This is a genomic window from Selenomonas sp. oral taxon 138 str. F0429, assembly GCF_000318175.2.
GTDB classification, from domain to species: domain Bacteria; phylum Bacillota; class Negativicutes; order Selenomonadales; family Selenomonadaceae; genus Centipeda; species Centipeda timonae.
Genome location: NZ_KB290939.1, coordinates 294,871 through 341,618 on the forward strand (window position 1 = coordinate 294,871; position 46,748 = coordinate 341,618).

38 protein-coding genes are annotated in these 46,748 nt (G+C 56.3%); 37 read left to right on the forward strand and 1 reads right to left on the reverse strand.

The window, feature by feature from the left end; genetic code table 11:
• Nucleotides 1-129: 129 nt before the first annotated feature.
• From HMPREF9163_RS06370 to HMPREF9163_RS06415, 10 genes are read left to right on the forward strand one after another with little or no spacing between them, the layout of a single operon-like run.
• Nucleotides 130-1,926 carry a thiamine pyrophosphate-binding protein gene (locus HMPREF9163_RS06370; RefSeq protein WP_037346330.1) on the forward strand — a complete coding sequence of 599 codons (1,797 nt, stop codon included), beginning with the start codon at nt 130-132 and terminating at the stop codon, nt 1,924-1,926.
• Nucleotides 1,927-1,929: 3 nt separating this feature from the next.
• Nucleotides 1,930-3,582, forward strand: coding sequence for a cytidylyltransferase domain-containing protein (locus HMPREF9163_RS06375; RefSeq protein WP_009440909.1), 1,653 nt, complete (start codon nt 1,930-1,932; stop codon nt 3,580-3,582).
• A complete protein-coding gene (locus HMPREF9163_RS06380; protein WP_009440910.1) occupies nt 3,572-4,651 on the forward strand; it encodes an N-acetylneuraminate synthase family protein in 1,080 nt (359 codons plus the stop codon). The genes HMPREF9163_RS06375 and HMPREF9163_RS06380 overlap by 11 nt, the downstream gene beginning before the upstream one ends.
• Nucleotides 4,648-5,871, forward strand: coding sequence for a glycosyltransferase (locus HMPREF9163_RS06385; RefSeq protein ID WP_009440911.1), 1,224 nt, complete (start codon nt 4,648-4,650; stop codon nt 5,869-5,871). Before HMPREF9163_RS06380 ends, HMPREF9163_RS06385 begins: the two co-directional genes overlap by 4 nt.
• Before the next feature lie 35 nt (nt 5,872-5,906).
• On the forward strand, nt 5,907-7,115 hold the full coding sequence (locus HMPREF9163_RS06390) for a radical SAM protein (RefSeq protein WP_009440912.1): 1,209 nt from the start codon (nt 5,907-5,909) through the stop codon (nt 7,113-7,115).
• A 1-nt stretch (nt 7,116) separates the two neighbouring features.
• A complete protein-coding gene (locus tag HMPREF9163_RS06395) occupies nt 7,117-8,163 on the forward strand; it encodes a radical SAM/SPASM domain-containing protein (protein ID WP_009440913.1) in 1,047 nt (348 codons plus the stop codon).
• Nucleotides 8,160-9,302 (forward strand): bifunctional 2-polyprenyl-6-hydroxyphenol methylase/3-demethylubiquinol 3-O-methyltransferase UbiG, encoded by a 1,143-nt coding sequence (locus HMPREF9163_RS06400; RefSeq protein ID WP_009440914.1) that lies wholly within the window; start codon nt 8,160-8,162, stop codon nt 9,300-9,302. Before HMPREF9163_RS06395 ends, HMPREF9163_RS06400 begins: the two co-directional genes overlap by 4 nt.
• A gap of 33 nt (nt 9,303-9,335) precedes the next feature.
• Nucleotides 9,336-10,229 (forward strand): NAD(P)-dependent oxidoreductase, encoded by an 894-nt coding sequence (locus HMPREF9163_RS06405; RefSeq protein ID WP_157049424.1) that lies wholly within the window; start codon nt 9,336-9,338, stop codon nt 10,227-10,229.
• Nucleotides 10,230-10,262: 33 nt separating this feature from the next.
• Nucleotides 10,263-11,591 carry a lipopolysaccharide biosynthesis protein RfbH gene (gene rfbH / locus HMPREF9163_RS06410; RefSeq protein ID WP_009440916.1) on the forward strand — a complete coding sequence of 443 codons (1,329 nt, stop codon included), beginning with the start codon at nt 10,263-10,265 and terminating at the stop codon, nt 11,589-11,591.
• A 30-nt stretch (nt 11,592-11,621) separates the two neighbouring features.
• Nucleotides 11,622-13,445: a glycosyltransferase family 2 protein gene (locus tag HMPREF9163_RS06415; protein ID WP_009440917.1), complete on the forward strand. Its 1,824-nt coding sequence runs from the start codon at nt 11,622-11,624 to the stop codon at nt 13,443-13,445.
• Between the two features lie 68 nt (nt 13,446-13,513).
• On the opposite strand, the gene HMPREF9163_RS06420 is transcribed toward HMPREF9163_RS06415, so the two are convergent.
• The gene (locus tag HMPREF9163_RS06420) at nt 13,514-14,659 is read right to left on the reverse strand and encodes a YibE/F family protein (protein ID WP_009440918.1); all 1,146 of its coding nucleotides are present in this window, start codon (nt 14,657-14,659) and stop codon (nt 13,514-13,516) included.
• An 81-nt stretch (nt 14,660-14,740) separates the two neighbouring features.
• Between HMPREF9163_RS06420 and HMPREF9163_RS06425 the strand changes: the two genes are divergently transcribed.
• The 27 genes from HMPREF9163_RS06425 to HMPREF9163_RS06555 all read left to right on the forward strand — a co-directional run bounded on the left by HMPREF9163_RS06425 (nt 14,741) and on the right by HMPREF9163_RS06555 (nt 46,656).
• A complete protein-coding gene (locus tag HMPREF9163_RS06425) occupies nt 14,741-14,899 on the forward strand; it encodes a hypothetical protein (protein ID WP_157049425.1) in 159 nt (52 codons plus the stop codon).
• A gap of 84 nt (nt 14,900-14,983) precedes the next feature.
• Complete coding sequence (locus tag HMPREF9163_RS06430) at nt 14,984-15,184, forward strand: hypothetical protein (protein WP_006304978.1); 201 nt, start codon at nt 14,984-14,986, stop codon at nt 15,182-15,184.
• 79 nt (nt 15,185-15,263) lie between these two features.
• The gene (locus HMPREF9163_RS06435; protein ID WP_009440920.1) at nt 15,264-15,575 is read left to right on the forward strand and encodes an HMA2 domain-containing protein; all 312 of its coding nucleotides are present in this window, start codon (nt 15,264-15,266) and stop codon (nt 15,573-15,575) included.
• A complete protein-coding gene (locus HMPREF9163_RS06440) occupies nt 15,572-16,330 on the forward strand; it encodes an HMA2 domain-containing protein (protein WP_009440921.1) in 759 nt (252 codons plus the stop codon). Before HMPREF9163_RS06435 ends, HMPREF9163_RS06440 begins: the two co-directional genes overlap by 4 nt.
• A complete protein-coding gene (locus HMPREF9163_RS06445; RefSeq protein WP_009440922.1) occupies nt 16,327-18,441 on the forward strand; it encodes a cation-translocating P-type ATPase in 2,115 nt (704 codons plus the stop codon). Before HMPREF9163_RS06440 ends, HMPREF9163_RS06445 begins: the two co-directional genes overlap by 4 nt.
• Nucleotides 18,442-18,575: 134 nt before the next feature.
• On the forward strand, nt 18,576-18,995 hold the full coding sequence (locus HMPREF9163_RS06450) for a flagellar protein (protein WP_009440923.1): 420 nt from the start codon (nt 18,576-18,578) through the stop codon (nt 18,993-18,995).
• Nucleotides 18,996-19,122: 127 nt separating this feature from the next.
• Nucleotides 19,123-19,392, forward strand: a complete 270-nt coding sequence (locus HMPREF9163_RS06455) for a flagellar biosynthesis anti-sigma factor FlgM (RefSeq protein ID WP_009440924.1) — start codon at nt 19,123-19,125, stop codon at nt 19,390-19,392.
• Between the two features lie 14 nt (nt 19,393-19,406).
• Nucleotides 19,407-19,895 carry a flagellar protein FlgN gene (locus tag HMPREF9163_RS06460; protein ID WP_009440925.1) on the forward strand — a complete coding sequence of 163 codons (489 nt, stop codon included), beginning with the start codon at nt 19,407-19,409 and terminating at the stop codon, nt 19,893-19,895.
• 6 nt (nt 19,896-19,901) lie between these two features.
• A complete protein-coding gene (locus HMPREF9163_RS06465) occupies nt 19,902-20,393 on the forward strand; it encodes a hypothetical protein (protein ID WP_009440926.1) in 492 nt (163 codons plus the stop codon).
• Between the two features lie 39 nt (nt 20,394-20,432).
• A complete protein-coding gene (flgK, locus tag HMPREF9163_RS06470; RefSeq protein WP_009440927.1) occupies nt 20,433-22,169 on the forward strand; it encodes a flagellar hook-associated protein FlgK in 1,737 nt (578 codons plus the stop codon).
• A gap of 10 nt (nt 22,170-22,179) precedes the next feature.
• Nucleotides 22,180-23,529 carry a hypothetical protein gene (locus HMPREF9163_RS06475; protein WP_009440928.1) on the forward strand — a complete coding sequence of 450 codons (1,350 nt, stop codon included), beginning with the start codon at nt 22,180-22,182 and terminating at the stop codon, nt 23,527-23,529.
• Between the two features lie 51 nt (nt 23,530-23,580).
• On the forward strand, nt 23,581-24,165 hold the full coding sequence (locus HMPREF9163_RS06480; RefSeq protein WP_037346339.1) for a DUF6470 family protein: 585 nt from the start codon (nt 23,581-23,583) through the stop codon (nt 24,163-24,165).
• Nucleotides 24,166-24,177: 12 nt separating this feature from the next.
• Nucleotides 24,178-24,624 (forward strand): flagellar assembly protein FliW, encoded by a 447-nt coding sequence (fliW, locus tag HMPREF9163_RS06485; RefSeq protein ID WP_009440930.1) that lies wholly within the window; start codon nt 24,178-24,180, stop codon nt 24,622-24,624.
• A complete protein-coding gene (gene csrA, locus HMPREF9163_RS06490) occupies nt 24,624-24,845 on the forward strand; it encodes a carbon storage regulator CsrA (protein WP_009440931.1) in 222 nt (73 codons plus the stop codon). Before fliW ends, csrA begins: the two co-directional genes overlap by 1 nt.
• 71 nt (nt 24,846-24,916) lie before the next feature.
• Nucleotides 24,917-25,345 carry a flagellar protein FlaG gene (locus HMPREF9163_RS06495; RefSeq protein ID WP_009440932.1) on the forward strand — a complete coding sequence of 143 codons (429 nt, stop codon included), beginning with the start codon at nt 24,917-24,919 and terminating at the stop codon, nt 25,343-25,345.
• Nucleotides 25,346-25,366: 21 nt separating this feature from the next.
• On the forward strand, nt 25,367-27,004 hold the full coding sequence (gene fliD / locus HMPREF9163_RS06500) for a flagellar filament capping protein FliD (RefSeq protein WP_037346342.1): 1,638 nt from the start codon (nt 25,367-25,369) through the stop codon (nt 27,002-27,004).
• A gap of 18 nt (nt 27,005-27,022) precedes the next feature.
• Nucleotides 27,023-27,439 carry a flagellar export chaperone FliS gene (gene fliS / locus HMPREF9163_RS06505; RefSeq protein WP_009440934.1) on the forward strand — a complete coding sequence of 139 codons (417 nt, stop codon included), beginning with the start codon at nt 27,023-27,025 and terminating at the stop codon, nt 27,437-27,439.
• The gene (locus HMPREF9163_RS06510) at nt 27,429-27,773 is read left to right on the forward strand and encodes a flagellar protein FliT (protein ID WP_009440935.1); all 345 of its coding nucleotides are present in this window, start codon (nt 27,429-27,431) and stop codon (nt 27,771-27,773) included. Before fliS ends, HMPREF9163_RS06510 begins: the two co-directional genes overlap by 11 nt.
• Nucleotides 27,774-28,039: 266 nt before the next feature.
• Nucleotides 28,040-29,368 (forward strand): flagellin, encoded by a 1,329-nt coding sequence (locus HMPREF9163_RS06515; protein ID WP_009440936.1) that lies wholly within the window; start codon nt 28,040-28,042, stop codon nt 29,366-29,368.
• 125 nt (nt 29,369-29,493) lie between these two features.
• Nucleotides 29,494-33,426, forward strand: a complete 3,933-nt coding sequence (locus HMPREF9163_RS06520; protein ID WP_037346344.1) for a glycosyltransferase — start codon at nt 29,494-29,496, stop codon at nt 33,424-33,426.
• On the forward strand, nt 33,423-34,901 hold the full coding sequence (locus HMPREF9163_RS06525) for a glycosyltransferase family 2 protein (protein WP_009440938.1): 1,479 nt from the start codon (nt 33,423-33,425) through the stop codon (nt 34,899-34,901). The genes HMPREF9163_RS06520 and HMPREF9163_RS06525 overlap by 4 nt, the downstream gene beginning before the upstream one ends.
• On the forward strand, nt 34,898-38,137 hold the full coding sequence (locus tag HMPREF9163_RS06530; RefSeq protein ID WP_009440939.1) for a tetratricopeptide repeat protein: 3,240 nt from the start codon (nt 34,898-34,900) through the stop codon (nt 38,135-38,137). The genes HMPREF9163_RS06525 and HMPREF9163_RS06530 overlap by 4 nt, the downstream gene beginning before the upstream one ends.
• Nucleotides 38,134-40,851, forward strand: a complete 2,718-nt coding sequence (locus HMPREF9163_RS06535; protein WP_009440940.1) for a hypothetical protein — start codon at nt 38,134-38,136, stop codon at nt 40,849-40,851. Before HMPREF9163_RS06530 ends, HMPREF9163_RS06535 begins: the two co-directional genes overlap by 4 nt.
• Nucleotides 40,835-42,301 carry a hypothetical protein gene (locus HMPREF9163_RS06540; RefSeq protein ID WP_009440941.1) on the forward strand — a complete coding sequence of 489 codons (1,467 nt, stop codon included), beginning with the start codon at nt 40,835-40,837 and terminating at the stop codon, nt 42,299-42,301. The genes HMPREF9163_RS06535 and HMPREF9163_RS06540 overlap by 17 nt, the downstream gene beginning before the upstream one ends.
• Nucleotides 42,288-43,169 (forward strand): lipopolysaccharide assembly protein LapB, encoded by an 882-nt coding sequence (locus HMPREF9163_RS06545; RefSeq protein WP_009440942.1) that lies wholly within the window; start codon nt 42,288-42,290, stop codon nt 43,167-43,169. Before HMPREF9163_RS06540 ends, HMPREF9163_RS06545 begins: the two co-directional genes overlap by 14 nt.
• Before the next feature lie 265 nt (nt 43,170-43,434).
• Nucleotides 43,435-46,182, forward strand: coding sequence for a glycosyltransferase (locus HMPREF9163_RS06550; protein WP_009440943.1), 2,748 nt, complete (start codon nt 43,435-43,437; stop codon nt 46,180-46,182).
• A 273-nt stretch (nt 46,183-46,455) separates the two neighbouring features.
• Nucleotides 46,456-46,656, forward strand: a complete 201-nt coding sequence (locus HMPREF9163_RS06555; RefSeq protein ID WP_009656948.1) for a cold shock domain-containing protein — start codon at nt 46,456-46,458, stop codon at nt 46,654-46,656.
• Nucleotides 46,657-46,748 lie beyond the last annotated feature (92 nt).

Below are 46,748 nucleotides of genomic sequence, written 5' to 3' on the forward strand. Positions count from 1 at the left end.
GATGGCGGTGCTGAATTTATCAGTGCTTCCTTAAGCATCGGGGCATTGGCATGCGCTTATGCAGATCGCGTGTCGTTCGATAAAGTTTATAGGGATGTTACGGTAAGAATATACAAAGTTGGGAAAAGCATGAAACTATCGGATTACGTGATTCAAAAACTCAGGGACAACGGCGTACGGGATGTGTTCCTGCTCGCAGGTGGCGGCATTATGCACCTCCTCGACTCGGTGGCGCGGGAAGATACGATCAATAAATACTACACGCTGCACGAGCAGGGCGCGGGCTTTGCTGCCGACGGCTACGCACAGTGCTCGAATCGCCTCGGCGTCGTCTTTGCAACGACGGGGCCGGGCGCAACAAATGTGGTGACGGCCCTTGGGTCGGCCTTCATCGACTCGACGCCGATGCTCATCCTCTCGGGACAGGTCAAGACCGCCGACATGACGCAGCTGGAAGGAGTGCGTCAGACAGGAGCGCAGGAGATCGGCATCATCCCTATCGTGGAGAGCATCGCGAAATATGCGGTGACGGTAAAAGACCCTATGCGCATACGTTATGAGATAGAGAAGGCGATCCATCTCGCCACCCATGGGCGGCCGGGACCCACATGGATCGACCTTCCGCTCGATGTGCAGTCGGCAGAGATCGATCCCGCCACGCTTGAGGGCTATACGCCGCCCGCAGCGGATACGGATTCGGTGTCTGACGAACAATATGACACGATTGCGCGTATTGCGCAGGGGCTCGCACGCGCCGAACGCCCTGCGATCCTTATCGGCAGCGGTGTCTTTCTCGCGGACGCGCTCGATGATTTCCGCGCGCTTACAGCGGAACTACGGATGCCCGTGCTCACCTCGCAGCGCGTGAAACGTGCCTTTCATCGTGGCGATGACCGTTACTATTTCGGCAATGTTGGACGTATCGCCCCGCGCTATGGGAACTATACACTGCAGAACTGCGACTTCCTCCTCTCCATCGGCTGCGGTCTGCGCTACTACCTCACGGTATTCAACGAGGAGCGCTTTGCCCCGCACGCGAAAAAGGCGGTCGTCAACATCGCACAGCCGGAGATCGATAAGCTGCGTATGCCTGTGGACTATGCCGTGACGATGGATGCGAAGGAATTTATAGCACGCTTTCATTCGGCATGGGAAAAGAGAGGACACAAGTCGCAGATGTCGCCCGCATGGCTCGCGTACTGTGATGAGATGCGCGCGAAATACCCCGTGCGGAACGATGTCATCCCACATGATGACGAGCTGTCGGACGGCTATCTGACGACGTACGCGATTGAGCGGTATGCGAAGGATGACGACGTTTTTCTCGCTTCGCCGTCGGCGTTCTGCTATACCTACAACATGCCGCTCAAGGGGCAGCAGGACTATGTTTGTCCGATGGGGCTCGGCAGCATGGGCACGGCACTGCCCGCTGCGATTGGCGCGTGCGCAGCGGCGGGGGGGCGGCGCGTGATCGTCGGCGAGGGCGACGGCAGTCTACAGCACAACATACAGGAGCTTGCTCTCCTGCACCGCTACCATCTTCCGATCAAGCTCTTTGTCGATACGAACCTCGGCTATCGGCAGATCTACACGATGCAGAACGCCCACTTTGGCGGAAAACTCGCGGGCTGTACGGTGGAGAGCGGCATCGAGTTCCCCAAGCTGCGGGAGCTTGCGCGCGCCTATCGTCTGGACTACTACCGCATCGAGAATGCGGAGATGACGGATGAGGTCGTTGCACGTGCGCTTGCGGACGATGAACCCGCCGTCATTGAGGTGCTGAGCAACCTCAAGACGGAATTTGTCCCAAACATCAAGAGCCGTATGGGGGCGGACGGCAAGATGCAGACCTCCGCGCTTGAGGATATGTTCCCCTTCCTGCCTGAAGCGGAGCACCGCGCGAATATGGCAATCTCGGAGGGCTGAGGCATGCGTATTTTGGCGGTCATTCCTGCACGCGGCGGCTCCAAGGGGATTCCACGGAAGAACATCCGACTTCTTGCAGGAAAGCCCCTGATCTACTATAGTATCCGCACAGCACGGCACTGCTCCGCGATCACGGATATTGTCTTGACAACGGATAGTGTGGAGATTGCTGATCTCGCGCAGCAGTACGGGGCGGACATTGTGCTTCGCTCTCCTGGACTTGCGACGGATGAGGCAACCATCGATCCTGTTGTCCATCATGCGACCTGTGCAATGGAAGCACGCACAGGTATCGCATACGATTTCGTCGTCACGCTTCAGCCGACCACGCCGCTCCTGCGTGCCGAGACCCTTGCACAGGGACTGGATTATTTCTTCGCGGGTGCATGGGACACTGTTCTCAGTGTTGTGAACAAGCCGCGCCTTCTTTGGGAAAAGCGGGACGGGGAAATCGTTCCGCTTTACGGTGAGCGCAGGAATCGACAGAACCTCCGCCCACAGTACCTTGAGACGGGGGCATTCCTCATCACAGGGCGCGCGTTCGTGACGGCGGACAGCCGCATTGGAAAGCGCGTCTCTGTCTTTGAAACGGATGAGGATGAGAGCGTCGAGCTGCGTACACCGAACGACTGGCTTCTCGCCGAGCATCGACTGCGGCGCAAGCGGATTGTGTTTCGTGTGGACGGCTATAGGAAGCTCGGCATGGGGCATATCTACAACTGCCTGACCATGGCATACAGCCTCATGATGGAACACGATGTCTTACTGATTCTGCACGAGCGTTCTGTGGAGGGGCTGCGGAAGGTGCAGGAGTCCCTGCTCCCCTATGTTGTCATTCATGACGATACGGAGATCGACCGCATCATTGCGGACTACCGTCCCGACATCTGGGTCAATGACTGCCTCAACACAGACGAGGAGTATATCCTGCACCTCAAAGAGCAGATCCCGCGCGTCGTCACCATCGAGGATCTGGGCACGGGCAGCGAGGTGGCGGATGCCGCCGTCAATGCACTCTACATCGAGGCGGGACGTGCCGATCATGTCTACAGCGGCTACGAATACGTCTGTCTGCGCGAGGAGTTCCAGATCGAGCAGCCGCGTGCCTTCTCCGAGGAGGTGCGCTCCGTCATCATCATGTTCGGAGGCACCGATCCTGCGAATCTAAACCGCAAAATCTACCGAAGTCTGCTGAAGTATGCACCGCGCCACCCGGAGATCCGCTTCTCCTTCATCACAGGGGTCGGCTACGACTATGAGGCGCATGGCGTTGTGACGCGCGAGGACTGCAACATCTTCGTCCATCCGAATGTGCCGCGTGTATCGAAATACATGAAGGAAGCCGACCTTGCCATCACCAGTCAGGGACGTGCCATCTTCGAGCTGGCGGCGATGGGCGTACCCGCGATTGTGCTCTCGCAGAATAGACGCGAGCAGACCCACCGTTTCGCACAGATGGCGAACGGTTTCATCAATCTCGGCATGGGCGAGGAGGTCGAGCAGTCAATGATCGAAAATACGCTCGACTGGCTCATTCATACACCGTCCGTACGGCGCAATATGCACGAACTCCTTTTGCAGTATCCGCTGCGCGAGGGAGTGGAGCGCGTGCGGGACATCATACTCGGGAGAGGAGGACGTACCTATGGCGTATGATCTGATCGAGCGTCTGCGCACGGGGCGGTTTACCCTGATGGCAGAGATCGGTGTCAACTACTATGATATCGCTGCAAAACTCCATATCTCGCCGATGGAAGCAGCGAAGTACATGATCCTCGCGGCGGCGAATGCGGGCATTCATGCGGTAAAGTTCCAGACGTACAAGGCAGAGACGCTCGCCTCAAAATACTCGCCCTCCTACTGGGATACGAGCGAGGAGCCGACTACATCGCAGTATGAGTTGTTCAAGAAATTCGACTCCTTTGGTGCGGATGAGTACCGTGAACTCAGTCATTTTGCGGCGCAGACAGGTGTCGAGTTTTGCTCCACACCGTTCGATTTCGATTCGGCAGACTATCTTGCGGAAATGATGCAGGTCTATAAGATCTCCTCGTCCGACCTCACAAATCTGCCGTTTATTGAACACATGGCGAAGAAGGGGAAGCCAATCCTGCTCTCGATCGGTGCGGCGAATCTCGATGAGATCGAACGCGCTGTCGCCGTCATCCGCGCTCACAATGACCGCGAACTCGTCCTGCTCCACTGCGTACTTGAGTATCCGACCCCGCAGGAACACGCAAATCTGGCGAAGATTCGCAGCCTACGGGAACACTTCCCCGATGCCTATATCGGGTATTCTGACCACACGAAGCCCGATATGGATGTCATTAAGACCGCGTATCTCTTGGGAGCGACCCTTGTTGAAAAGCATTTTACCGTGGATAAGACCCTCGTCGGGAACGACCACTATCACGCGATGGATCCTCATGATGCGGAGGAGATTCTACGCGGCATCGCCCATGTGGATACCGTCCTCGGCAGCGGGGAACTCGCGGCTCTCCCCACGGAGGCAGCGGCACGCCAGAACGCGCGCCGCTCCATCGTTGCACGCGTTCATATTCCTGCGGGGACGAGCATTCGCGCGGACATGCTGACATGCAAGCGCCCTGGGACGGGAATCCCGCCCGCACGGATGGAGGAGCTCCTCGGCAGGGTGAGTGCCGTCGATATTGCAGAGGACAGTATTTTGCAGGAAGAAATGTTCGAGGGCGGGGTGCGGCAATGATCCACATAGCGGCATCCATCGACTTTACGAAGGTGAGCGCGGAGTATGATGCCTATTTGGCGACACTCTGCGCCTCCATCCTTGAGAATACAACGGCGGACGTGACCATCCACGTCTTTTTTATCGGAACGCGTACGGATGACTACTGTGTGCGGCTGACGGCAATGGTGGATCGCTATCGCGCGGTTCTTCGCTGGCATGAGGTGCACATCGATGCAGCGTTCATGGAACTTTCCCACATTTACACATGGACGCCCGTCATTCTGAACAAATTTTACTTCCCGCAGATCCTTTTGGATGTGGAGAAGGTGATCTTCTTCGACCTCGATGTCGTCGTGAAGCGGGATGTGCGCGAACTCTGGGACATCCCGATGGAGGGATATGCGGTTGCAGGCGTACAGTACGCGAACTCCTTTGCGCTGAACCGCGAGTTCAACTCCTACGAGGAGACGCACACGATTGACAAGCGTGTCAACGGCGGCATGGTCATTATGAATCTTGCCGAGATCCGGCGCACATGTGATTTGCTTGCACAGGCAAAGGCATTTGTACGGGAGTATCCCGATGTCAAGGGCGTGGACGAGGTGCTCTTTCACCATCTCTTTTACGCAAAGACAAAGCTCCTGCCCGCGCATTGCCAGCACTTCCTCGGGATGGACGGGCTGCTCTTCGATGAGGAAAGCCCTGCGGTGCAGGATGCCGTGATTGCCATGCACTATGCGTATGAGTCGAAGCCGTTCCACTATGTGAACGGGACCCCCGACCGCTACTTTTGGCGGTATTTCAAATGCACGCCATTCTGCGAGGAGCATGCCGTAGCGGAATGGTATGCGCGTGTGGGGTTGATGCGCGCGGCACTTGTGAACGGACGGCGGCATATTCGTGGATTCTATGAGCGACTGCGGGAGAATCCTGAGATCGTTGTCTTTGGGACGGGGGTCTTTGCACGCAAGCTCGTGCACTATCTCGGGACGCGTGGGATTCCCGTCCATGCGTTCTCGGACAATATGGAGGAACATTGGGGGCGGCAGGTGGACGGCCTCGCGGTGCTTTCGCCTGTGGACGGCTTGCAGTGCGGAGCAAAGCGGATCGTGCTGCTCGGTATCATCAATGAGCGCAACAACAGAGCTGTGCGGACGCAATTTCGTGCGGCAGGGCTGCGCGAGGGAATTGATTTTTTTGATGCGAAAATCATCTTCGAGGATATTCGCAGGGATTAGGGAGCGTAATGCTTTCCATACAGGAGGATGTTTGATTGTTCGTATATGATACGCTGGCGAGGGAACGACGCGCCATCGTGATCTTCGGCGCGGGCTTTGTCGGGGAATATATAGGAAAACGGTGCACGGCGGCGGGGATCTCTGTCGCTGCATACTGTGACAACGTCTTGGGGCGTGACGGGGGAGAGGCGTTCGGGCTGCCCGTCCGCACGCTTCCTGCGCTGATCGGGGAATACGGTGAGAACATCGTATTCCTGATCGCTGTGCGTGATATTGATACCGTTGTGCAGCAGATCACGGCGGCGGGAGACTTTCCGTGGCATCCCGTCTGTGACCTCTATGAGCTCTCAGACATTCCGCAGGAACTGCCCTTTATGGAGCGGCAGCGTCTCGAGGCGGCTTGGTACGTCCACCATCATTACTGCGATACGGAGCGGCTGACGCTGAATACGCTCGACTTCATGATTACGGAGCGGTGCTCCCTGCGTTGCCGCGAGTGTTCAAATCTGATGCAGTACTATGAAAAACCGCAGAACTTCGGACTTCTTGCACTCCAAGAACAGATCGCTCGTCTCCTTACTGTCTATGACGAGGTGTACGAGCTGCGCCTTCTTGGCGGTGAGCCGTTCGTGCATCCCGAGATGAAGGAGATTATTACATTTCTGAACGGACAGGATGCGATCAAACGCCTTTGCATCTACACGAACGCGACCATACTGCCGGGGGATGAGGTGTTTGCAGTGATGGCGGAGGGCGGCAAGACATGGTTCTCCGTCAGCGATTATCACGCCCTCTCGCGTAATCTCAAACCGATGATTGCAAAACTCGAAGAATTTGGCATTGGCTATGAGCGGAAACCCGTCGACTACTGGACGCGCTGCGCCTCGTTTGAAAAACACAATCGCACGCCGGCGGAGAACCGCCGTATCTTCTACGAATGCTGTGCGAAGGATCTCCTGACACTCCTCGGCGGGCGGCTCTACCCCTGCCCGTTTATCGCGAATGCGATGAATCTCAAAGGCATCCCCGCCGCACAGTGTGACTATGTCGATCTGATGGCAGATAAGAGTGCAGAGGAATTGCGCACGGAACTGCGTGCAAAGCTGAAGAACCGTCCGTACTACGTTTCTTGCGACTACTGCCTCGGTCGCCCCGCCGTTGCGTTTGTGCGGGAAGAGGACAAGATTGCGCCGAACGAGCAGACAGCGGCGGCACTGCCGTATCGGCGGTTGGAGGTGATGTGAGATGGCTGACACAGACTATCAGGCGAAGATTGGGACGGGGCGCGATGAGAACCGCACCCCGCTCTGGCAGGTCGTGCCGATTCCCGTGCCGTTCTCGGTTGGCATCACCGTGAGTGACTTCTGCAACTTCAAGTGCATCTACTGCAACCACTCGATTCCGAACGCGATCAAGAATCCGAAGATGATGACGTATGACATGTTCCGCGAGATTGCCGCACAGCTTGAGGAGTTCTACCGTTTGCGTGGGACGGGGCGCACGAAAAACCTGCGAATGTGGGGGTATGGAGAACCCCTGATGAACAAAGACCTCCCGCGTATGATACGCTATGCACGGGAACGCGAGCTCTCCGACCGCGTGGAGATCACAACGAATGCGAGCCTGCTGACGCATGAACTCTCGGATGCCCTGATTGATGCTGGGCTGACACGTATGATCGTCTCCGTGCAGGGCGTGACCGAGGCGAAGTACAAGGACACATGTGGCTACAGGATTGACTATCCGCGCCTGTTGGAGGAGCTTGCCTATTTGTATGCGTATCGGAAAAACTGCAAAGTGTTCATCAAGACGGTGGATGTGGCACTCGACAATGCAGAAGAACATGAGCAGTTCTATGAGATGTTCGGTTCCGTCTGCGACGAAATGGGTATCGAGCATATCTTTGCCGCGTTTGAGGGCGTGGACTATGCGAGCATCCGTCCGGAGTCGGACGGGAGAACCCGCTATCAATATGATTATAAAGAAAAGCTCGTCTGTGATTCACTGTTCAGCCTTATCAACATCCAGACCAATGGAAACGTGGACTGCTGTGGGTGCAAATACCCGCCGCTGCCGATCGGCAACATTTATAGAACCCGTCTCAAGGATATATGGAACGGCGAAATCCATCGAAAATATATGGAGCTGCACCTCACTGGGCGTTATCGCGAGATTTCCTCCTGCAATGGCTGCGAATCCATGCAATTCAACGGGCATCCGATGGATAACCTTGATGATCATAAAGAGGAAGTGCTCCCGCGCATACGGGAGCTTGGAAAGGACACGCCATGATAAAGCGCTGCTGCCCCGTCTGCGTGGGGGAGGAAACGAAAAAGGTCTTTCATCGGGATTTTGGCGGCATGGAGAGCATCGTGCCGTTCTCCGGCTACGATGTCGTGCAGTGCACGCGCTGTGGAGCGTTCTATGCGGATAACATCGGGGAGACGATGCCGCTCATGCACTACTATGAGATGATGTCGAAGTACGAGACGAAGGCGTTCTCCGTGTCGCGGGAGGCTCTGGCGGAGTATGCGTTTGCCATCGGTTTCCTGCGCACCCATCTTGCACCGGAGCAATCCATTATCGACATTGGCTGCGGCAACGGTGCGATGCTGCACATGCTGCAGGAACAGGGATTTCGGCATCTCACGGGACTGGAACCGTCGGAGAAGAACTGCCGTGGCATCACGGAGCGATGGGGGATTCGTGCCGTAGCAGGCGCACTCGGGGAGGACATACCGCCGCTTGTCGGTGAGACGTTCGACGTTGTTCTAATGGAGGGGGTGCTTGAACATCTCGTTGATGTTCAGGGGAACGTGAGAGAGGCTCTTTCCTATCTCAAAAAGGACGGTGCACTCTATCTCAATGTGCCCGACCTTGCGGCGTTTCCCGATTGTCATGATCTCTATCAACAGTTCAGTGTGGAGCACGTAAACTTCTTCAGTCTCCCGTCCATGCAGAACCTCATGGGGGCATTCGGTATGACCTGCGTGGCTTATGACCGCAACGGCTACGGCGTATTCACGCTCTGGCGGCATACGTCGGAGGGCGTGCCCACACGCACATTCGATCAAGCGGGCACGGCGGATATGCGTACCTATCTGGCGGGGGCGGAACAGCTTGCCGCGCAGATGAAAGCTCGTCTTGCGCCGTATTGCGGACGCGAGGTCTATGTCTGGGCGGCGGGGACGCACACGGCGATGCTCTATCAGCTAGGGCTGCTTGACGGTATTCATGTGCGGGCAATCATCGACTCGAATGCGAACTATCAGGGGAAGACCATCTACAGCGTGCCCGTCATCGCCCCGCAGGAACTCCGTGCGCGTGAACCTCTCCCCATCATTATCTCCTCCCAGCTCGCACAGGATGCAATCCATACACAGATCAAAGAGAAGATGGGGTTGCCAAACGAGGTGGTACGGCTGTACTGAGGGGCAATCCTCTGCACGATGAAGGGAGCGACCTTGAAAAACTACATCGTCACGGGCGCGGCGGGCTTTCTCGGCATGAACCTCGTGGAGCGGCTCTTGCGGGAGGAGGACGCGCACATCTATGCTGTTGTACGCCCCAACTCGCCGCACAATGTACGCCTTGCCGTGCCAGAGCGGCTGACACTTGTTTCTGCCGACTTGTCGGAATATGCGCGTCTGGATGAGATGATTGATGAAGCGTGCGATGTATTCTTCCATCTTGCGTGGCAGGGCGGACGCTATGACTTTGCGGCACAGTATGGGAACGTTGCGGATACGCTCGGCGCACTTGAAGCGGCGGCACGGCTCGGCTGCCGCCGCTTTATCGTGACGGGATCACAGGCGGAGTATGGAGCGCAGACAGTGCTCATCACGGAGGAGACGTGTCCGCATCCCGTCTGCGCCTACGGGGCGGCAAAGCTCGCCGCATGTGTGCTCTCGCAGCGGCGTGCAGCGGATCTCGGGATCGCGTGGGTCTGGGGGCGCGTGTTCAGTCTCTATGGAAAGTATGAGCAGGCGGGAAGGATGCTGCCCGCACTTGTGAACTCCCTACGTTTGGAACAGCCCTTTGCGCTTTCTTCCTCGGGCGCACAGAATTGGGACTATCTCTATGCGGCAGATGCTGCGGATGCGCTTCTTGCGCTCGCCGAGCGGGGGCGTGCGGGCGAGATTTACAATATTGCGCATGGCGGCTACAGACCACTGCGGGATTTTATCGAGGCGGCGCGGCAGACCATTGCTCCATACTGTGATGTCGCCTATGGTGCGGCGAATGCGGAGGTGTTTTCCCTTCAACCGTCTGTGGAAAAGATTTGCCGTGACGCGGGATGGCGGCCCGTGACTGATTTTGTCGATGGGCTGCGGTTGGGATATGGGCTTTTACCTTGAGAAGGAATCAATATTGATGTATGGGAGAGCAAAATGACTGAGCAGGAGATGCGCGGAGAGATTCTCGCACTGGTACGGGAATACGCTGAGAAATATCATGCACCGAAGGAGGGCTTTGCGCCGGGGGATCGGCTGCCGTATGCGGCACGGGTCTACGATCACGAGGAGATGGAGAACCTTGTAGAGAGTGCGCTTGAGTTCTGGCTGACGGCAGGGCACTATACGGAGGAGTTCGAACGCGGTCTTGCAGCATTCTTGGGTGTGAAGCACTGTTCGCTCGTCAATTCGGGTTCGTCGGCGAATCTTCTCGCCTTTATGGCACTCACCTCGCCACTCCTCGGAGAGCGGGCTGTGCGGCGCGGCGATGAGGTTATCACGGTCGCGGCGGGATTTCCGACAACGGTTGCGCCGATCATTCAGTACGGCGCGGTACCCGTCTTTGTGGATGTGACACTGCCGACGTACAATGCCGATGTAAGTCTTCTTGAGGGAGCACGCTCAGAGCGGACAAAGGCGGTGATGATCGCGCATACGCTCGGCAATCCGTTCGATCTCGCGGCGGTGAAGGCGTTCTGTGACGCGCACAATCTGTGGCTCGTCGAGGACAACTGCGACGCGCTCGGGTCGCAGTATACGTTGGATGGGACGGAGCACTATACGGGGACGATCGGCGATATCGGCACGTCGAGCTTCTATCCGCCGCATCATATGACGATGGGCGAGGGCGGTGCGGTCTATACGGATAGCGCTCTCCTGCACCGTATCGTGCGTTCCCTGCGGGACTGGGGGCGTGACTGTATCTGCGCGTCAGGGCAGGATAATCTTTGCGGTCGCCGTTTCGACCGACAGGACGGAGAGCTGCCGCGTGGCTACGATCATAAATACGTCTATTCGCATTTCGGCTATAATCTGAAGGCGACGGATCTACAGGCGGCAATCGGCGTGGCGCAACTGAAGAAGCTGCCGTCCTTTGTGGAACGGCGGCGGCATAATTTCGCACGGTTGCGCGAAGCACTTGCGGACATGGAGGACTTTTTTGTCCTGCCGGAGGCGACGGTGGGTGCCAATCCAAGTTGGTTCGGTTTTCTCCTAACCTGCCGCGAAGGTATCGGTCGCGCAAAGATTGTACGCTATATTGAGGAGCATGGCATTCAGACGCGGATGCTCTTTGCGGGCAATCTGACGAAGCATCCGTGCTTTGATGCGATGCGTGCATCGGGCGAGGGCTATCGAATCGTGGGGGCACTCACAGAGACCAACCGCATTATGAATGATACGTTCTGGCTCGGGGTCTACCCGGGACTGACGGATGAGAAGATCGACTATATGGCGCAGGTGGTGAAGGCTGCCATGCGCGGATAGCTGCCGAGGGATACAGGGAAAGGAAATGACATGAAACAGGAAGAGATACGTTCGCTGTTGGATGTCTCCGTTGAGGCGGTGGAATATGTACGGGGCGCACTGGATCGTGGAGAAGAGCCGCCCGCCGCAACGGATATCATGGACAATCTGCATCGGATTGCAGAGGTGTTCGAGGCTGAATATGCTGACGCAACGGGACTTTTGCAAAAGGTGTACCTATATGCACGCAATATTCAGGCGTCTGTGGATGAGCTTCGGCGTGATCCAAGTCTTTTCGCGCGGATTTTTTCATGGGAGATTCGCCCCTTCGTCCTTGAGATGGAATGGCTCTGGCGACTTGATGTCAATGTCCTTTCGGATGCGGAGCAATGGAGGGCGCATCAACAGAAACTGATGCAGGCGATGACCGACCTGCATCAGGCCCCACGCGAAAGCTACCCGTACGAAGTGTCGATTGTCCTGTGTGCCTACAACAAATTGGAGTATACGAAGGCTGCCGTTGAGAGCATCTTTGCCCATACGGATTTTTCGGATGGACGGGTTGAGCTCATCACGATCAATAACGGCTCGGCTGACGGTACGCGGGAATACTTTGAGAGTTTGCCTCATGCGAAGAAGCTGAATTTGAAATACAATATCCTTGCCATCAATGCGCAGCAATATATTGTGGAGGGCAGGTACGTTGTTGGATTCTCGAATGACGTTATTGCAACGCCGCACTGGCTCGATCATCTCTATACGGCGATAGAATCGGACTCGTATATTGCTCAGGTAGTCCCAACGTGCAATGAGGAAGGCGTGTCGAACAATCAGGGGATTCCCGTTCCCTATCCGAATACGTTTGCAGGCCTCGAACGCATGCATACATTTGCCGCAGCACACAACCATATGAATTCTGCCCTTTGGGAGGAGCGTCCTGTGCTGATGCCGTTTCTGGCTATAACGCGTACTGATGTCTATCGAATGGGGCTGATCGATCCGATTTATACGCGTGCGGAATTCGTGGATGATGATTTATCAACGCTTCTTCGTCGTACAGGATGGCGGCAGCTTCTTCTCAAGGACACGTTCATGCACCACTTTGGCGGTGTAACACTCGGCGAGGGACGCCGCAAGGTGGCGGGAAATGCACTCGATGAGATGCGGCAGGTCTACTATGAGAAATGGGGGGTGGATGCGTGGGATTCGCGCGGAGGATTTTTCGGTGCGGAGATCTTCGAACGGTGGCACGCAATTTCTGCGAATGAACGCGTGCTTGTGTTGGAGCCGCGCTTTGGAGATCTCGCCTGTGATCTCTTTAATATCTATCGGCGTAGCGGGCATACGCCGCATATGACTGCGGCGGTCTTTGATGAACGTTACCTGCCGGATACGGGCTATCTGTTTGATGAGACAGCTGCTGCACAGCATATTGGGGACATGCCGGTGCAGGGGCAGTACGGTATTATCTCGGCGGGGTGTTATCTGGATGAATTGCCGCTCGACGATGTGCTTGCCGATCTGGAACGGCTCTATGACCTTCTTGCACCGGACGGTGCTTTGATCCTCCCAGTTCGCAATCCGGCCTGCGCTTATGAGCTGGATTATATCATGCGTACGGGAATGCGGGATGTGTACAGTGGAGCGGGGGAAGTAAAGCCCTATGTCAGTATGTCCGATCTGCAGCTTTTGCAAGCGATTCATGAGCATCCGCGCATGAATCAATATAAAATACAAACAATATCGTTTCAAAAGGATGTTCCCCTTGTAGAGCGGATGAAGCCGTTTCTCCAGGTGGATGAAAACGCGGTTTCGGATCAGCTTTTTCGCCTTTCCGTCCGTATGTTTTTCCTCGGGATTTTCAAGGAAGCATAGTCGCATACGAAAAAACCCCCGTTTGTGGGGGCGGATATTTGATACGGATATGGGCGTGCTGCATGAAATTATGTGTTTTCGTGCAGCTGCTCCCTTTTTTTGCGCTGCGGGCGGATGGTTATGAGGAAGGCGGTGGCGTAGGCGGTGATGGGGATGGCGCAGAGGAGGCCGATGCTGCCGATGAGGGAGCGGACAACCTCGGTAGCGATCATGTTGAGGTTCATGATGTGCAGGAGAGAGATGTCGGGCTGTGCGGAGATGAGCAGGATGAGCGGTAGTGCGCCGCCGATGTAGGCGAGGACGAGGGTGTTCGCCATTGTGCCCATGACATCGCGTCCGACGTTCAGCCCTGAGGAGACGAGTGTCTGAAACTTCGTTTTGGGGGCGAGCAGCTTCATCTCGTACTGCGCGGAGGCGATGGAGACGGCGACATCCATGACAGCGCCGAGCGCGCCGAGGACGATGCCCGAGAAGAGTAGTTCGCGGAAGTCCACGTCCTTCAGATAGAGTGCCTTGAGCATGCCCGCCTGTTCCTCGGAGACACCCGTGAGATAGGTAAAGTGTATGGCGAGGACGGCGAGGAGTCCTGCAACGAGGATGCCGCCGATGGTACCGATGATGGCGCCTGCGGACTTCACGTTGCGCCCGTTCACGATGAGCTGGGTTGCAAGCGTGATGACAGCACCGATGAGGATTGTCCAGAGCAGGATATGTGACGGTGCAAAGAGGATGAACGCAATGAGTCCCTTTGCAATGAGGAGAACGGCAAAGAGGAGGACAAGGAGCGCCTTGAGTCCCGTCATTCCGCCGAAGAGGATGAGGAGTGCAGCAAAGCCGAGGAGGAGGAAAAGCATGGCAGGCAGGCGGTCATAGTCGACGATGGCGTAGGTGTCGTTCTCATCGCGGACGATGATGTTATCGCCCTCCTGTGGGTGGATGTCGAAGGCCGGATTGTTCAGTGTGCGATGTGTGATCGTCGCCTCTGTCCCCTCGGCAGAGCCAGAGTCGATGCGGAGCTGCACCTCGTACTGCAGGCTGCCGGGGGCGAACTCCTTGATCTCGTTTTCCGTCTCTGTGACGCTGAGCACCTCCGCCTTGTAGGTGGGCGGGTCGCCGTCCTCTCCGCCCGGCAGGTGGAAGAGGGCATAGAGAAGTACGAGGATGGCTATGCAGACAGCGAGGAAACGCGCGAAGCGCTGCGGATGGATTTTCATAAGGGCACCTCTTCATGGAATATTGAGATGATTGAGACGACTGAGATTATCATACATGCTGATAATGATATTTATATTAGCATGAAGGCAATACTTATTCCTGATTACGTCGGAAGTATTGACAACACTGGTATTCTCACATATACTGAGAACAACAAGATGATTCCGGAGACGGAGCGGGCACGCATGCTGCCAAGGCTCTGCGGCGCAGGAATTGTCAACGATGCGGATGTTCTGTAACGCTGCATCGTTCACTCAGTTCTGAGGCAAGGCGCCGCGTTCGATTATGCCCCAATGGGGCGCTATACATAAGGAGGAGTTATCATGTTCTCGAAGACAGATTTCTGGATTGGCCTTGCAGTCGGTGCGGTGGCGGGTATCTTTGGCTACCGTTTTATGCAGGAGCGTACGCAGCAGCTTGCGGCACTCGAGGCAGGACAGGCGGATCTCTCGCTGGCAGAGCTTCAGCGTCAGAAGGAGGAGCTTGAGGATCTGATTGCGGCGCAGTCTGCATCGGAGCAGTAAGAGTTCCATAGGTCACGGGGCTGCCGCGTATTTGCGCGCAGCCTTTTTTTCTAAAAGAAAGAGAGGAAGCAATCTTCCCATGAATATTTTCGATACGATCAAGAACGCGATTCCGCAGTCGGCGATGGATGTCTTCGTGCGTACGACGGATATTGCATCCTATATGCCGGGGCGTGTGCGTCTCTACAGCAAGCAGCTGGTGAACAACGCTACACTCGAGGCGCAGGTGCAGGCGCATCTCAGCGCGCTCGCGGAGATTGAGCGCGTGGAGACGAATATTGCGACGGGCTCGATCCTCATCACATATGAGCCGGAGCGTCTGCGTGCAAATGCGGAGCTTCGGCGCGTCGAGAACTATATGCGCACGCATGCGAAGAGGAGGGCATCATGAACTATGTTTCGGGATTGATGCTTGGCGCGTCTATTGCGAATATGCTGCGGCAGACACTCAGTGGTACGGGCGATATGAATACGATGCAGGGCATGCGCGGCGGGCGCGGGCGCATGATGCCGGGCGGACAGTCCGCCGCCTTTCCCTCGATGACGGGAAGTCTTGCGGGCAGTGCTTCCGCGCTGACGGGGCTCTTTGGGGGCTCCGGGCGGACGGGCGGTCTTGCGGGGCTTCTGCCGTCTGCGGGGACAGCTGAATCCTCTGCTGCCGCTGCGCATCAGGGTCGGACTTCCTCGGAGCTGCCCTTCATCTGCGTGCATGCATCGCCTGGACGTCGCCGCTATCGGACGCCGTATCTGACGCCGGAGTTTGCACAGGTGCTCGAGGAGTGCCTCGTGCGTCTCCCGTTCGTGACGCGGGTGCGCGCAAATGCGGTTGCAGGAAGTATATTGCTCACCTATATGCCCGAGGATGAGGCACATATCCTCGTGCTCGCAGAGGGGCTGGAGGAGATCTTCTCCGAGGGGCGTACGGCTCCGCCGCCCGCGACGCTTGCGCAGAGTGTGCGCCGTTCGGTACATGATTTTAGCGGATGGATTCAGAGGCATACGGGCGGGGCACTCGATCTCAGCTCGGTGGTTGCGGGCGTGTTCGTTCTGCGCGGCATTCGCCAGCTCGTGTTGTCGAATAATACGCCGTCGGGCTCGCAGATGCTCTGGTGGGCGCTGACGCTGATGAGAGGGTGGCGGGTATGACGAAGCTCGTACATACGCGCATCCGTCTGCGTGGGGAGCTGCCGCGCGCAGACGCCCTCCAGCTTGCGGCGCGGCTGCGCCGCTTCCCTGCCGTGACGGCGGCATCGGTACGCGACGGCGCGGTAGAACTCTGGCACGAGGGACAGATTCCCGCTGCTCGCATTCTTGGCGTCGCGGAGCGTGCCGTGCGTGAGGCGGCAGAGAAGACGGTGACACCGACGGAGCAGATGGCGGAGTTTCGCCGCGATGCCGTGATTTCGCTTGCGAGCTTTGCTGCGATGGAGCTGCTGCGGCGCGGCGCGCCTGAGCTCTTTGCCTCGCTCAAGGTTCTGCGGTCTCTGCTCGTGCTCGGTATTTCGCGCAATTTCATCAAGACTGGCATTGGAGGTCTGCTCAAAGACCGCCAGCCGAATGCGGATACGCTGACCACAACGGCGGTCATCGCCTCCGTACTTGCGGGCAAGCCCGAGTCGAGTCTCATGCTGCTCGCGCTCAGCAACGGCGCGGAAATGCTGACGAGCTATGCGGCGGAGAAAGCGCGCACGCATATCTCGGGGCTGCTCTCGCTCGGACAGCGCGATGTCTGGCTGGTTGAAGAGACGGCGGACGGCGAGGTTGAGCGGAAGGTGCCCATGGAGGAGGTGCGCCCCGGCGATACGATCGCCGTGCACGCGGGTGAGAAGATTGTGATCGACGGGCGTGTGCTGCGCGGCGATGCGGCGGTGACGCAGGCGTCGATTACGGGCGAATCCGCGCCTGCGATGAAGCACGAGGGCGCGCCAGTCTACGCGGGCAGCGTGGTCGAGGCGGGTGAGCTCGTCGTCAAGGTGGAGAAGGTGGGCGGCGATACGTCGCTCGCGCATATCGTTCACCTCGTCGAGGAGGCGCAGATGCGCCGCGCGCCCGTGCAGAATTTTGCCGACCAGATGGCGAACTATCTCGTGCCCGTGTCCTTCCTCGGCGCTGCGATTGTCTACGGGGCAACGCGCGACTGGGGGCGGGTGCTGAACCTGCTCTTTATCGACTTTTCCTGCGGACTGAAACTCTCCACGGCGACCGCTATGTCGGCGTCGATCGCTGCAGCTGCAAAGCGTGGCATTCTCGTCAAGGGCGGCAACTATGTCGAGGCGCTTGCGCGCACGGATACGGTTGTGCTCGATAAGACGGGAACGCTGACGGTCGGCGTTCCGGAGATCACGTTCATCCGTACGGCGGCGGGCGTGACGGAGAAGGAGGTCATCCTGCTCGCAGCGTCGGCGGAGGAGCACTCCGTACATCCGCTCGCGGTGGCAATCCAGAAATATGTAGAGGAGAAGGAGTGGGTAACGCCGCAGCATCGCTCCTCAAAGACCATTGTGGCGCGCGGCATGCTCGCCGAGGTGCCCGATTTCGAGGGGTATACGGGCGGAACGGTGCGCGTCGGCAGCCGCCGCTTCCTCCAAGAGAATGGAATCACGGACGAGGAGGAGCTTGGCGCCCAGGTCGTGGGCAAGAATCTCCTCTACGTGGCGCGTGATGTGCAGCTCATCGGCATCATCGGCATCGAGGACCCTATTCGGCCGAAGATGAAGAAGACGCTCAATCAGCTGCGCCGCTGCGGCGTGGATGAGATCGTCATGCTGACGGGTGATGCGAAGGCGGTCGCGGCAGATGTCGCGCGCGAGATGGATGTGGACTCCTATCACGCGGAGATCCTGCCCGAGGACAAGTCGCGCTATGTCAATGAACTGCGCCAGCGCGGCACGGTGATGATGGTCGGCGACGGGATCAACGATGCACCTGCGCTCGCGTTTGCGGATGTGGGCGTTTCGCTCGGCGGACGTCAGACGGACATTGCAGCGGAGTCCTCGGCGGTGACGATCCACGCGGAGGATCCCACGCGCCTCGTGGAGGCACTGCGTCTCGGACAGCGGACGATGCACCTTGTGCACCAGAATTTCAAGGCAACGCTGCTCATCAACTCGTCGGCGATGCTGCTCGGCGCACTCGGCTCGATCAGTCCGCTCGCGGCAGCGGCGATCCACAACACGGCGACACTCGGCGTCGTGCTGAACAGCTGTCGCATCCTGACACCCGAGGGCGGCATTTTCGCACGGCGCACACGGCCATGACGGGGTGAACTGTTCTCCTACCTTAAAGTATTGATTTTTCCTGTATCCTGTTGTAGAATACGAGGGAATGAAATGAAAAGATAGTTTCGGATCACGCATCTACCGATCCGCTATTTGGGAGGAGAGTTTTGTCAATGGCAGGAAAGATGAAGAACTGCTCAAGCTGCGGGAAGGTATTTGTTTCGATCAACAATGCTCGTATCTGCGTGGATTGCCGCGAGAAGGAAGAGCAGTGGGAGAAGCAGATCGTAGAGTATGTGCGTGATCATCCGAAGAGCCAGATCCCCGAGATCGTCGAGGCGACGGGGGTCCAGGAGCCGGTGATCCGCCGCATGATTCGCGAGGGGCGCTTTATCTCCTCCGATGTCCAGCTCTTCTATCCGTGTGACAAATGCGGCTCGCCGATCCAGAAGGGGCAGTACTGCGACAAGTGTCAGAAGGAGATGCGCGAGGAGCTGACGGCGGCTGTTGCAAAGAAGTCCGCCTCGGGCATGCGCACGACTTCGGACGGCTCCGGCGGACGGCGCGGCTATGTGACGCTCGGTGATAAATAAAAACTCAAGAACGCGTGCTTAGGAAAAATTTCTTAAGTACGCGTCTTTTTTTTTCGATAAAGAATGTGAAAGGACTCCGACCCTTTTTCGGAGGGTATATCGGAGCAATACATAGGTGGTGAAGAATATGTTGATCAGCAATCATGCAGTTGCGGCTGTGAGCCGTCTCTATGCGGGCAGCCAGTCGACAGGAACGCGCCGTGTGGATGCAGTCAGCGCCGTACAGCGTCCCGATGCACTCGAACTCTCAGGCGAGGTGCAGAGCTTTGGCGATATCCTGCAAAAACTGCGGGGCATGGACGACGTCCGCACGGAGCGCGTGGAGGCGCTCGCGGCACGCACACAGGAGCCTGCATCCTCGGATATTGCAGCGAAGATGCTCGCAATGCGCTACTGATATGGGGCGCACTCATGTGGAATGCATTTACGACAACCCTTGAGGAATTATATCGTCAGTATGAGAAGATCCGTGCCCTGCAGGAGAAGAAGCGCGGCGTTCTTGTTGCGCTCGATATGGCAGCACTCGAGAAGCTGACCGCCGAAGAGGATTTTCTTGCAAAGGCCGTGCAACAGCTCGAAAAGCAGCGCCTGACGCAGCTTGCACAGATCGCACAGGTGACGCCCGGTGTCAGTGCCGAGACGAATATGGAGGAGCTGGCACTCCTCGCGCCGACGGATGCAGTTCACCGCTCCGTGCTCGCCGCGAGCCGAAAGCTCAGCAGCATCGTCAAGGAGACGGCGGAGCGCAGCGAGGCGAATTCTCTCCTGATCGAGGGGGCGCTCATCGCGGTGAACCGCCAGCTCGGCAAAATCGGTGGCGCTGTTGTCGATCCCGTCTATGGAAACACAGGCGGTGAGCAGGTGCGGCATCTGAAGAAGAATCTGGACTATAAGGCGTGAACGGCGATGACGAATGAAACCCGTGAGGCGCTTGTGCTCCTGAAGGCACAGCTCGCTGCCTGCGAGGAGGCGGCGCATCGCTTCGCTGCACTCAGCGATGCCCTCTGTCAGAGTGCATCGGGGGGCGGCGTTGCGGAGCCGACGGCGGCAGCGGAGCACAGCCTGACTGAGGTGCGGTCACTCGCACGCCGACAGTCGGACTTTCTTGCAAATACTGGTGCAGAAAGCCTTTCTGTTATCGTTTCGCGTGAGCCGAATCTACGTGAACGCCTCGCCGTCGAGCGTGTCCTGCGTGCCGTTGCAGCGCGTCAGGCAGAGCTGCGGGAGCGCATACAGATCTGCGCGGAGCTGCTGCAGAACAGCGCTGCGTTTGTGAACTATCAGCTCAACGTCATCTCCGGCACCGTTGCCGAGGATACCTACGGCAGATCGCAGCCCGTTGCGGGCCCCGCACCGGGTGTGAACCGTGCGGTTGCGATGTTTGATGCGGATGTATAAAGAGTCAGAGATAAGAGTAGGGAAAGAGTGAGGGATCATATGCGGTCAACATTTGCCGGACTCAATACGATGGTGCGGGGCATACAGAACAATCAGCTCTCGCTCGATACCACCGGACACAACATCACGAATGCCTCGACGGAAGGGTACTCGCGTCAGCGCGTCGACTCGGCGGCGACGAACTATCAGGAGCGCCCGTCCCTCTACGGCGGGGTCTATGTCGGCGGCGGCGTGGATGTCGTGGCGCTGAACCGCGCGCGCAATATCTACGCGGACAAGCAGTTCTGGTCGGAGAACTCGGCGCAGAATCTCTATCAGACCTACAAGACGAACTATGACAAGGTGGAGACGATCTTCAATGACTCCAAGAAGACGGGCATCCTGAACGCGATGCAGCAGTTCTACTCCTCTTGGGTCAATCTCTCCGACTATGCGAGCGACGCGGCATCGCGTACGGCGGTGATCACGAAGGGCAACAACCTCGTTGACCGCATCAAGACGAGTGCAAAGCAGCTGCAGGCACAGATCAATGCGCAGTACGAAGAGACGCGCATTCAGGTCGGGAAGCTCAATGGGCTCACGAAGGAGATTGCACGCCTCAACAAGAATATCATGCTCGCCGAGACGAACGGCGGCAAGGCGAATGATCTGCGCGACCAGCGCGACCTCCTCGTCGACAAGCTCTCCGAGATCACGAATGTCAATGTCTATGAAGAGGCAAATGGTCAGTATACCGTCGTCTCGAACGGCATGTCGCTCGTGCAGCGCGAGAATACGCTGACCGTCGAGATGAGTGAACCCATCTACAACCAGCAGTACGGCCTCTCGGACTACACCTTGCGCATCAAGGAGGCGGGCGGCATCGGCTATGTCCCGCAGAGCGGCATTTTAAAGGCGCTCTCGGATACGATCGTGCAGGACAAGGGGCATATCGACCAGCTTGCGGACATCTCCGCTGCACTGCTCACGACGTTCAACGACGTGCACAAGCTCGGGGCGGGCATCGACAACGATCCGACCACAGGCCCGACGACGTGGCTGAACTTCTTCGGACAGAACAAGTTCACATCCCCAACAGGTACAACCTACGATCAGATGCAGTACACATGGCATGTCAATACGACGACGGGCGAGCGCTGGATGGAGGCGGCAGGATCTACAATCACGCGGACGGCTGCGGCAGGACCTCCCCCTGAGGTTACCGTAACAGCGACGGTCACAGGTGGGCCGGATAAGCTCAAGTCGATGCAGATCATCAATGCGCTCAAGATCAGTGACGAGCTGACGGCGCAGGGCGGGCAGAACCTTGTTGCCGCGCGCCAGATTGCGGATGCAAACGGGACGAAGGTCGTGCCGACAGCGCTGAGCGGCACGGGCGCGACTTACAAATACAAGGTCTCTGAGATCAACGGTACGGGCGACGGTACGATGGCGGTCGAGCTGAGCAAGCTCTTCAACATCGATCTGGCAGGTACGATGAATCCACGCGGTACGACGCGCGCGATCAGCGATATATCCATCAACCAGTACTACAACGGCATGATGAGCCAGCTTGGTGCAGATGCCGAGAATGTCGACAAAACGCTCAAGCAGCAGGATGATCTCATGACGCAGATCGAGCAGTGGCGTCAGTCCACATCGGGGGTCGACTGGAACGAGGAGCTGACGAATATGCTCAAGTTCCAGACAGGTTACGGTGCATGTTCGCGCGTGCTAACGTCGATGGATGAGATGCTGGATCGGCTGATCAACAGCACCGGTGTCGTCGGAAGGTAAGAGGTGAGATATGGTACGCATTAGCAGCAACTATATGGTGCAGCGCTATCAGAAAGATCTGAACGCGCTCGACTACACGAAGACGAAGCTCATGGAGCAGGGCGACGGCAGCAAACTGCACCGCCCCTCCGACAACTCGGTGGACTACTCGCGCTACCTGCGCTACGATGTCAACGAGGGAGAGAACAACCGCTATCAGGAGAGTGTCAAGGCGGGCATCTCGTGGATGGCTTCGACACAGACGGCGCTCTCGGGCATGGAGGACATCCAGAAGACGTTCAAGGCGAAGACGATTCAGGGCGCGAACGACGACAAGGATGAGAAGGGCGGCGACTGGCCTGCGATTGCACGCGAGATGAAGGCCGGGATCGAGCAGATTATCTCTCTCGGCAATACGCAGCTTGGCGATCGCTACATCTTCTCGGGACAGGCGGATCTGCGCCAGCCGTTTGCAATGTCGAGTGAGGCGGATCTCAAGCAGCGCGGCGTATCGAAGACGCTCGACGACCGTCAGTCGGCATTCTTCAGCAATGCGAGCGATAAGGACAGCGCGGACTTCCTGCATCAGATGCTCTCCCTCAACGGCGACGACGGCAATACCTACTACCTTAACACCCTGACGGGCAAGGTCTATACGAAGGAATTCGTGCAGGACGGCTATAAGGACATGATTGCGAAGGGATATAAGACCGAGGCAGAAGCGAATGCCGCCGGTGAGACGACCTTCGTGGGAAATGTGCCTGCTGCGATCAAGGGATCGACATTCATCAAGGATAATTTTAAGAATACGGGCGAGGTCACGACGGCAGGCTCCGGATGGTCGGCTGCGGTGAACGGCACGACGGTTCGATTCTCCACCGTGCGTCAGCAGATCGTCACCTACAGCGGCGACATGCGCTACATCTCGATGGTCAAGCAGAACGGCTCGACGGAGCCGTCGGCGGATACGGTCAACAAGACGGGGATGGATATCTTCGGACGTGACCTCTTTGATGACAAGAACTCCGGAAACGATCCCTCGGGCACGGCGATGGTCAACAATATGCTGACCGTCTATGCCAAGACAAAGGCGTGCGACGCCCACTGGCTGAGCTCGGACGGCGTGACGCTCGCCGATGTTGCGAATCAGGTGACCCTGCAGGCACATACGGAGACGGGCGCGCGCAGCGGTCTCTATACGGATATGAAGGATATTCTCACGAATCATCAGGAGAACATCACGCGTGATATTACGAATGTCTCGGGCACGGACGTTGCAGAGCTCGCAACGAAGATGATGCAGCAGCAGACGATTATGAGCATGTCGCTCTCGATGGGGGCACGCATTCTGCCGCTCTCTCTCGTGGATTATCTGCGGTAACCTTTTGATTCGTCTTTTATAACGGGAAAATAACGGGAAAGGATGCCCTTTATGCCCATGCTCTATCTCAACGTGCGGCACACGCTTCCGATGATCGGCATGCGCGTGCAGCAGAGTACACTGGACAGCAGTATCAATCAGCCACGCTATGAACAGGAGACGCAGACAGCGCGCTCGAATCGCGGGGTGACGCAGCCGAAACTGACGATCAACACCTACCCGAGCCGTCACAGCTACGGCTATACGAACAATACGGACTTTGCCCGCGAGAATTACGAGCGCGGCATGAGCGAGGTGCAGAAGGGCACCTCGAAGCATACGCAGATGGCGTGGGCGCTTGCCGAGGATGGTCCCAAGCAGGGACGTCAGGTTGGCATTGAGTTCGCAAAGCGCGATATGGAGAATCGCGTGACACGGCAGCGGCAGCTTGTGGCGGCGGCGATTCCCGACCCCGAGATCCACTTCGATGTGGGGCAGGCGGTCGGTGAGCCGACCATCGGGCGGACAACGCCCCACTGGAACACAGAAGGGCAGGCGCGCGTCCAATTCAACCGCGGCAGCATCGAGACCTATCTGCAGCAAAAAGGCGATATACACAGGTGGGTCAGCGAGGGAAAATACGATATCTATGCATGACAGGAGTCATTGATGAAGAAGATTATGACGAGCCGCTTCGGCGAGATTGAGGCGGCAGAAGAGTCTATCATCCATTTTGCAGCGGGCATTCCCGCCTTCGAGGAGGAGCGGGAGTTCATCATCATCCCCTATGAGGAGGACAGTCCGTACGTCTTTCTGCAGTCTGCAAAGACACCGGAACTTGCCTTTCTCATGACGATGCCGCTCGCGTTTTTCCCGGACTATGAGTTCACGATCGATGATGAGGTCGAAGCGGAGCTCGGTCTGACCTCGCCTGAGGAGGTGCTGATCTATGCGATCCTCACGCTTGCGGGCAAGGAGATCCGCGATCTGACGGCGAACCTCATGGCGCCCATTGTCATCAATGCGGCGACGCGTCAGGCAAAGCAGATCGTGCTCGACCGGAGCCCCTACACAACGAAGCACCGTCTCTTTCCCTCTGAGAAGGAGGCTCGGTAATGCTCGTACTCACACGGAAACCAAGACAGCAGATCATGATCGGCGATAATGTCGTCGTCAACATCGTGGAGGTGCAAGGCGACAACGTGCGCATTGCGATTGATGCGCCGCGCAGCGTCAAGATCTATCGCGGTGAGATATACCGGGCGATTCAGGAAGAGAATCAAAAGGCTGCGGCAGCGCCTGCAAACTTTGATCTCAGTGCGTTGCCCAAGAAGTAATTATTATAGCTCAAGGAAGAACAGAGTGGGAACGCCGGATGCGTTCCCTATGACACACGGAGGGGTGCCTTATGACCGTAAAGAATGTTCAGGATGTCATGCTGGCGGCGGTTGCTGTCAGCGGTATGAAGGGTGCGGATACGCCCCATGCGAATGCGTCCGAAGCGCCTGCGCAGGAGGTAAGTCAGGCGCAGCCCGTCGATACGTTTGCCGCAGAGGATGCAAAGGCTCAGGATGAGGCGGCTGCGGAGCAGAAGGAGCAGCATGCGCCGCTCTCTGAGGAGCAGACGGCATATATCACGGAACAGCTCAATGAAATCATGCGCAACATCAATGTTGACCTGCAGTTCCAGTATCACAAAGAGGTGAACTTCATGTCCGTGCGCATGCTCGACAAGAAAACGGGCGAGGTTCTGCGTGAGGTTCCGCCCGAGGCAATGGTAGAGCATATGATCAAGGTGCACGACTGGATCGGCGCCTTCTTGGACAAGACGGCATAGGCGGGGTTGAAGGAGGATATTATGGCAGGAGCAAGAGGTATCTACGGGCTCTCCGGCTCGGGACTCGACGTTGAGTCTCTGGTCAAGGTCGGAATGATCTCGCAGCAGAAGAAATACGATCGCATTTATAAGAAGGAAGTCGAAACGGAGTGGCGCAAGGAGGCCTATGCGAACGTCTATGACAAGGTCAATACGTTCCGCAGCCGTATGTCGGACTATCGCCTGAGTTCCTCGACGAAGCCGATGACGACGACGAGTTCGCTCGCGGATTCTGTCACAGCAACGGCGAACGCGAGTGCGGGCGTTATGTCTCATACGGTCGAGGTCACGCAGGCGGCGTCGAACGCCTACTTTATGACGGCGACGGGGCAGCATGTGGAACGTGCCAATACTGGTGCATCTTCGAGCGTTATGCTCAAAGACGTTGCGTTTGCAGGCGGTACAATGCCGGCGGGCATGGCACCGGGGGACACGGCGCTTAAATTTAAGGTCTCGAACGGAACGGGCTCGGCAGAGGTGACGTTCACTGCAGAGGAAGTCTTCACGAAGAACCTCACGCTGAATGACCTCGCGAACCGCATCAACAATGCCCGCTATACGGATTCGAGCGGCAAGAAGACGGCACTGGATATCCGCGCGGGCTACGACTCCGTGTCCGACGGTTTCTCCCTCTTCAACACGAAGACGGGCGACTCGAACAAGATCAATCTCTCAGTGGATACAACGTCGAGCTCGGCGGGGCATACGACGACGCTTCTGAGCAATCTGAAGCTCGGCTCTGTCAGCAACGGTGCGATCAGCGCACCTGTGGCGTTTACAACGAGCGGTTCGACGAGCTCCCTCGAGGTTGCGGGCACGAATGCGAATGTCAAGATCGACGGGCGCACGTACAATAATCTGCAGGAGAACAATCTGACGGTCAACGGCGTCACCTATACATTTAAGAAGCCGACGGCGGGCGCAGCGACAATCAATGTCGCGCAGGATCAGGACAAGCTCGTCGAGAACGTCAAGAAATTCGTTGAGGAGTACAACGCCCTGCTCGATGACCTCGTCAAACAGTATGGTGACAAGGGACACAAGGACTACGGTGTGCTCACGAAGTCGCAGGAAGACGGCATGACGAAGGATCAGGTCGAGAAGTGGAACGCAAAGGCGAAGGAGGGGCTCCTCTACCGCGACAGCTATCTGCGCTCCATTATCGGCGATCTGCGCGATGCGGTCATCAACCGCGTGGAGTCGGTGCCTGGGCGCTACAGCACACTCTCGTCGATCGGTATTACGGCGAAGAACCAGACGGGGCATCTGCAGCTCGATGAGACGAAGCTCAAGGCGGCGATTGCTGCTGAGCCGGATGCGGTAAACCGTCTCATCTCCTACGATGATGAGAACAACGACTTCGGCAACAACGGCGTGGCCTCGCGCATCTACAACAAGATGAGCGGACGCATGAAGGAGATGGAGCGTCACTCCGGCGTTGCGGCGGATAAGACGGATCTCAGCGAGCTGGGCAAGCTCATCCAGAACTACGAGAAGCAGATGAGCGACTTCAAGCGCATCATGTCTTCCTTTGAAAGCAAGCTCTACGAGAAGTACAATGCGATGGAGGTTGCAATCTCCCGTCTCTCGACACAGTTCAACTTCTTTAATGCACAGTGATGCAAGGGGGCTTCCCATATGATAAATAGTGCTGCGGAAGCATATAAGAAGCAGCAGGTGATGACGGCGACGCCCGAGGCACTGACACTCATGCTCTACAACGGCTGTCTCAAGTTCATCAAGGAGGGCGTCGAGGCGATTGCGGACAAGAACTATGAGGGAGCCAATATTTCACTTCAAAAAGCGCAGAATATCATCTCCGAGTTCCGCGTTACGCTCAACATGGACTATGAGATCTCCCATCAGCTTCTGCCACTCTACAATTACGCCTATGATCGCCTCGTTGAGGGCAATATGAAGAGTGATCCCGCGATCATTGCGGAGGCGACGGACATCATGACCGAGCTTCGCGATGCATGGGCGCAGGCGATGAAGAAGGCGCGTGAGGAGAAAGGTGCACAGGGCATGGAAGGGAGCGGCGTCTATGCCGGATGAATCCTATGAGACGGCGCGCTCCCTCTGGGAGAAGTACCGTGTACTCACGCATGAACTTCTGAAATTCGTGGATGAAGACGAGATTGATACCTTTATTGCACTCGTCGAGCAGCGTGAACACCTTGTCAATCTGCTCAAGGAGCTCCCGTCGGATCCCTACCGCACGGGTATGGAATGGGCGGCATATGACGCGGAGGTTCGTCCGCTCGAGATGCAGATTCAGTACAAGGCGCGCGCATGGCTGAACCGTTCACGCCGTCAGAACGCAGCCGTCCACAGCTACGATCTCACAGGGGCAAGTCCCTTGGGCGGAAATCTCAATCGGCGGTACTAATTCTTTTCTAAAAAAGAGGCGTACCGCCCTTGACAAAGAGATGAAAAAAAAGTAAAATATTTCCAGTCAGATACTTAAGTATGTCCTCATTGCGACGATATACTTTATGTAAGGCGATAATAAGCAAGCGGGGCGGCTGCCATGGATGGCTAGCTAGCAGCCACACAGGATAGACGCATCACTTGCCTATTATACAGCGGGCACGGATGTCCGCACATACATTCAACATTCCGGCACGCCCGGAAACACCAGGGAGGAATTTACACATGGCAATGGTAGTTAAGAACAACATGTCGGCGGTCAACACGCTCAACATCCTGAACAAGAATCAGTCGGCACTCGCGAAGAGCCTTCAGAAGGTCTCCTCGGGCATGAAGATCAACACCGCTGGCGATGACGCTTCCGGCTATGCCATCTCCGAGCGTATGCGCGTCCAGATCCGTTCGCTCGATCAGGACAACCAGAACGCACAGAACGGCAACAGCATGATGCGTACCGCTGAGGGCGCTGTTTCCAGCACGGTCGAGATTCTCAAGACCCTGAAGGAAAAGGCGATCAACGCAGCGAACGACACGAACACGGATGAGGATCGCCGCACGATCCAGAAGGAGATCAACCAGATGGTTGATCAGATCGACGACAACGCGCTTGCAACATACAATGGCAAGTACCTCGTCGATGGCTCGCGCAACAGCAAGGGCGTAGCGACCTGCACGATCCTTTCGAACGGTGCGATGAGCACGGCTTCGAAGTGGAGCTCTGTTCTGACGACTCTTGAGAGCCGCACGAACGAGAGCCTCAACATTCAGTCGACGGATAACATCACGGTTTCCTACGTCCGTCAGGGTCGCACCTACACGACGACCTTCTCGGTCGGCACCACGAATAAGCTTTCTGATATTCTCGCGCAGCCGGCATACAATGGTACGGAGTCGTACGCTGGCACGGATCTCATGGGTACGACGCGTGAGGCAGCGCTGATCGGCTACGACAAGGCGAACAACAGCGTCTACACGGCTGACAACAAGTCCGCCCTCTCGATTGAGGCAAAGAGCGCGGGTACGACCGCCCAGATCTCCTCGTTCACGATCTCGATCACGGACAACACGGGTGCAATCCGCAAGACGGCGAACACCGCTCTCGATGCGTTCAACGAGCGCGTTCGTGCAGAGAACAAGTCCGAGGACAACGCTCTCGTTCTCCAGACGGGCACGAAGGCAAATCAGGCGATCAAGGTCAGCATGACGGATATGCGTTCGCTCGCACTCGGCCTCAAGGGCACGGATGGCTCTGTTCTCAGCGTTCAGACGCAGGACAAGGCAAACGCTGCAATCAACACGATCGAGACGGCTCTCCAGAAGGCTCTCGATGAGCAGGCGAACATCGGCGCTGTCCAGACCCGCCTCAACTACACGAGCTCGAACCTCACGACGGCGTCCGAGAACGTTCAGAACTCCGAGTCCACGATTCGCGATGCGGATATGGCGAAGGAGATGACGAACTACACGAAGAACAACGTGCTGCTCCAGGCTGCGCAGTCCATGCTCGCACAGGCCAACCAGAACAGCTCGGCTGTCCTCTCGCTCCTCCAGTAATTCGCTCCGGCGCATACTTACGGATGACAGGAACCTCTCCCTTCGGGGAGGGGTTCTTTTTCTTTGCTAATTTTACTTATATCGCGTATAATGATTCTTTGAACAGAGATGAAAGGATGTGCGCTATGAAGATCTCCGCCTGCTATATTGTAAAGGACGAAGTCGATGAACTGCGCCGTTCACTTGCCTCTGTTCGGCAGGCGGCAGATGAAATTGTCATTGTTTCGACATGCGGGAACTTGGCGATCGTGGATGCGGCTGATGAATTTCGTGCGCGTATTTATGATTTCCCGTGGCAGAATGACTTTGCTCTGGCACGCAATTATGCACTCGAACAATGTACGGGGGATTTGGCCATCTTTTTGGATGCCGATGAATATTTCTTCCATCCGGAAGACTTGCGCGATGGAATTGAAGCTGCCGTACGTGAGAATCCGACCTTTGATATCATTATGATCTCACTCTGTAATTTCATGACAGAGAACTCTTTCGCAGATGCAATGTTTATATGGAGTCCGCGTGTCCTGCGTATGCCGGGGCTGCACTACGAGGGGATGATTCACGAGCAAGTCATACGCAATGATGGGGCGGAGCGTATACTTGTCTATGGAGATGAGCGCCTTGCTGCCGGACATACAGGCTATCTTACGGAGCGGGGAGAGGAGAAGATTCGCCGCAATATTGCCATGCTTGAACGGGATGCTGCCCTTCATGGCTGGAAGGCAATGCATGCCTTTTATTTGGCGGATTGTTACTTCGGTCTGAAAGACTATGCGAAAACCCTGGAGTTTTCCAAGGCGGCTCTGCAGGAAGATGTCGTCTTCATTGGGGAAGAGAGTAAGATCTATCATCAGATGATTGAGTCCATGCGGGCTCTGCATTACTCGGATGAGGAGATGTTAATACTGGCAGAGGAGGCTCTTGCAAAGTTTCCCAATCTGCCGGATTTTTATGCGCAGCGAGGGATGATTCTATGCGGGCTTGCGCGCTATCAGGATGCGGTGGATAGTTTTGAGGAAGCATTGCAGCATTACGACCATGATTTTTCTGCAGTCCATGATTCATCATTCTTTAATCACTCTGCTGCAGCCCTTGTGGCAGGTCGAATTGCGCAGATTTATAAGCATTTGGAAGAGCCGGAAAAGGTGAGTGTTTGGTTGGAGAAGGAGAAGTCCTATATGGGTGAGCCTGCAGGGGATGCCGGGAAGGATAGGCTTCAAATTACAGCATGCTATATCGTGCGCAACGATGCTGTTCATCTGACAAAGTCCATTGAGAGCCTATGTGATGAAGTTGATGAACTGATTGTCGTTGATACGGGCTCTTCTGATGATTCTATGCATGTAGCAGAGTCTTTTGGTGCGACTGTATATCATATCCCGTGGGCAGATGACTTTGCGGCTGCGCGCAATGCGGCACTTTCCCATGCAGCGGGAGATTGGATTGTATTTATTGATGCGGATGAATACTTCTCCGCAGAGACTCGCACACATTTGCGCGCCGTGATAGAACAGGCTCATGCTGAAGATGGAGAGGCGCTTCTGGTACCATGGCATAATATTGATGAAGCGACGGGGGAAGTCCTGCTTGACTCCTATGCGCCGCGCATCTTTCGCCGTCGAGAGGGGCGGCACTATGTCGGGAGGGTTCATGAGGAACTGCGGGATGCGGACGGGACAGCTCCGCCTTCCCGTATCATTGCGTCGGAGATGCTGACACTTGTGCACACAGGCTATTCTGCCACCTTGACACGTGAAAAGGGGGAACGCAATCTGCGACTCCTCCTCGAAGAAGCGAAACATACAGAGCATCCGGAGCGCTGCTGGCGCTATCTTGCAGAGACGTATGACAATCTGGATGATGAACGGATGGCGGAGCGCTATGCTCTTCTTGATATCGCGCTCGGGCGCCGTTCTGTTGTCTATGCGAGCAGCTGTTGGCGCATCCTTCTGCGCATCTATGGGGGGCAGCCCTTGCTCAGAGAAAAATATCTTGCCGTTGCGGAGCGGGGCGCCAAAGAGTTCCAGGAACTTCCCGAAATGCACGCGGAATATGCCGAGGCTCTGGCGGCATTTCACCGCTACGAGGAGGCAATCGCGGCGGCGGAGACTGCTCTTGCAGCAAATCCACCAGAGACAGGGACGGATCGTTCGCTCTTTACGGCGGAGATGTGTGCGGAGATACGGCGACGGGTTGGCATCTGGCATCATATTGCAGCAAGAGCAAAGGTGCTGCGTATTTCGGCTGCAGTATTTGTGCGCGACGATGCACGAGATATGGAAACATGGCTTGCAAATACGGCTGTCTATGCGGATGAACGCATTGTCATCGATACGGGATCGCAGGATGGGACGCGCGCGCTTGCTGAAAAGGCAGGAGCGAAGGTCGTTGATTTTGCGTGGCAGGATGATTTTGCAGCTGCGCGGAATGCTGCCATCAATGCGGTGAGCGGAGATTGGGCAGCCGTATTGGATGCGGATGAGTCCTTCTTTGACCCGTCGGAATTGCGTGCCTATCTTGCAATGGTGGATGTTATTCTGCCCCATGTGGATGCCGTGCTCCTGCCGATCGTGCATGTGGATGAGGATGCGAATGAACACGAGACGGGTCGCGCGCCGCATGTCCGCCTCCTGCACATGGGGCGCGGTCTCTTTTATGAGGGGCGCGTACATGAGGCGCTTCGAAAAGAAGACGGGGAGCCTGTTCTCTATCATGAACCCGTGGCTCTCTCCATCCGCCATGTGGGCTACTCGTCGGGACGAATCCGTGCCAAGCATGAGCGGAACCTTGCTCTGATGGAGTGGAGGATTGCAGAGGCGGGGCTTCAGCCCGGTGACTGCCGCTATCTTGCCGATACTTATTACGGACTTGGACAGTATGCGGCGGCTCTCGTATACGCGCGTGCCGCCCTGGAGGAGAATTTGACCTCCATCGGCGCACAGAGTCATCTCCATCATCTCCTCTTGGATGCAATGGAAAAGGAACATGTTCCGCTTGCGGAACAGATTGAGACGGCAAGGGAGGCATGCCGCACATTCCCACAGCTGCCCGATTTTTATGGGCGCTTGGGTCTTCTACTTGCGGCGCGCGGGGATGGGGCTGCGCTGCCTGAGCTGACACGTGCGCTCGAACGATATGAGAGCCCTGCGGATGAGAGCGGGGAGGCCTCTGAATTTTCCGCATGGGCGGGTGCAGTATCTGCTGCGCGCGCGCGCCTCCTGATGGAGATGGAGGACAATGCTGCGGCAGAGGAGGAAGTCTCGCGTGCGCTTGCGTTTGATACGGCGCGTGAAGAGGCTCTGGATGTCTATGTGGAGCTGCACGCCTCTGAGGATGCGGCGAAACTTTTGGGTGCTCTGCTCGAAATGCTCGGCGAAGATCAGGAAACGCTCGGCTATCTCATGCGCTTTGCGGACAGCTACGGCTGGCTTGCGCTTGCGGCGGCGGCGCGTGCGGAATTCTCCCGCAGGACGGGGCGCACTGCCCCCAGTCCCGCAGTCTATGAAACGGCACGCACCCTTGCGCCGGAGGAGCTGGGCAACCAGGTTGTCGGTTCGTTGGCTGAATATGTGCGTGAAATGCCAGAGATCTTGCTGCGCTTGGAGCGTGATCGGAATGCGGAGAGTCCGCAGCTCTATCATCGCCTGCGTGAGCTCCTGCCTCAGTCCATGCGGACATTTTGGCGGCATTACGATGAACCGGATGCGGTGGCGCTACCTGAAAGCAGGGAGGGCTATGACCTCGTGAGGGAGGCATTTATCCACCATGCAGATTCTGTGCAGAGTGAGCGTTTCCTGCGCATATCTGCAGACTATGACGTAGCGTGTCTGCGCTCCGCCGCGGAAGGCTTCGTCAGAGCAGAGCGCTGGGAGGGGGCGCTCATAGGATGGGCGCTTCTTACTGCGCAGGAGGGAGAAACAGCGGACAGCATCTATGGGATGGCTTTTGCCTCGCTGCAGCTCGGTCTGCGCGCAGAGGCGGAAAAGCATCTGGCACGTGTACTTGTGCTCGATCCCATGCACCGGCAATCGAAGGAATTGATGGAGCTGATACAATGAAGATCTCGGCGTGTGTCATCACGAAGAACGAGGCGGAGAATCTGCCGCGCTGGCTCAGATCCATGCGTGTCTTTGCCGATGAGATGATCGTGGTCGATACGGGATCGACGGATGCAACGGTGGAGATTGCACGCATGGGTGGGGCTCAGGTCTTTCGTTTTGACTGGATCAATGACTTCGCCGCAGCGAAGAATTTTGCGCTCGATCAGGCGACGGGGGACTGGGTGGTCTTTACCGATGCGGATGAGTATTTTACCGAAGAAAGCGGACCGCGCGTGCGGCCGCTGATTGAGGAATACGATAAAAAAGAGAAGATGGACGGATTTATCGTACATCTCGTCAATATTGATATGGATACGGGTGCTCTTATGGGGACATCCGCCGAGGTTCAGCGTATATTCCGTCGTGCGCCGCATATCCGCTTTGTGGGGAGCATTCACGAACATGTGGAGAATCTCAGCGGTGATGTGGGGCGAGAGATGGCAATGGCGCCGGGGCTGACGCTCTATCATACGGGCTACTCGCCGCGCATCATCAAGCAGAAATCCAAACGCGATTTGGAGCTGCTGCTTGCACGGCGCGCGCGCGGTGCGCATAAAGAGCTCGATGAATATCATCTGATGGACTGCTATTATACGTTGGAGGATTATCCGCAGGCTGCGCACTATGCACGGCTGGCACTGGACAGTGAACATCGCCCCGTGGGCTCGGAGGATCGCCCGCACGCTATCCTCCTTCAGTCGCTGATTCTGATGAAAGCGGCAGATGCGGAGATCACGGCAGTCTATGATGCTGCACGGGAAGTCCTGCCTGAAAAGGCAGATTTCCCTCTGATCTACGGAACTTATGCGTGGGATCAGGCATATTTTACGACAGCCTGCGCGGCATATGTAGAGGGAATCCGTCTGCACGAGGACTTCTATCGCGAAGGGGATTTTTCCGGCGTTCTTGCACCGACCGCATATGTGCGGCTCGGTGAGGCCGCTGCTCTGTGTGGACATATGGAGGAGGCGCTGCTGCTGCATGAACGTGCCGTGCGTATGAATCCTCACTGCGCGCCGCTGCTTGGCACATTCATCCGCTTGCTCGACCGTACAGGGGCGGATGATGCGACGGTGATTGAGGTACTGAACGGGATCTATGATAAGAATGTCGATGCTCAGCTCCTCGCTGCCGTGTTGGGAGGAACCTCGTTTCGTCTCGCAGCGCTTTACTATGACCACCGTGCAAATGTCCACTTCTCCGAACGACGGCGTTTTTTGCTCGCGGGGGATGTGGGCTCTGCAGCGGCAATGCTTGTGGAGGATATGGAGCGCACGGCAGCGGTAGCTGCGGCCTGTGGGGCAGGATTTTCGCCTCAGCAGCAGGGCGCGCTTGCACTTCTCCTGCCGGACTCCTGTAGGGAAAATTCTGCAGCACCCGAGGCCGCGCGCATGCTGCGGCGTATCGGTCGGCTTGCAAGAGGGATGAAATGACAATGGATCAACTCGAGGCTCTGCGCGAGCGCATCTATGCAGCGCTTGCATGCGGAGATGAGCGGGCGGCGCGGAAGGGCATCAAGAAATTGCAGCGGTACGCCCCTGCAGAGGCAGCCGGACTTCTCACGGCACTTCATATTGAGGCGGGGCGTGCTGACGCGGCTCTTGCGGCGTGGCATGAGCGCGCAAAACATGCACCCCATGATCCCTATACGGACTTTCTGCGCGCGCGCATATATCTCTTGGAGGGCGCACGATGCGCGTCGCTGGAGGTGCTCGAGCCGTTGATCGATGCGCCCATGCCTACGGAGATCGCGGAGAAGGTATATAATCTCGCGGGGCAGTGTGCGCGCTTCCTTGGCCGCGCCGCGGAGGCGGTGAGCTGCTATGAGCGGGCGCGCGATGCCGCTCCCGACCTTGCGCTCAAGGCGCTCAATGCGAGCAATGTGCTCTTTAACAGGCACTATCTTCCTGCGACACTGGAAGAGGACAGGGGGGCAGCGTCGGAATACGGCGCACTCTTTGCGACGGTGCGGCAATTCGACCACACGGCACATAGGCGCGGCAGGCGGCTGCGGATTGGCTATCTTTCCCCTGATGTGAGGGAGCACGTTGTGCTCTCCTTTTCGTATGCGCTGATGACGGCACTCGATCCCGCGCGTTTCGAGGTGGCCGTCTATGCGCTGAATGCGGAGGATGCCTATACGGAAAAGGTGAAGGCATCTGTTGAACACTTCCGCAATCTCGCGCGCCTTTCGGCAGAGGAGGCGGCGCAGGTCATCTGCCGCGATAAGATCGACATCCTCGTCGATCTCGCGGGGCATACGGCGGGCAGGACGCTGCCGATTCTCGCATACCGTCCTGCGCCCGTGCAGATTTCGGGCATTGGATATTTTGCCTCAACAGGTCTCTCGACGGTGGATTACTTCCTTGCGGATCCGATTCTTGCGGCGGGGGATGCAGAAAAGGGCTTCGTGGAGGAACTGCTCGTCCTTCCGCAGACACATTTCTGCTGGCAGCCGCTGCACACGGCACCTGCAGTCGACCACGCACCTGCGACGGGACGCAGTATCATTTTCGGCAGTTTCAACAACTTCACGAAGCTGAATGATGAGGTACTGCGCGCCTGGGCGGAGATTCTGCACCGTGTGGAGGGGAGCCGCCTGCTCCTCAAGGCGGATGTCTTTTCTTATGCAGACGCACGTGCGGAGGTCATGCAGCGCATTGAGGCGGCAGGCATTCCGCTCGTATGCGTCGATACGGAGGGGGCGTCGCGGGATTATCTCGCAGCCTACAATCGCATGGATATTGCGCTGGATCCCTTCCCCTATCCGGGTGGCGGGACGACCTGTGATGCGCTCTACATGGGTGTGCCTGTGGTGACGATGAGGGGGGAGAGCCTCGGCAGCCGCTTTGGTGCATCCCTTGTCGAGAATATTGGCGCGGGGGCACTGATCGCGCAGACAACAGAGGAGTATATTGATCGCGCTGTTTCTTTGGCGCGCGATACGGAGCTGCTCGACGCACTGCACGCAGGGCTGCGCGGGATGATGGAGACCTCTCCTGTCATGGATGTGGCAGCCTACGGTAGTGCCGTAGGAGCGGCGTATGCGCAAGTTTGGGCAGCGTATGCAGAGCGTGCGTCGCTGTTAAAGTCCTCCTCCATTCATGACGATAGTATGAGTATGGATGTCAAGGTGCTGAAGAACCGTATTTTTAGAGCCCTTGAGGGAGAGCACTACGCCGAGGCACAGGCGTGTACAGAGCATGCTTTTGCTGCAGGCATACAGGATGACATGCTCTCCTATCTTCATACGTATGCGATAGAGAGACAGGGCGATCTGCCGCGTGCGATGGAACTTACAGAGGAGTATCTGGCGACGGGGCGCACGGATCTCCGTCATGAGTTCATGCGACTGCGCGCCGCCGTTGCCTATCGTGTGGGCGATGTGCGGGCAGCGGAATACTACAAATGTGCCTATGATGAGGAGCCGTCCGATATGGGGCTCTACAGCTCGTTCCTGCTCGCACAGAATGCGCAGGCTGTGGACGCGGACGAACTCTTCCGCGCGCATTGCGCATATGGCACACTGTTTGCAGATATCCCGTGCTATACATATGCTGCGCCCTATCAGCACGGGAAGATCCGCATTGGCTACATTTCTCCTGATTTTCGTCGCAATGTCCTGCAGCATTTCGTGCAGCCGCTGCTGACGGCGTATGACCACGCGCACTTCGAGGTCTATGTGTACAGTACGGCAGAGAACCCGGATGAGGTGACGGCGGCACTGCGTCCCTATGTCACTGTGTGGCGTGATCTGGCTGAGGATCCGCCTGAGAAAATTGCCGCGCGGATTCATGCGGATGAGATTGATGTACTCGTTGACTTGGCGGGTCATGCGTCGGGCGGAGCGCTTCCCGTGCTCGCGCGTCGGCCTGCGCCTGTGCAGATGATGGGGCTTGGCTATACAGCGACCTCCGGGCTTGAGACCGTTGACTATTTCCTGACAGATGGATTTTGCGATCCTGTTGGTGGTGTAAGCGAGCGCTACTTTACGGAGAAGCTCATCCGTCTGCCGAGCCAGTTCGTCTACGTGCCGCGTGCAGGGCTTCCTGCTCCAACGGGAACGCCTGCAAGACAGCGGGGGCATATCCTCTTTGGCGTATTCAACCAGTACCGCAAATTTACGGATGAGATGCTGCTCCTCTGGCGCGAGATCATGGAGCGTATGCCGACGTCGAAGCTGCTGCTGAAATCTCAGATTTTCTTTGCGCCTGCAATGGTGGAGGCGGCACGCATGCGATTGGAGCGGCTCGGATTCGACCTCACGCGCGTGATTCTGGAGCCTGCAACGACAGATTATATGGAGCGCTATCTCGATGTGGACATTGCACTTGATACGTACCCATGGCCGGGCGGTGGCACGACCTGTGATGCACTCTACATGGGCGTGCCCGTTGTGACGCTGTACGGGGAGCGACGCAGTACCCGCTTCTCCTATGCGCTGCTGACGCATGTGGGGCTGGAGGAGCTGGCGGTGCAGTCCTCTGCGGACTATGTGGCGTATGCCGTCACTCTTGCGGGGGATCTCGACAGATTGGATCAGCTGCATATTGGCTTGCGTGCGCGCATGGAAGGCTCTGCAATTATGGATCAAGAAGGCTATATGCGCGCATTGGAGCGCGCGTATGTGAACGCGCTGAAGGATTGGAGCGCAGAGGAGAGGCCATGAAGAAAAAGAAGAAACAAGCACACATAACAAAGGTGCTTCAAACCTCGCGTAAGATCCGTCTCGGCTATCTCTCCTCGGACTTTGGTACGGGGCGCACGCGCGATCTCCTTCCCGCATTTTTTTTCTGGTGTGATCGCGCGCGCTTTGACATTTATGCCTATCATACGGGTGTGGAAGGGGATACAGCATCCTTCGCCAAGAATGCGACACTGCGGGAGATTGGCCATCATAGCCCGCAGGAGGCGGCAGAGGAAATCCAACGGGATAAAATCGATCTGCTCGTCGATCTCTCGCTGCGCATGCCCGATGATCACATCCGTTCGATCATGCAGCTGCGTCCCGCTCCATATATTGTTTCACTTGCTGCAGACTGTCCCAAGGAGCTTGCAGAAAGACTTCCATCTGTCGAGGGGGAAAAAATCTTCTCCCATTGTTATACACCGTTTGAGCGGGTGCAGCACTATACCTACCGCCCCCCCTTGCTTGATACGGGGGTTCCGAGCATTGGTGTTGCCGGTGAGCTGAAGCGGGATGAGGCGGAACAGTTTGTGACGCTTGTCGTAAAGCTCTTACAAGATGTGCATGTCGTTCGCCTGATCTTGCCTGCACGCGTTGCAGAGGGCTTATCGGAGGAGGATTTTGCTCGGATTGCAGAGGCAGGTTCAGAGGATGCTGTGCTCGAGCTCGTGGATGAACTGCCCTATGAAGTACTCGATCTTGTAGTCGGTGTGGATGTTGATCTCGTCGATGTTTGTCGAGCGGCTGACCATGGAGTCCCCCTTCTAACAACAGAAGCTTCTGTATGTGGTCATCGTGCTCGGATGTTGCTGGAGAAGCTGGAGCTCATACCTGCATACAATGGGGCGGAGCTTGTTGCAGAAATTGGCAGACTTCTGTCCGATCAGTCACGCCTCTCAGAGTTCCACGAATGCCTGCATTGGCGGCTTTTGGATCTCTTTGACGGAGGCGCTGTCATGTTTTCCGTGGAGCGTGCCTATTCTCGTGTTTTTGCACAGATGAATCAGGAGCAGGGCGCTGAGATTACAAAGACTCTCTTGGATGCTGCCTCCCGCGAGGACTGGGAGACGGTTCTCTTTGCGGCTCATGTACTGGACGGTATGAATCAGCTGGAAGCGGAGCTGCGCATGAGTCTTGCGTGGGCATATTATTTTCTAGGGCAGGGAAGCCATGCCGGACGGTGGGCTCTGGCAGCAACGGGACTTGCGCGGGATCGTGAAGCGGCACGGCTCTATCTGTCCGTCATCAGCAAGAGCCCGCCTGGGACAGGGCAGGAGATCTATGAACGCGCACGTTATGGGCTGCGGCTCATTGAGGAGGGGCTTCCCGCTGTGCCGGAGGTTCGGGCTGCACTTTTAAAGGCCTGCATGATCTATGCGGGGCTTGTGCAGGGGGGAGAAGCTGCCTCGACGTACACGAGGCTTTACGCGATGCAAGCTGAGAAGACAGAAATGCACCGCCTTTATTATGGTGCAAGTCTCTTTCATTTGAACGCAGTGGATCTACCTGCTGCAGAGGTCTACCAAAGAAGCCTTCATTATGGGGAACTCTTTTCCGATGTGCAGCCGTATTCTCACATGGGGCGACGTAAAAAGGAAAAGATCCGCATTGGTTATATCTCGGGAGACTTCCGGCAGCATGTCATGCAGTACTTTATTTGGCCATTCCTTGCGGGTTTTGATCAGGGCTCTTTTGAGGTCTATGTCTATAGTTTGGGGGAGCCGGATCAATTTTCGCAATTCTTTCAGACGCTTGTGACATGCTGGCGTGATCTCTCGGACTGCAATATGGATATGGCGAAAATTGCGGGAAAGATCTACCGGGATGAGATCGATATCCTCTTTGATCTTGCGGGGCATACGGCAGAGTCGGGGCTCGCTGCGCTTGCGTGGAAGCCCGCGCCCATCCAGCTCTCGGGGCTTGGCTATATGGCGACGACGGGGCTGCCTGCCGTGGATTATTTTGTGACCGATCATTACTGTGATCCGGAAGGGGGGGGCAGCGAACAGGTCTATGTTGAAAAATTACTGCGCCTGACAAGTCAATTCTGCTATAATGGTTATACGCATCTGCCCGCCTCAGATGGGGCACCCGCACGTCATCGGGAGTATATTCTGTTTGCCTCATTCAATCAGTACCGCAAAATACGAGATGATATGCTTGTGGCGTGGCGTCAGATCATGGAACGTATACCGAATTCCCGCCTGCTGCTGAAAAATTCTGCCTATCAGCAGCCCGGCGTTGCAATGACGGCATATAAGCGGCTAAAGGAAATGGGCTTCGATATGAGTCGTGTAACCTTCGAGCCTGGGACAAAGGACTATATGATGCGCTATCTCGATGTGGATATTGCGCTTGACACATTTCCTTGGCCCGGTGGCGGGACGACCTGCGATGCGCTCTATATGGGCGTTCCTGTTATTTCTTATTATACGGAGCGCCACAGCACCCGTTTTAGCTATAGTATCCTTGCCAATATGGGGCTTGCCGAACTTGCCTCTGAGCGTATGGAAGACTATATCGAAACAGCAGTGGCTCTTGCAGGTAATCTGGATCTTTTAGATGCCCTGCACAGGGAGCTGCGCCCTCGTATGAAGGCATCGCCTGTCATGGATCAGGAGGGCTATATTCGTGAGATGGAGGAATGCTATCGTGAAATCTGGGCACAGTGGCAAGCGCATGCAGAATCCATTTGAACGCGAATTTGAGTGTGTGAAGCGGGATGCAAAGGCTGGACGAATGGAGGCTGCCCTGCATCGTTTGCAGAAAATGGAGCAAGAAGATTTATTCCCTATGGAGCGACGCTGGGAACTGCATGAGCTTATGGGGCAGATACTTTTCTTGTTTGCCGATTTGAAGGCTGCACTCCCGCATCTGAAGCTTGCGTGGGAACTGCCGCGCACAGATCATGGTGCGCGTCTGGCGGCGCTCAGCAACTATCTTATGTACCTCCACTATATCGAAGGTGTGACGAATGAGGAGATGCGGGCAGCACATTCCTCATATGCAGAAATGATGGGGACGCTGACTCAGTTTTCACATGGGAAGAGACGGCGAAAACGCATCAGGGTCGGTTACCTCTCGCCGAATCTCACAGATCACATTGTACTGAATTTCGCAATCCAGCTCTTTGCTTCCTACGATCGTACACGTTTTGCTGTTAGTCTCTATGACGTTGGGGGGCAGCATTCGGAGGTGACGGACTGGGTAACAGGAATGGCAGATCGCTATGTCGATCTTTCGAAATTTACGCCTGCGGAGGCGGCACGTCGCATCCATGCGGATGAGGTGGATATCCTCTTTGATCTTGCTGGGCATTCAGCAGGAGGAAAGACCCTGCAGATTGCGGCGTATAAGCCCGCACCCGTGCAGATTTCGGGGATTGGCTACTTCAATACGACGGGACTCTCTGCGATGGATTACTTTCTCGGCGACGCAATTGCTGATCCGCCGGAGATGGATGCACTGTTCACAGAGCGGATTCTGCGGCTGCCCGAGACGCATCTGTGCTTTACCCCCTCCGAGCGCTTTCGGGCATACGAGCAGCTGCAGCGTGCGCCGCATACGCCCGTTGTATTTGGCAGCTTTAACAATTTTGCAAAGATCACGGATGAGATGCTCACATGCTGGAGCGAGATTCTGCGCACCGTGCCGACAGCACAGCTTCTCTTAAAGAATGTCCATCCGCGCGCGGAGACACTGATCCGGATGCGGCAGCGTGCAGAACATGCGGGCATCGATCTCGCACGTTTGGAGCTTCGCCCCGGCTCGAAGGATTACCTTCGTGATTATCTGGATGTGGACATCATCCTCGACACCTACCCCTATCAGGGGGGGGGGACGACCTGCGAGGCACTCTGCATGGGGCTTCCCGTCGTGACGATGGCGGGCACGCGGCATGGGGCACGCTTTGCCGTGAGCCTGCTGAAAAATGCGGGATTGGGCGAACTCATAGCAGAGAGCCCCGCAGCATATGTGGAGCGTGCCATCGGGCTGGCAAATGATCCGGAGCTGCTTGCTGCTCTGCACACGGCAATTCCGCGTATGATGCGGGCATCCCCTCTGATGGATGGAGTTCGCTATGTTCGTGCTGTGGAGGCGGCATATGAGATGATATGGGAGCAATACCTCAATGAAGAAGCGTAAGCAAAGCCGTGCAGAGCGCACGCGCAGAAAGCGTGCGCGGCGGGAAGAAAAACGTAATGCGAAAGGGACGATGACGATGGCAGAGAAGAAAATAGCAACGGTCGAGCAGATTCGTAAACATATGGAGAAAAAGGAGTATGCGGGGGTAATCAACGCCTTTGCGGACATGTTGGAGCAGGGAAATCCGCCAGAGGAGTGCTTTGGGGATGTGGCGCGCGCCTACTTCGAACTCGGTGACTATACACGCGCGGCGAGCTGGGTGACCACGACGCTCTCGAAGGATGCAGGTAATGTAGAAGTGCGCATTCTCTTGGGTCGTATTTGCCAGCGTGAGAAACGCTCCGATGATGCCCTCAAGCTTTATGATGCTATCCTGCGTGCGCATGGCAATGCTCTTTCCAACGAGCAGCGCGACGAGATCAAACGGCTTGCGGGGCTGGATGCGCGCCTTGCTCTGGAGAAGACACGTACGGAATATCCGCATCTGGCAGCCCTCTTGGGACTCGGTGAGGCTCCTGTCAAGGAGAGCTCTCCTTCCGCACCCGCCGCAGTACAGTCTGCGAAAGCTGAAGTTCCGACCATGGATGCAGAGAAAAGGGCAGAGGAGATCCTTGCGAAGGAAATCCGTCCCGTGGAAAAGGTGGAGGCACTCAACGCCTTTGCGGGTGCCGCATATGTCGCGGATGACTATGCGAGTGCAAAGACTCTCCTTATGACAGCACTGCGTCTCGACCCGGGCTGTGATGTGACGCTCCGAAATATGGCATTGCTTCTCCACGATATGGGAGAACAGGAGAAAGCCCTTCAAGTTGTGGCAAAGATGCGTCAGACAGACTTTATGCTTCTGCGTTCCTTAAGGAAGCACTGATAAATTCAGCGCCGCCATCTTAGCGCATCTTTTTTGCCCGCACTTCGTCGGCAAATCCTCCACAGAGCACCACTCTGCATCCGGTTTGCCTCCTCGTTCGGATGAAAAATCTACGCCAATCTGACGGACTTCATTTTATCAGCGATTCCTTAAAATCATGACCACGATCAGAAGTGCTGTGGCATATAGAAGGTAGAGTCTCGTTTGCATCAGGTTTTTGAGGCTTGTTATAGATCTGTAGTGAAATGAGGAGGCTGTGTTATATATGCAGCAGCAAAGTCTGAATGTCATTCTTGCAGCAACCGAGGACGGACGCTATTTATCGGCGTCGGCGGAGGCTGCGATTAGTGTATGCCATGACTGCGGCGTGAACGCTAAGTTCATTGTGGTTGCTTCTGCGTCAAACGCCTCCGTCGTTCGAGAGAAGCTTTCTGCTTGGCCTGAGATAGAGGTTTTGTTGAGCAATACAACCTCTCTTGGGCAGCTTTATAACTCTGGAGCAAATGCCTCTGCAGGGAAGATTCTGCTCTTTTTGCGGGAAGGTATCCTTTTGGAAAAGGATGCCTTACAAGCGTTGCTCAACGCGCTTGTACTCGACGAATCTATTGCTGCAGTTGGGCCATTTACGAACCGTACAATCTATTCATGGCAGGATCTGAATGCTGCACATATGCAGGAGGGGGAGGAATCTCCTTCGGCGTGGCTGCACAGACGTATCATAGGCCCGACGGACAGCGTCTTCCTTGAGAACTTTATGCTGCTTATGAGGCGTAGTGTTTTTGAGCGGATTGGGAAGTTTTCTGTGGATTTTGAAGGGACAGGCGGAGAGGACATTGATCTCTCGTTCCGTTTAAAATGTGCGGGCTATCATTTGCTGCGTGTGCCCGTCTATTTGCCGCATGCAGGTGCAAAGCTCTATGATCTGCTTGCTGTGGAGCGCACATCGTCACGTCCGCTGCTTTTAGAACGCTGGGGGCTTGATGTCGGTGTTCCCGAAAAGCTGTGGACGGATGTGCTGATGGCGATTGACTGGCAGCAGGGGGCGGCGCTGATTCGGGCGACGTGCCGCAGTGCGCTTCTGTCTGCTCCGCTTGTCAGCATCATGATCCCGACGTACAACCGTCCGGAATACTTTCGTGAGACCTTGGAGAGTGCCTTGTCTCAGACCTATCCGAACATCGAGGTGATCGTCTGCGACAATTCTACGGATGACCGCACGGAAATGCTGATGCTGGAATATCAGAATGATGTGCGTGTGCGTTATATTCGGAATAAAGGCGCCAAAACAAAGGCAGAGAACTTTATGCCGTTTGAGCATCTGGCACAGGGAGAATTTTTACAGTGGTGCATGGATGACGACATTCTCCTGCCGGATAAGATCACGCAGATGATCGACGCCTTCCTGTGTGAACCGTCGGCTGCTCTTGTCACATCTGTGCGCGGCGTCATTGATGGAGATGGGGGCTTCTTAGGGCTGTGGCAGGACGCACCGCCCATCCATGGAACCTATGGCTGCTTCCCAAGGGATGCTGTCGGGCGTGCGATCCTGATGGATCATGCCAACTTCTTGGGGGAACCGTCTGCTATCCTCTTTCGTCGGCGTGATCTGACACACCATTATTGGCGTGCAGAATCGCGGGGATATGAAACAATATCTGATTGTGCCATGTGGTTGGAGCTCCTCGAAAAGGGAGATGCAGTCATCTTTGGCAGACCGCTCAGCCTGTTTCGTCAGCATGGCGGGCAGGAAGGTCAACAGCCGCATGCGATTGTCCTTAGCCGTGTCGAATGGAGACGTCTCATTGAGGACTACTGGCGGCAGCGTGTGTTTTTGACGGACGAAGAAGATTATCGATATGCGCTGAGAAAGTTAGAGGAAGATCGCGAGGAGATCGCAGCACTGCTCCCTTGCGTGTCCGCCGCATTGCGTCAGGAATATGAGGCCACATTGCCCAATATTCATATCATGTTGATGAATCGCATTGAGGGATGCGCGTCAATTCGATTGGATGCACCTCTGAAGCAGCTGGAAGCTCGTAGCCTTATAACTTTGGGCGGGTGTGTGAATGTGGGCGATGTAGAGATTGATCTTCGGGATGTTGGGAATCAGCATGATAGTATTCTGCTTTTGGAGCGCTCTAGGATTGAATGCCGATCGGATCGAAAGCAGCTGCTTTTAGCCCTTGCAGAACGGGGAAATATCCTCTTGCAGGAGTTTGACGATCATCCTGGTATCTCGAAGAAAATTGTGCAGGATGACTACTTCACGTTCCGTGCGGTCTCTGCCGTGCAGACGTCGACGCAATACCTGGCGGATTTTCTGCGTCAGTTTAATCCCTATGTCTATCTATTTGAGAATCAGCTGGAATCGCTGCCCGAGCGTCGCACGTATGACGCACAGCAGAAGCGTGTAACCATCTTCTTCGGTGCGCTGAACCGTCGTCCGGATTGGGAGCCGCTGATGCCGGCGATCAATGAAGCGATCCGACGCTATGGAGATCGGCTGTACTTCCGCGTGATCTCTGATCATGGCTTCTATGAGGAACTTCGGACGGAGGCGAAGGAGTTTGCGGGCGGTATGCGAGACGCCTCTATCGTAGCTCCCTATGAGCGCTATACAGCGGCTCTGCACGCTTCGGACATTGCGCTCCTGCCACTCCGCGATACGGAGTTCAATCGTGCCAAGTCCGATTTGAAGTTCATCGAGTCGGCAGGACACGGCGCTGTCGCGCTTGCCTCCCCGACGGTCTATGCGGGGACGGTACGCGATGGAGAGACGGGGCTGATCTATCACAGTCCCAAGGAGTTTGCCGAGAAGCTCGATCTCCTCATACAGCGTGCGGATCTCAGGCGCACGCTCGCGGAAAATGCTTACCGCTATGTTGCGAAACATCGCCTGCTCGACCAACATCTGGACGAGTACATTGCTGCCTATCGGGAGATGTTCACACGGCGCGAGGAGTTCGAGCAGGAGCGCCGTCGGCGCATGGAAGAATTTTTCCCGAATTTATAAAAAATTGCGGATGAGATAGCCTTGTTATGAAGGTTGAATCATCCGCATTGTTCTTTATTTGACGTAGACTTAGATGGATTTTCTCATACCGGCGACAGAATCAACATGATTGCGACAAATGTCAAAGAGCATGAATACTTGTTTTTCTCATCGTTTCATGTTATCCCATTGACAGTAATACATACGGCTCTTATAATAAGAAGAAGCATACGTGCGAGACTGGAGAAATACTGTATGCAGGCAGATTTCTCTATCAGTGAAAGGAGAGCCGACATGACGGGCAAAGTGAAATGGTTCAGCGCGGACAAGGGATATGGATTCATCTCCCGCGAGGACGGCGACGATGTGTTCGTACACTTTTCCTCGATCCAGGGCGAGGGATACAAGACCCTCAGCGAAGGTCAGGAAGTTGAGTTCGAGATCGTCGAAGGCGCGCGCGGTCCCCAGGCGGACAACGTGGTCAAAAAGGAATAAAAACAAAGGTTTGAAAAGCCCGGCTTACACAGCGGGCTTTTTCATTTGCGCGGAAATAAAGGAAGCACTGATAAATTCAGCACCGCCATCTT

Coding starts and splice junctions, on each gene's coding strand:
- HMPREF9163_RS06370 (WP_037346330.1), top strand. CDS start 130: ATGAAACTATCGGATTACGTGATTCAAAAACTCAGGGACAACGGCGTA.
- HMPREF9163_RS06375 (WP_009440909.1), top strand. CDS start 1,930: ATGCGTATTTTGGCGGTCATTCCTGCACGCGGCGGCTCCAAGGGGATT.
- HMPREF9163_RS06380 (WP_009440910.1), top strand. CDS start 3,572: ATGGCGTATGATCTGATCGAGCGTCTGCGCACGGGGCGGTTTACCCTG.
- HMPREF9163_RS06385 (WP_009440911.1), top strand. CDS start 4,648: ATGATCCACATAGCGGCATCCATCGACTTTACGAAGGTGAGCGCGGAG.
- HMPREF9163_RS06395 (WP_009440913.1), top strand. CDS start 7,117: ATGGCTGACACAGACTATCAGGCGAAGATTGGGACGGGGCGCGATGAG.
- HMPREF9163_RS06400 (WP_009440914.1), top strand. CDS start 8,160: ATGATAAAGCGCTGCTGCCCCGTCTGCGTGGGGGAGGAAACGAAAAAG.
- rfbH (WP_009440916.1), top strand. CDS start 10,263: ATGACTGAGCAGGAGATGCGCGGAGAGATTCTCGCACTGGTACGGGAA.
- HMPREF9163_RS06415 (WP_009440917.1), top strand. CDS start 11,622: ATGAAACAGGAAGAGATACGTTCGCTGTTGGATGTCTCCGTTGAGGCG.
- HMPREF9163_RS06420 (WP_009440918.1), bottom strand. CDS start 14,659: ATGAAAATCCATCCGCAGCGCTTCGCGCGTTTCCTCGCTGTCTGCATA.
- HMPREF9163_RS06425 (WP_157049425.1), top strand. CDS start 14,741: ATGAAGGCAATACTTATTCCTGATTACGTCGGAAGTATTGACAACACT.
- HMPREF9163_RS06430 (WP_006304978.1), top strand. CDS start 14,984: ATGTTCTCGAAGACAGATTTCTGGATTGGCCTTGCAGTCGGTGCGGTG.
- HMPREF9163_RS06435 (WP_009440920.1), top strand. CDS start 15,264: ATGAATATTTTCGATACGATCAAGAACGCGATTCCGCAGTCGGCGATG.
- HMPREF9163_RS06440 (WP_009440921.1), top strand. CDS start 15,572: ATGAACTATGTTTCGGGATTGATGCTTGGCGCGTCTATTGCGAATATG.
- HMPREF9163_RS06445 (WP_009440922.1), top strand. CDS start 16,327: ATGACGAAGCTCGTACATACGCGCATCCGTCTGCGTGGGGAGCTGCCG.
- HMPREF9163_RS06450 (WP_009440923.1), top strand. CDS start 18,576: ATGGCAGGAAAGATGAAGAACTGCTCAAGCTGCGGGAAGGTATTTGTT.
- HMPREF9163_RS06455 (WP_009440924.1), top strand. CDS start 19,123: ATGTTGATCAGCAATCATGCAGTTGCGGCTGTGAGCCGTCTCTATGCG.
- HMPREF9163_RS06460 (WP_009440925.1), top strand. CDS start 19,407: ATGTGGAATGCATTTACGACAACCCTTGAGGAATTATATCGTCAGTAT.
- HMPREF9163_RS06465 (WP_009440926.1), top strand. CDS start 19,902: ATGACGAATGAAACCCGTGAGGCGCTTGTGCTCCTGAAGGCACAGCTC.
- flgK (WP_009440927.1), top strand. CDS start 20,433: ATGCGGTCAACATTTGCCGGACTCAATACGATGGTGCGGGGCATACAG.
- HMPREF9163_RS06475 (WP_009440928.1), top strand. CDS start 22,180: ATGGTACGCATTAGCAGCAACTATATGGTGCAGCGCTATCAGAAAGAT.
- HMPREF9163_RS06480 (WP_037346339.1), top strand. CDS start 23,581: ATGCCCATGCTCTATCTCAACGTGCGGCACACGCTTCCGATGATCGGC.
- fliW (WP_009440930.1), top strand. CDS start 24,178: ATGAAGAAGATTATGACGAGCCGCTTCGGCGAGATTGAGGCGGCAGAA.
- csrA (WP_009440931.1), top strand. CDS start 24,624: ATGCTCGTACTCACACGGAAACCAAGACAGCAGATCATGATCGGCGAT.
- HMPREF9163_RS06495 (WP_009440932.1), top strand. CDS start 24,917: ATGACCGTAAAGAATGTTCAGGATGTCATGCTGGCGGCGGTTGCTGTC.
- fliD (WP_037346342.1), top strand. CDS start 25,367: ATGGCAGGAGCAAGAGGTATCTACGGGCTCTCCGGCTCGGGACTCGAC.
- fliS (WP_009440934.1), top strand. CDS start 27,023: ATGATAAATAGTGCTGCGGAAGCATATAAGAAGCAGCAGGTGATGACG.
- HMPREF9163_RS06510 (WP_009440935.1), top strand. CDS start 27,429: ATGCCGGATGAATCCTATGAGACGGCGCGCTCCCTCTGGGAGAAGTAC.
- HMPREF9163_RS06515 (WP_009440936.1), top strand. CDS start 28,040: ATGGCAATGGTAGTTAAGAACAACATGTCGGCGGTCAACACGCTCAAC.
- HMPREF9163_RS06520 (WP_037346344.1), top strand. CDS start 29,494: ATGAAGATCTCCGCCTGCTATATTGTAAAGGACGAAGTCGATGAACTG.
- HMPREF9163_RS06525 (WP_009440938.1), top strand. CDS start 33,423: ATGAAGATCTCGGCGTGTGTCATCACGAAGAACGAGGCGGAGAATCTG.
- HMPREF9163_RS06530 (WP_009440939.1), top strand. CDS start 34,898: ATGACAATGGATCAACTCGAGGCTCTGCGCGAGCGCATCTATGCAGCG.
- HMPREF9163_RS06535 (WP_009440940.1), top strand. CDS start 38,134: ATGAAGAAAAAGAAGAAACAAGCACACATAACAAAGGTGCTTCAAACC.
- HMPREF9163_RS06540 (WP_009440941.1), top strand. CDS start 40,835: ATGCAGAATCCATTTGAACGCGAATTTGAGTGTGTGAAGCGGGATGCA.
- HMPREF9163_RS06545 (WP_009440942.1), top strand. CDS start 42,288: ATGAAGAAGCGTAAGCAAAGCCGTGCAGAGCGCACGCGCAGAAAGCGT.
- HMPREF9163_RS06550 (WP_009440943.1), top strand. CDS start 43,435: ATGCAGCAGCAAAGTCTGAATGTCATTCTTGCAGCAACCGAGGACGGA.
- HMPREF9163_RS06555 (WP_009656948.1), top strand. CDS start 46,456: ATGACGGGCAAAGTGAAATGGTTCAGCGCGGACAAGGGATATGGATTC.